At 72.6% G+C, this 57,671-nt stretch carries 42 protein-coding genes and 3 pseudogenes (1 of these 45 running past the window's edge); 25 read left to right on the top strand and 20 right to left on the bottom strand.

Going from position 1 to position 57,671, the window contains the following annotated elements:
• The 3 genes in view from ACWDYF_RS35510 to ACWDYF_RS35500 are tightly spaced (each overlapping or abutting the next) and all read right to left on the bottom strand, a layout consistent with a single transcriptional unit that may run on beyond the window.
• On the bottom strand, window positions 1-654 hold the 5' portion of the coding sequence (locus tag ACWDYF_RS35510; protein ID WP_389472663.1) for a HisA/HisF-related TIM barrel protein. The gene continues 147 nt to the left of window position 1, outside the view; the window shows 654 of its 801 coding nt (coding positions 1-654); its start codon is at window positions 652-654; its stop codon lies beyond the left edge, outside the window.
• Window positions 654-1,946 (bottom strand): FAD-dependent oxidoreductase, encoded by a 1,293-nt coding sequence (locus tag ACWDYF_RS35505; protein ID WP_389472666.1) that lies wholly within the window; start codon window positions 1,944-1,946, stop codon window positions 654-656. The genes ACWDYF_RS35510 and ACWDYF_RS35505 overlap by 1 nt, the downstream gene beginning before the upstream one ends.
• A complete protein-coding gene (locus ACWDYF_RS35500) occupies window positions 1,937-2,704 on the bottom strand; it encodes a hypothetical protein (RefSeq protein ID WP_389472669.1) in 768 nt (255 codons plus the stop codon). Before ACWDYF_RS35500 ends, ACWDYF_RS35505 begins: the two co-directional genes overlap by 10 nt.
• Before the next feature lie 340 nt (window positions 2,705-3,044).
• On the opposite strand from ACWDYF_RS35500, the gene ACWDYF_RS35495 reads away from it, so the two are divergent.
• The 4 genes from ACWDYF_RS35495 to ACWDYF_RS35480 all read left to right on the top strand — a co-directional run bounded on the left by ACWDYF_RS35495 (window position 3,045) and on the right by ACWDYF_RS35480 (window position 5,285).
• Complete coding sequence (locus ACWDYF_RS35495) at window positions 3,045-3,542, top strand: LuxR C-terminal-related transcriptional regulator (RefSeq protein WP_389472672.1); 498 nt, start codon at window positions 3,045-3,047, stop codon at window positions 3,540-3,542.
• 162 nt (window positions 3,543-3,704) lie between these two features.
• Entirely contained in the window at window positions 3,705-3,884 is a 180-nt protein-coding gene (locus ACWDYF_RS35490) for a hypothetical protein (RefSeq protein ID WP_389472674.1), read from the top strand.
• A 70-nt stretch (window positions 3,885-3,954) separates the two neighbouring features.
• Complete coding sequence (locus ACWDYF_RS35485) at window positions 3,955-4,539, top strand: sigma-70 family RNA polymerase sigma factor (protein WP_389472677.1); 585 nt, start codon at window positions 3,955-3,957, stop codon at window positions 4,537-4,539.
• Window positions 4,536-5,285 (top strand): anti-sigma factor, encoded by a 750-nt coding sequence (locus tag ACWDYF_RS35480; RefSeq protein ID WP_381740683.1) that lies wholly within the window; start codon window positions 4,536-4,538, stop codon window positions 5,283-5,285. The genes ACWDYF_RS35485 and ACWDYF_RS35480 overlap by 4 nt, the downstream gene beginning before the upstream one ends.
• Before the next feature lie 606 nt (window positions 5,286-5,891).
• Here ACWDYF_RS35480 and ACWDYF_RS35475 read toward each other — a convergent pair.
• From ACWDYF_RS35475 to ACWDYF_RS35465, 3 genes and pseudogenes are all read right to left on the bottom strand, one after another.
• Complete coding sequence (locus ACWDYF_RS35475; RefSeq protein WP_389472680.1) at window positions 5,892-6,554, bottom strand: fasciclin domain-containing protein; 663 nt, start codon at window positions 6,552-6,554, stop codon at window positions 5,892-5,894.
• Between the two features lie 154 nt (window positions 6,555-6,708).
• The gene (locus ACWDYF_RS35470; RefSeq protein ID WP_389472683.1) at window positions 6,709-8,394 is read right to left on the bottom strand and encodes a molybdopterin-dependent oxidoreductase; all 1,686 of its coding nucleotides are present in this window, start codon (window positions 8,392-8,394) and stop codon (window positions 6,709-6,711) included.
• A gap of 228 nt (window positions 8,395-8,622) precedes the next feature.
• Window positions 8,623-9,131: pseudogene (locus ACWDYF_RS35465) on the bottom strand (hypothetical protein).
• 104 nt (window positions 9,132-9,235) lie between these two features.
• On the opposite strand from ACWDYF_RS35465, the gene ACWDYF_RS35460 reads away from it, so the two are divergent.
• From ACWDYF_RS35460 to ACWDYF_RS35440, 5 genes are all read left to right on the top strand, one after another.
• Entirely contained in the window at window positions 9,236-9,628 is a 393-nt protein-coding gene (locus ACWDYF_RS35460; RefSeq protein ID WP_389472685.1) for an ArsR/SmtB family transcription factor, read from the top strand.
• Window positions 9,625-10,764 (top strand): ACR3 family arsenite efflux transporter, encoded by a 1,140-nt coding sequence (gene arsB / locus ACWDYF_RS35455; RefSeq protein WP_389472688.1) that lies wholly within the window; start codon window positions 9,625-9,627, stop codon window positions 10,762-10,764. The genes ACWDYF_RS35460 and arsB overlap by 4 nt, the downstream gene beginning before the upstream one ends.
• 330 nt (window positions 10,765-11,094) lie before the next feature.
• Window positions 11,095-12,501 (top strand): rhodanese-like domain-containing protein, encoded by a 1,407-nt coding sequence (locus tag ACWDYF_RS35450; RefSeq protein ID WP_389472690.1) that lies wholly within the window; start codon window positions 11,095-11,097, stop codon window positions 12,499-12,501.
• Window positions 12,502-12,543: 42 nt separating this feature from the next.
• Window positions 12,544-12,942: a rhodanese-like domain-containing protein gene (locus tag ACWDYF_RS35445; RefSeq protein ID WP_389472693.1), complete on the top strand. Its 399-nt coding sequence runs from the start codon at window positions 12,544-12,546 to the stop codon at window positions 12,940-12,942.
• Window positions 12,939-13,691, top strand: coding sequence for a sulfite exporter TauE/SafE family protein (locus tag ACWDYF_RS35440; protein ID WP_389472696.1), 753 nt, complete (start codon window positions 12,939-12,941; stop codon window positions 13,689-13,691). The genes ACWDYF_RS35445 and ACWDYF_RS35440 overlap by 4 nt, the downstream gene beginning before the upstream one ends.
• Window positions 13,692-13,720: 29 nt before the next feature.
• On the opposite strand, the gene ACWDYF_RS35435 is transcribed toward ACWDYF_RS35440, so the two are convergent.
• Window positions 13,721-14,002 carry a metal-sensitive transcriptional regulator gene (locus tag ACWDYF_RS35435; protein ID WP_037894894.1) on the bottom strand — a complete coding sequence of 94 codons (282 nt, stop codon included), beginning with the start codon at window positions 14,000-14,002 and terminating at the stop codon, window positions 13,721-13,723.
• A 76-nt stretch (window positions 14,003-14,078) separates the two neighbouring features.
• Between ACWDYF_RS35435 and ACWDYF_RS35430 the strand changes: the two genes are divergently transcribed.
• The 5 genes and pseudogenes from ACWDYF_RS35430 to ACWDYF_RS35410 all read left to right on the top strand — a co-directional run bounded on the left by ACWDYF_RS35430 (window position 14,079) and on the right by ACWDYF_RS35410 (window position 18,159).
• Entirely contained in the window at window positions 14,079-14,645 is a 567-nt protein-coding gene (locus tag ACWDYF_RS35430; RefSeq protein ID WP_389472699.1) for a rhodanese-like domain-containing protein, read from the top strand.
• Window positions 14,646-14,861: 216 nt separating this feature from the next.
• A pseudogene (locus ACWDYF_RS35425) lies at window positions 14,862-14,970 on the top strand (IS5/IS1182 family transposase); the annotation flags it as partial.
• Between the two features lie 310 nt (window positions 14,971-15,280).
• Window positions 15,281-15,412: pseudogene (locus ACWDYF_RS35420) on the top strand (IS701 family transposase); the annotation flags it as partial.
• A gap of 195 nt (window positions 15,413-15,607) precedes the next feature.
• Window positions 15,608-16,525, top strand: coding sequence for an acetoacetate decarboxylase family protein (locus tag ACWDYF_RS35415; protein WP_389472702.1), 918 nt, complete (start codon window positions 15,608-15,610; stop codon window positions 16,523-16,525).
• A 41-nt stretch (window positions 16,526-16,566) separates the two neighbouring features.
• Window positions 16,567-18,159 (top strand): succinic semialdehyde dehydrogenase, encoded by a 1,593-nt coding sequence (locus ACWDYF_RS35410; protein WP_451584324.1) that lies wholly within the window; start codon window positions 16,567-16,569, stop codon window positions 18,157-18,159.
• A gap of 359 nt (window positions 18,160-18,518) precedes the next feature.
• Here ACWDYF_RS35410 and ACWDYF_RS35405 read toward each other — a convergent pair whose 3' ends face one another.
• The 6 genes from ACWDYF_RS35405 to ACWDYF_RS35380 form a co-directional block, all read right to left on the bottom strand.
• Window positions 18,519-19,718 (bottom strand): Gfo/Idh/MocA family protein, encoded by a 1,200-nt coding sequence (locus tag ACWDYF_RS35405; RefSeq protein ID WP_389472705.1) that lies wholly within the window; start codon window positions 19,716-19,718, stop codon window positions 18,519-18,521.
• Window positions 19,719-19,862: 144 nt separating this feature from the next.
• Window positions 19,863-22,085 (bottom strand): right-handed parallel beta-helix repeat-containing protein, encoded by a 2,223-nt coding sequence (locus ACWDYF_RS35400; RefSeq protein ID WP_389472707.1) that lies wholly within the window; start codon window positions 22,083-22,085, stop codon window positions 19,863-19,865.
• Between the two features lie 250 nt (window positions 22,086-22,335).
• Window positions 22,336-23,793 carry a M1 family metallopeptidase gene (locus ACWDYF_RS35395; RefSeq protein WP_389472710.1) on the bottom strand — a complete coding sequence of 486 codons (1,458 nt, stop codon included), beginning with the start codon at window positions 23,791-23,793 and terminating at the stop codon, window positions 22,336-22,338.
• Entirely contained in the window at window positions 23,790-25,463 is a 1,674-nt protein-coding gene (locus ACWDYF_RS35390; protein ID WP_389472713.1) for a type 2 periplasmic-binding domain-containing protein, read from the bottom strand. The genes ACWDYF_RS35395 and ACWDYF_RS35390 overlap by 4 nt, the downstream gene beginning before the upstream one ends.
• A 109-nt stretch (window positions 25,464-25,572) precedes the next feature.
• Window positions 25,573-26,433 (bottom strand): carbohydrate ABC transporter permease, encoded by an 861-nt coding sequence (locus tag ACWDYF_RS35385; RefSeq protein ID WP_381744624.1) that lies wholly within the window; start codon window positions 26,431-26,433, stop codon window positions 25,573-25,575.
• A 91-nt stretch (window positions 26,434-26,524) separates the two neighbouring features.
• The gene (locus ACWDYF_RS35380; RefSeq protein WP_018566010.1) at window positions 26,525-27,484 is read right to left on the bottom strand and encodes an ABC transporter permease; all 960 of its coding nucleotides are present in this window, start codon (window positions 27,482-27,484) and stop codon (window positions 26,525-26,527) included.
• A 256-nt stretch (window positions 27,485-27,740) separates the two neighbouring features.
• Here ACWDYF_RS35380 and ACWDYF_RS35375 point away from each other — a divergent pair, with 256 nt between their 5' ends.
• The 6 genes from ACWDYF_RS35375 to ACWDYF_RS35350 all read left to right on the top strand — a co-directional run bounded on the left by ACWDYF_RS35375 (window position 27,741) and on the right by ACWDYF_RS35350 (window position 37,657).
• Window positions 27,741-28,811 carry a hydroxyacid dehydrogenase gene (locus ACWDYF_RS35375; RefSeq protein WP_389472719.1) on the top strand — a complete coding sequence of 357 codons (1,071 nt, stop codon included), beginning with the start codon at window positions 27,741-27,743 and terminating at the stop codon, window positions 28,809-28,811.
• 74 nt (window positions 28,812-28,885) lie between these two features.
• Complete coding sequence (locus ACWDYF_RS35370) at window positions 28,886-30,052, top strand: LacI family DNA-binding transcriptional regulator (RefSeq protein WP_018566012.1); 1,167 nt, start codon at window positions 28,886-28,888, stop codon at window positions 30,050-30,052.
• A gap of 286 nt (window positions 30,053-30,338) precedes the next feature.
• Window positions 30,339-31,760, top strand: coding sequence for a M60 family metallopeptidase (locus ACWDYF_RS35365; protein WP_389472723.1), 1,422 nt, complete (start codon window positions 30,339-30,341; stop codon window positions 31,758-31,760).
• Between the two features lie 122 nt (window positions 31,761-31,882).
• Window positions 31,883-33,241, top strand: a complete 1,359-nt coding sequence (locus ACWDYF_RS35360; protein WP_389472726.1) for a M60 family metallopeptidase — start codon at window positions 31,883-31,885, stop codon at window positions 33,239-33,241.
• A 21-nt stretch (window positions 33,242-33,262) separates the two neighbouring features.
• Window positions 33,263-35,659 carry a polysaccharide lyase 8 family protein gene (locus tag ACWDYF_RS35355; RefSeq protein WP_389472729.1) on the top strand — a complete coding sequence of 799 codons (2,397 nt, stop codon included), beginning with the start codon at window positions 33,263-33,265 and terminating at the stop codon, window positions 35,657-35,659.
• 84 nt (window positions 35,660-35,743) lie between these two features.
• Window positions 35,744-37,657 carry a DUF2264 domain-containing protein gene (locus ACWDYF_RS35350; protein ID WP_389472732.1) on the top strand — a complete coding sequence of 638 codons (1,914 nt, stop codon included), beginning with the start codon at window positions 35,744-35,746 and terminating at the stop codon, window positions 37,655-37,657.
• Window positions 37,658-38,047: 390 nt separating this feature from the next.
• On the opposite strand, the gene ACWDYF_RS35345 is transcribed toward ACWDYF_RS35350, so the two are convergent.
• The 6 genes from ACWDYF_RS35345 to ACWDYF_RS35320 form a co-directional block, all read right to left on the bottom strand.
• Window positions 38,048-38,728: a class I SAM-dependent methyltransferase gene (locus ACWDYF_RS35345; RefSeq protein WP_389472807.1), complete on the bottom strand. Its 681-nt coding sequence runs from the start codon at window positions 38,726-38,728 to the stop codon at window positions 38,048-38,050.
• Between the two features lie 178 nt (window positions 38,729-38,906).
• Window positions 38,907-40,751: an SIP domain-containing protein gene (locus ACWDYF_RS35340; RefSeq protein ID WP_389472736.1), complete on the bottom strand. Its 1,845-nt coding sequence runs from the start codon at window positions 40,749-40,751 to the stop codon at window positions 38,907-38,909.
• Window positions 40,752-40,921: 170 nt separating this feature from the next.
• Complete coding sequence (locus tag ACWDYF_RS35335) at window positions 40,922-41,968, bottom strand: ABC transporter substrate-binding protein (protein WP_389472741.1); 1,047 nt, start codon at window positions 41,966-41,968, stop codon at window positions 40,922-40,924.
• Window positions 41,965-42,798 carry an ABC transporter ATP-binding protein gene (locus tag ACWDYF_RS35330; protein WP_018566020.1) on the bottom strand — a complete coding sequence of 278 codons (834 nt, stop codon included), beginning with the start codon at window positions 42,796-42,798 and terminating at the stop codon, window positions 41,965-41,967. The genes ACWDYF_RS35335 and ACWDYF_RS35330 overlap by 4 nt, the downstream gene beginning before the upstream one ends.
• On the bottom strand, window positions 42,795-43,874 hold the full coding sequence (locus ACWDYF_RS35325) for a FecCD family ABC transporter permease (RefSeq protein ID WP_381744631.1): 1,080 nt from the start codon (window positions 43,872-43,874) through the stop codon (window positions 42,795-42,797). The genes ACWDYF_RS35330 and ACWDYF_RS35325 overlap by 4 nt, the downstream gene beginning before the upstream one ends.
• Complete coding sequence (locus ACWDYF_RS35320) at window positions 43,874-44,920, bottom strand: FecCD family ABC transporter permease (protein ID WP_026252239.1); 1,047 nt, start codon at window positions 44,918-44,920, stop codon at window positions 43,874-43,876. Before ACWDYF_RS35320 ends, ACWDYF_RS35325 begins: the two co-directional genes overlap by 1 nt.
• A gap of 102 nt (window positions 44,921-45,022) precedes the next feature.
• Between ACWDYF_RS35320 and ACWDYF_RS35315 the strand changes: the two genes are divergently transcribed.
• Complete coding sequence (locus ACWDYF_RS35315; RefSeq protein ID WP_451584322.1) at window positions 45,023-45,802, top strand: AraC family transcriptional regulator; 780 nt, start codon at window positions 45,023-45,025, stop codon at window positions 45,800-45,802.
• A gap of 300 nt (window positions 45,803-46,102) precedes the next feature.
• Window positions 46,103-46,312 (top strand): MbtH family protein, encoded by a 210-nt coding sequence (locus tag ACWDYF_RS35310; protein WP_018566024.1) that lies wholly within the window; start codon window positions 46,103-46,105, stop codon window positions 46,310-46,312.
• 24 nt (window positions 46,313-46,336) lie between these two features.
• Here the strand turns inward: ACWDYF_RS35310 and ACWDYF_RS35305 are convergent, their stop codons facing one another.
• Complete coding sequence (locus tag ACWDYF_RS35305) at window positions 46,337-46,840, bottom strand: GNAT family N-acetyltransferase (protein WP_389472749.1); 504 nt, start codon at window positions 46,838-46,840, stop codon at window positions 46,337-46,339.
• A 149-nt stretch (window positions 46,841-46,989) separates the two neighbouring features.
• Between ACWDYF_RS35305 and ACWDYF_RS35300 the strand changes: the two genes are divergently transcribed.
• The 3 genes from ACWDYF_RS35300 to ACWDYF_RS35290 all read left to right on the top strand — a co-directional run.
• Window positions 46,990-47,256, top strand: coding sequence for a phosphopantetheine-binding protein (locus ACWDYF_RS35300; RefSeq protein ID WP_018566026.1), 267 nt, complete (start codon window positions 46,990-46,992; stop codon window positions 47,254-47,256).
• Window positions 47,249-48,562 carry an enterobactin transporter EntS gene (gene entS / locus ACWDYF_RS35295; RefSeq protein ID WP_389472752.1) on the top strand — a complete coding sequence of 438 codons (1,314 nt, stop codon included), beginning with the start codon at window positions 47,249-47,251 and terminating at the stop codon, window positions 48,560-48,562. The genes ACWDYF_RS35300 and entS overlap by 8 nt, the downstream gene beginning before the upstream one ends.
• A 209-nt stretch (window positions 48,563-48,771) precedes the next feature.
• Window positions 48,772-57,671, top strand: an 8,900-nt coding sequence (locus ACWDYF_RS35290) for an amino acid adenylation domain-containing protein (protein ID WP_451584321.1), incomplete at its 3' end; no start/stop codon positions are given.

Raw genomic sequence — 57,671 nt, 5'->3', positions numbered from 1 at the left:
ACCGCCGGAGGCGATGGCCGGGAGCCCGGACGCGCGGGCCATGGCCCGTGTGAGGTCCAGGTCGTAGCCGCTGCCCGTGCCTTCGCGGTCCACGCTGTTGGCGAGCAGGGCGCGTACCTTGAGGTCGCCGAACCGCCGGGCCACGTGCAGGGCGTCCACGGTGGTGGGGGTGGCACCGCCGTCGACGAGGGTGTGCCAGCCGTGCCGCCGGTCCCCCGAGCAGTTGACGACGCCCATGAGCCGCCGTGGCCCGATCAGCTGGGCCGTCTGTGCCACGCGGTCGGGTTCCGCGACCATGCTGGTGCTGACCGAGACCGCGGTCGCGCCCGCCGTCAGTATCTCCGCGCAGGTCCGGGGCGAGGGCAGGGTGCCGTGCTGCACGGAGACGAGCAGGTCGAGACCGGTCGCCTTCAACTCGCCCAGGAGTCCGGGCAGATAGCCGGATTCAGGCCACGCGTCGACGATGTCCAGGAACACCTGCTCCGCGCCGTCACGGGCGTATCCGGCGGCGATGCCGACCACGTCGCACGGATCGGACAGGCCCCCGGCACCGGACGGGCTGGTCGCCGCTCCCTCCCGTACGTCGATGCAGGGGATCATCTGCCGGGCCAGGAGCGCCGGTGAGGGGCTCCGCCGGGATTCTGTCGGTCGCATCAGTCGTCCGCCTTGTCGGGATGGGGAAGCCGTCGCAGCCGTTCGCCGCGGGGCGCCAGGTGGTGTGCGACGGTCAAGGCCGAGGCCATGGCCGCTTCCTGTGTCTCCACGGGTGTGGTGCAGTGTCCGAGGAAGAAGACCCGCTGCCCGTCCCGTACCGCCCCGAGCCTGTGCCGGGCACGGCTCGCCCGCGGGGTGGGAGGTGCCGCCCGGAAGGAGGCGCGGGCCAGTTCCCGCCGAGGGCGGCCGGAGCGGTGGCCGAGCTGGCTGACGAACAGGCCGAGCCCGAGCGAGGGGCCGTACCACGTCGTCGTCTCGCTCCATTGCCCTTCCAGCGTGATGTTGGAGGCGGACCACGCGGGCCGCTCCCCCGGCATCCCGAAGGGATCACGGTGCAGTACGTAGGTCACGTCGCGGTATTCGACGGCCTCCAGGTCGGCCAACCGGTCCACCGTGTCCGCCGGGCCGGCTCGCCGGTCCTCCATGTCCGCCGGGCCGGCGAGCACCGTTCTGGCGCGGTCCGCCGGGAGCGCCAGCGCCACGGCGTCCACGCGGTGGACAGCCCCGCCGGTCTCCACCAGTTCGAGACCGTCCGCCGCCCGGCGGACGGTGCGCAGCCGGGCGCCCAGCCGGATCGTGGCCGAGCGTGCGCCGGAGGCGAGCCCTTGGACGAGTGAACCGGTGCCCGAGCGCAAATAGGTTGTGCACCCGGGGCGGTCCGGCTGAGCGGCTGTCGCCCCCACGGCCCGTGCCGACAGGGCACGCGCCGCCGTCAGCGTGGTGCCGTACAGCGACGCGGGCAGGGCGCACAGCAGGTGTTCGGCCGCGGACGCCAGTCGCCAGGAGTCGAGGACGTCACCGAACGTGATGTCCCAGGACATCCGCTCCGCCTCCCATCGGGCGGACTCCTCGGCGAGTCGGACCATGGCCTCGTACGCCTGCCCGCCGGTCGTCACCTGCCGCGCCGTGTCTGCGCAGGCCGCGGGCGAGACCCATCGAGCGGAGGGCTCACGGGGGTCGAACACCACCCGGGAGGTGCTGCTCGGCACGAGGTCCTCGGCCGGGAGACCGACCTCGGCCACGAGGTGCCGCCAGACCGGAGACAGCTCGACGGGTGTCTCCCTGACACCGAGATCGACGGTGTACGGCAGTCCCCCCTCGGTCGTGAGGAACGAGACGGCGTTCCCTCCGAGCCTGGGGCGTTCCTCCAGCAGCAGTACTTCATGGGTTCCGTCGAGCAACCAGGCGAGGGTGAGCCCCGCCAGCCCGCCGCCCGCTATGCCTACGCGCATGTGCGTGAGCCTTCCGGTGCGGGTGCGGGTGCGGATGCGGATGCGGATGCGGGTACGGATGCGCGTGCGGGTGCGGCCGCGCTCCCGGCGGCCGACGACGGCCGCAGGCCCGCCGCGAACCGCCAGAAGCCGTCAAGTCCCGACACCAGCAGCCTGGTGGTGGAATCCGCGCGCTCGGGGGCGTCGCCGTGGCGGAGGCCGTCCTCCACCGTGGCCGCGGCCAGGTCGAGCAGCTTCGTCGGGGCCGGCATGTCGTAGTAGTCCCGGAAGGCTTCGGGCACGGGGGCCGCCGTGTCCGCCAGCGTGTGCACCAGTTCGCGGCACTCCCGTGCGTAGATCGCGAAGTCCGAACGGAGCGCCAGCGCCGCAGCGGCCCGCTCGGCGTGCAGGCCCATCCAGGAGACGGCGGCGGGGAAGGCGAAGGCGCCATCGTCCTCCGGGAAGGCGGACGCCTCACCGGAAGGGGGACCCAGGGCGCGCGCACAGGTGTCGAGCCTCGGCCTGAGCGTGCGCAGGGTGGAGTTCAGCTCGGCGAACAGATCGCCCGCCGGGCCGTTCGGGAACCGGGAGAGGAGTACGGCGTAGGCGACCGTCTCGGCCTCCATGCACCACAGGTCCGCCTGGACCATGCGCAGGAGATGTGCCTGCTCGACCCTTCCGGAACGGGCCGACCGCAGCAGAGGATTGTCGTGCTGCCGGATGACCTCATCGTGACGCCTGAGCAGCCCTTCGGCGGTACAGGCGGAATCGCCATTCATGATTGTTTCTTCCTGGGATCTCGTTCTGACGAATGTTCACGGCCACGGGTGCCCGAGCCTCTCTCCGGATAACGGCGCATCATTCGGTACCTTCGATACGGCACTTGGTGACCGCGTTACGGACCGACAGGCGCGGGCGTTATGGTGACCCCACATCGGCGAAGGCGGCGGAAAAGGGAGTTGACCGGATCGCAAGCCATCCGGCGCCGGGAAAGGGGGAATGATTGCCGTACTGACATCTGTCCCGCCCTGTCCCGCCCTGTCCTGCCCTGTCCCGCCCTGTCCTGCTCGGGTCGGCGGCCCGGTCCCGAGTGACAGCTCCGTCCCTGGGAGCGGCGCCGTGCCCACTGAGGAAGAAGCCTGCCGTCAGGAGATCGCACGCACTCTTCGGCAGGTGCTCACGGATCTCGAAGTGCTGACCGTCCTCCTGAGAGAACTGCTGGACGCGCATGAGGCGGCGCAGCTCGCCCTGCCGGGCCGATCAGTTCCACAGCCGGGTGCTGCCACCGGTTCCCCAGGCCGTGACGAAGACCGTCGTGAGGAAATCACGTGCTCCTTCACCGAGCGGGAGCGACAGGTCTTCCGACTCCTTCTGACCGGAATGTCGAACCGGCAGATCGGACGCGATCTCGGCATAGCCGAGCGTACCGTCAAAAACAATCTCCACGAGATCTACCGGAAGCTCAAAGTGTCCAGTCGGACCGAGGCCGTCGCGAAATTCCTCGGCGTCTCCGGGCGGCCCGATCCCGGTTCCGGTCCCGGTCCCGATCCCGGTTCCGGTTTTGGTCCCGATCCCGGTTCCGGTTTTGGACGGCCGCGCGGACCGCACCTGGGGTGAGCAGCGGACAGGCAGCGGACACAGTCGCGTACGAGCGTCTGCTGTCGAAACTGGGCCCGGTCGAACTGGCGGCCTTCTCGCCGACGCACGCACCCGCCACACATCGCCCGGCACTGACGTGACGCTCTCCCTCGCCAGGGACGGCCCACCGCCTGCGCGGAGATGAGCGACACTGGTCCCGGTATCGCCGAGGATCTCCAGCCGGAGGATGTCGGCCGCTTCGTCCGCGCCGACCGGGCCCGCTCGCGCAGCGCCGGACGCCGCCGGGACGGTTCCAGCGCTGCGGGGCGTGCGACGGGGGCCGCGGAGCACGAGCACGGACGGCGGATGCGGGCGGCGTGACCAATCCCCGGGCTGTGCGGCCTCGGATTACCCGGGGAAGTCCGCACCGTCACACTCAAGGAGACTTCTTGTGGAAGAAGCCGTTCACATCGGCGCCCATCCGTCGTCCAAGCCTGACCTGCAACAACTGCTGCACGCGGTGACGCTGGGTGATCAGGATGCGTTCGCCGCGGTCTACGACGCGGTGGCCGGACCGGTGCTCGGTGTCGTCCGGGCGGTGCTGCGTGACCGGGCGCAGTCGGAGGAGGTGGCGCAGGACGTGCTGGTGGAGGTGTGGCGCACGGCCCCGCGCTACCGGCCCGAGCGGGGTACGGCCATCAACTGGATCCTGACGCTGGCGCACCGCCGCGCGGTGGACCGGGTGCGGTCCGTGGAGGCGGCCGCCGCACGGGACACCAAGGCCGCCCTGCTGGAACGGACTCCGGCGTACGACGAGGTGACCGAGCAGGTCGAGACGCGGCTGGAGCGGGAACAGGTACGGCGCTGCCTGCGTACCCTGACCGAGTTGCAGCGGCAGTCGGTCACCCTGGCCTACTACCGCGGCTTGACCTACCGGCAGGTCGCCGAGGCGCTGACGCTGCCGCTGGGCACGGTGAAGACCCGGCTGCGCGACGGCCTCATCCGGCTCCGTGACTGCCTGGGGGTGACCGCGTGACCACGACCGATCCGCACACGCTGACGGGTGCCTACGCCCTGCACGCGCTGCCCGACGACGAGCGCGCGGCCTTCGAACGGCACCTGGCCGGCTGCGCGGACTGCGAGCGGGAGGTGGCGGAGTTCACCGCCACGGCCGCGCGGCTGGCGTCGGCCTCCGGCATGGCGGCCCGTCCCGCGCTGCGCGAGCAGGTGCTGCACCGCATCACCACGGTGCGGCAGGCGCCGCCGGGTCCCGCGGCCGTCGATCAGGCCAGGCGTCGCGTGCCGCGCCTCGGCGGCCCCCTGCGATGGGCACTGGCTGCCTGTGCGGCCGCCGCGGCGGCGTTCGGGGGCACGGCCGTGTGGCAGTACGAGCGGGCCCAGGAGGCCCATCGGCAGACGGCCGAGGCAGAGCGGCACGCCGACGAGGTGGCGGGGGTGCTGGCCGCGCCGGACGCCCGGACGCGCTCGGCCCAACTGGCGGGCGGTACGGGCACGCTGGTGGTCTCCACTGCTCGTGGCCGGGCCGTGTTCGTCGCCTCGGGGCTGGCGGAACCGCCCCGGGGCAAGGTGTACGAGCTGTGGTTCGCCGACGGCGGCCGGATGCGTCCGGCCGGTCTGCTGAAGCCTGACCGGGCCAGTCAGGCGGTGCTGATGCGGGGACCCGTCGAGCATGCCTCCGGGGTCGGCATCACCGTGGAGCCGGCCGGCGGCTCGCCGCGGCCGACCACCGAGCCCGTCGGGCTGCTCGACATCCCGTCGTGAACGACTCGCGGACGGCTGCGGTCGGGCCGCCCACGGCGGCGCCGACGCGGCGGACGACCGGCCGGGACGGGCGCGTACCGCGCCGTCGGCCGGTCGTCAGGGCAGCCGCCGGGGTGTTCTCGGGCTGCTGAGCGCGGTGGTCTGCGCCGTACTGGGCGCTACGGGCCTGCGGCCGGTCGTTCGCGTGGGGCCAGGAGCCACCGGCGCCGACCGGTGCGGGGCGCCCCGGGCCAGGAACCGGTGCGAGTCGCCCCGGGCCGGGAGGGGACGCGGCGGAGGACCGTGGCACCGTCAGCGTCGTGATCCGCGCACCGTCGTGGACCTGGACCTGGACGTGGACGTGGACCTGGACGTGGTCGGCGTCGATGCCGCTGCTGGTGGCGGTGGCGGTCGTGCGGTGCGTGCCCCGGTCGCCGTTTCGCCTGATCGGTCTTCTTCCTCGGCGTGCCGTGTCGCACCGGACGGCTCCTGGATGCTGCTCCCCCGCACCTAGGTCGTCGTCGGAGCTGTGTCAGGGCCGGTCCGTCTCCGCCCGGGGAAGGCGGAGACGGACCGGCCCGTGGGGCGTCGGCCGACCGCTCACACGTGGCCTGCGCCGCCGGGGCGTCACATCTTCGGCATCAGGACGGTGTCGATGATGTAGACGTTGGCGTTGGCGGTCCTGACATTGCCGCAGACGACCTTGGCGGAGCCGTTGACCGTGTAGGACTCGCCGGATCCGGAGGTGGTGAGCCCGGACTTCTCCAGGGTGCCGAAGGAGCCGTTCGCCAGGTCCTGGGGAGTGAGCCGCTTGCCGACCACGTGGTAGGTGAGGATCTTCGTCAACTCGGCTTTGTCGCTGAGAACCTTGTCGAGGGTCGCCTTCGGGATCTTGCCGAAGGCGTCGTTGGTGGGTGCGAAGACGGTGATGTTCTGCGCGTTGTTGAGGGTGTCGACCAGGCCGGCCTTCTTCACCGCTGTGACGAGGGTGGAGAGGACGGGGTTGTGGGAGGCGGCGGTGGCCACCGGGTCCTTGGCCATGCCGTCGAAGGAGCCGGCGCCATTCTCCGGCACGGCTGAACAGGCGGTGCCGAAGGGCTGGTCCATGCCGCTCGTGGCGCTGCTCGAACCGCCCATGTCGTCACTGCTCCTGGTGGCGGAGGCCGACGCGTTGCCGGACGGTCCGGACTTGGCGGAGTCGCTGCTGTCGCCGGAGCAGGCGGTCAGGGCCAGCGGCAGTACAGCCGCGGCTGCGAAGAGGCCGGTGGCACGACTGATACGGGTGTTCATCTTGTTCTCCTGTTGAACTGCGCGGCGCTGTGCGGCCGCGTCGGGGTTGTTGCGGAAGGTGGTTCGAGGGGGCACGAGGCCCGTGTCGCGGAGGCAGGGGATGGGAGGCAAGGAGTCAGAGGCAGGGAGTCAGAGGCAGGCGGACCGGGCGTGGTCAGTCGACGGTCACGACCACGGAGTGCCGGCCGCTGGCGCCGTCGGGGATGGTGCGGGTGCGTTCGTCCGTCTGCACCGCGCCGGTGCGGTCGGTGGCGCGCACCGTGAGGGTGTGTCCGCCCTCGGTGGCCTGCCAGGGCAGGGACCACTGGCGCCAGGTGTCCCGGGTGTCCTCGGCGGCCAGGCGGGCCTCCTGCCAGGGGCCGTCGTCGACACGTACCTCGACCTTGTCGATGCCCCGGTGCTGGGCCCAGGCGACTCCGGCGATCATCACCAGGCCGGCCCTGGGCCGGGCGAACGGTTTGGGGGTGTCGATGCGCGACTCGGTCTTGACCGGCGCCCTTCGGGACCAGCCGCGCCTGACCCAGTAGGGGTCGTAGGAGTCGAACGTGGTGAGTTCGATGTCCTCGATCCACTTGCAGGCCGACACATATCCGTACAGGCCGGGGACGACCATCCGGACGGGGAAGCCGTGTTCGAAGGGCAGCGGTTCACCGTTCATGCCGAGGGCGAGCAGGGCGTCGCGGCCGTCCATCACATCCTCGACCGGGCTGCCGATCGTCATGCCGTCCACGGAACGGGCCACCAACTGGTCCGCTGGGCCGCCGCGGGAGGGTGGCTGCACACCGCACTCGGCGAGCAGTCCGGCCAGGCGTACGCCGATCCAGCGGGCGTTGCCGACGTAGGGGCCGCCGACCTCGTTCGACACACATGTCAGGGTGATGTCCCGCTCGGTCAGGTCTCGGCGCAGCAGATCGTCGAAGGAGTATGTGGCGGCCCGGCTCACGCCCCTGCCGTGGATGCGCAGCCGCCAGGCAGTGGCGTCCACCTTGGGCACCACCAGCGCGGTGTCCACCCGGTAGAAGTCCTTGTTCGGGGTGACGAAGGGACCGATGCCCGCAACGCGCAGCCCAGTCCCCTCGGGCAGGGGTGGTGCCGGTGACCCTGGAGAGGGCAGCACAACCGTTCTCCGGGAGACGACGGCGCTCTGGCCGCGTGAGGCGTTCAGCGACCGGCCGGTCGCTCCCAGCACGGCGGAGGCCGCCGCCGCGGAAGCCGCCGCGACGACGAACCCCCGCCTGTCCCATCCGGCGTCTGCGGGCGGGCCGTCTCCCCCTTCCCCGGTCACGGGTCCTGGCGCCGGTGCCGGTGCCGGTGACCGCCTCACGACGGCCAGCCGACCTGCCAGCACGTACAGGAGCAGCGCTCCGGCGATGGCTCCCGCGACGGACGGCAGGGCGTCGGTGAGGCCGGTGGAGTCGGGCCGGTCGACGGCGGCCGACGCCCCGACGGCGCCGAAGAGAAGGATTCCGGCAGCCGCGGCCCGTCGGAACCGTACGGCCAGTGCACCCGACACGAGAGCCAGTACGGTCAGGACGGCGAGGATGCCGGATTGCAGTACGAGTTTGTCGCTGGTGCCGAAGTGGCGGATCGCCCAGTCCTTGACCGCGGCGGGCGCCGCGTCGATGGCCGCGCCGCCCACCGCGACGACCGGACTGGACTGCGGGCGCACCGGCACGGCGACCAGCTCGGCCACCGCCAGCGCCGCGAAACCGGCCAGCGCCCCGCTCACCGCGCCCAGCGCGAAACGGGGCCGGACCGGCCGTGGTCGCTGATCCTTCGCTTCGTCCCTCACGGTGGGAATCCGAGTCCGGCCGACGGGCGGATTGGTCCGTGACCTCATCGGGTGAAAAAGCGGTCCCGGACCAATCCGCCCGGCGGTTGCCCGCGGGGGGGGGGAGAGAGAGACGGCTCGGGCCCGTGGGCGCAGTGTGCGGCGCGAGGCCGGCCGGTGGGGGGTCATGCAGCTCGGCGCCGGTCTGTTTCAGGTCGGCGGGCACAACAGGCGCGGTGCTGTCGCCAGTTCAGGTGAGGCCCCGGCGGCAGCCGCGCCGCCGAGGCCTCGGTTCGGTCAGCCGCAGCACGGGCTCGCTTCCGCTGAGGGCGCGGGGGCGGTACCGGTGGCGGTGGCGGGTTTGACGGCGCGGACGATGGCGGAGTGCATGCCGTCCGCGACCGCGTGGGCCGGTCTGAGCTCGATGCCGGTGAAGCCCGCTGCCTCCAGGCCCCGGCGATACTCGGCGAAGGAGAGGGCGCCGGAGATGCAGCCGACGTGGTCGCCGCGCTCCGCGCGCTGGACCGGCGTGAGCGAGTCGTCGGCGACGACGTCGACGGTGCCCGCGGGCAGCGGGATCGCCTCGATGGTGCCCTTGAGGACCTCGACGTTCGCAGGGAAGCGGCGACCGCCTGGGTGGGGAGGGTGTCTCGCTCGTCGGCCGCGTAGAGCGACGGGCCGAAGTTGTCGTCGACCTCGACGGCCTGTGGGACGCAACAGGCCGAGCCGCCTTCGGTAACCTGTACGGCAGCGGCGGCGTAGCGTTCGCGGACGGTTTCACGCAGGTCGGTGGAGTGATCGTGCATGGCATTCCTCCGAGAGGGGACAGAACCGGAACCCCGGACCGTCTTGTTTCGATGGATGTCGATACAGCCTTGCATCTTGGATCGAAGTTCTTCAACATAGAAGAATGTCGAAACAAGAGCTGGTCGTGCTCGGCCAGGAAGAGCAGGAAGAGAGCGACTGCCGCCCGACCCTGCTGAGCGCACCGCTCGGCGAAGAGCATGCGGTCGAGCTGGCCAAGGTCTTCAAGGCGCTCGGCGACCCCGTCCGCCTCCGTCTGCTGTCGATGATCGCCTCGCGCGCGGGCGGCGAGATCTGCGTCTGCGACCTCACCCCCGCGTTCGACCTCTCCCAGCCGACGATCTCCCACCACCTCAAGCTGCTCCGGCAGGCCGGGCTCATCGACTGCGAGCGCCGCGGCACCTGGGTCTACTACTGGCTGCTGCCCGAGGCGACCGACAATCTCGCCGACGTCCTCACCCGCCCCGGACAGCCCACCGTCGTGGAGACGTCCTCGTGAGCGACGGCGCCACCGCGCCGGTGGCGGCGCGGCTGTCCTTCCTGGACCGCTACCTCGCGGTGTGGATCCTCGTCGCGATGGCCGCCGGGCTCGGACTGGGCCGTCTCGCCCCTGGCCTCGGCAACCTGCTGGCCCAGGTCACCGTCACCGGCGTCTCCCTGCCGATCGCGCTCGGCCTGCTGGTGATGATGTACCCGGTCCTCGCCAAGGTCCGCTACGACCGGCTCGGCACCGTCACCCGCGACCGTCGCCTGCTGATCCCCTCGCTGCTGCTGAACTGGGTGTGCGGCCCGGCACTGATGTTCGCGCTCGCCTGGCTCCTCCTGCCGGACCTGCCCGAGTACCGCACCGGCCTGATCGTCGTCGGCCTGGCGCGCTGCATCGCCATGGTCATCATCTGGAACGACCTCGCCTGCGGCGACCGTGAGGCCGCCGCCGTCCTGGTCGCCCTCAACTCCGTCTTCCAGGTGATCGCATTCGGCCTGCTCGGCTGGTTCTATCTGTCCGTACTGCCTGGCTGGCTGGGCCTGGAGCAGACGGCCCTCGACGTCTCGGCCTGGGAGATCGCCCGCAGTGTCCTGATCTTCCTGGGCATCCCGCTGGCCGCGGGATTCCTGACCCGGCGTCTGGGCGAGAAGGCCAAGGGCCGCACCTGGTACGAGAGCAGGCTGATCCCGCGCATCGGGCCGTTCGCCCTGTACGGACTGCTGTTCACCATCGTCGTGCTCTTCGCCCTCCAGGGCGACGCCATCACCTCCGCACCCCTCGATGTCGTCCGCATCGCGCTGCCGCTGCTCGCGTACTTCGTGCTGATGTGGACGGGAACCATGGCCCTGGGCAGGGCAGTCGGCCTCGGCTACTCCAGGACGGCGACGCTCGCCTTCACGGCCGCGGGCAACAACTTCGAACTCGCCATCGCGGTGGCCATCGCCACGTTCGGCGCCACCAGCGGTCAGGCCCTCGCCGGCGTCGTCGGCCCGCTCATCGAAGTGCCGGTCCTCATCGGTCTCGTGTACGTGGCGCTCGCCGCGCGCCGCTGCTTCCCCGGCTTCCCTGTCCCTTCTCCTGCCCCTGCCCCTTCCCCTTCCCCGGCGGTCTCGCCGGGCGCCCCTCCGGAAGGCTCCCCCCGCGTCTGAAGGCGCCAGGCTCTCGGTCCTGTTCGTCTGGAAGCTCGCCTACCCGGCGGGCTGGGGCCCCGACGCCGTGCGGCGGATCCGGGACGAGATCGGCGACCGCGTACGGGTGCTGCTGTACGGGCTGCTCCCCCGGGCCTGAGCCAGCGGTCCGCGGAACTGACGCACGGCCGCATCGGGAAGATTCTTGTCCGCCCCGGCGCCCTCGGCGCCGCCCGGCACTCCCTCCGCACATCGCGCAGGGAACCGCCTCGAAAATACCCCCAGGGGTATTGCTGTTATGGTGGGTTCAGATACCCCCGGGGGTACATCGCTGGAGAGGAGTCATGAGTCGTGTTCTTCGTCGACACCCTGGAAATCGAGGGTCTGGGCAACCGCAGCTACCTGGCCGGTGGACCCCGTGCCGCCGTGGCCATCGACCCGCCGCGCGACATCGACCAGGTCATGGCCGCGGCGGCTCGCCGCGGGGTTCGGATCGCCTTCGTGGCCGAGACCCATGTGCACAACGACTACGTCACCGGCGGCCTGGAGCTGGCGCGAGTCACCGGAGCCAGATACCTGGTGCCGGCTGGGGCACACGTGTCGTTCGCCCGCACACCGGTTGCCGACGGCGACACCGTGACGGTCGACGAGGGGCTCGTACTGCGCGCGATCGCCACTCCCGGACACACGCCGCACCACACCTCCTACGTCCTTGCCGAGGACGGGCACGGTGTGGCGGCGTTCACCGGCGGCTCACTGCTCATCGGCACCGTGGGCCGCCCGGACCTGGTCGAGCCGCGGCTGACCGAGCAGCTGGCCCGCGCCCAGCACGCCTCCGCGCACCGGCTGGCCGACGAACTGGACGACGAGACGCCAGTGCTGCCCACCCACGGGTTCGGCAGCTTCTGCTCCTCCGCACAGGCCGAGGGGGACGCGACCACGACCACGATCGGCAAGGAGCGCGCCGCCAACGACGCGCTGACCCTGGACGTGGAGACCTTCGTCGCGCGGATGCTCGCCGGGCTGGACGACGTACCCGCCTACTACGCGTACATGGGCCCGGCCAACGCCGCGGGCCCCGCGCCGGTCGACCTCACCCCGCCGAGGCGCGCGGACGGCGAGGAGATCGCCTCCCGGCTGGCCGCGGGCGAGTGGGTGGTGGATCTGCGCAGTCGTACGGCCTTCGCCGCCGGACACGTGGCCGGCTCGTTCAACTTCGAGGGCGAGGGCAAGCTCGCCGCCTACCTGGCCTGGCTGATCCCGTGGGGCAAGCCCGTCACCCTGCTCGCCGAGTCCCCGGAGCAGATCGCCGCCGCGCAGCGAGAGCTGGCCCGGGTGGGCATCGACCGCCCGGCCGCCGCCGCCACCGGCGACCCCGCCCACTGGGTCCGTCCCGGCGAGCAGCTCGCCTCCTTTTCCCGGGCTCGCTTCGCCGACCTCGCCGATGTCCGTGAACGCGGCGACGACGTGGTCGTCCTGGATGTGCGGCGGGATTCCGAGCGTGCGGGCGGCTTCGTGACCGGCTCGGTCCACATCCCGGTCCACGAGCTGCGCGGCCGCATCGGTGAGGTGTCGCAGGGAAGCGTGTGGGTGCACTGCGCCGGCGGGATGCGCGCCGCGATCGCGGCCTCCCTCCTCGACGCCGCGGGCCGTGACGTGGTCGCCATCGACGACGCCTTCGGCGCCGCCGCCGAGGCAGGACTGCCCCTCACTCACACCTTCACCGACCACACCGACCACACCGACCACACCGACTGACACTCTCCACCGCGCCGCCACCTGCATGAAAGTGATCAACCGATGTTCTCCCTTCTTCGCCGCGGCCCCGGCCGCCTCACCCCTCAGGCGGCCCATCAGCAGGTCAGTGACGGCACCGCCCTCCTGCTGGACGTCCGCGAAACGCCGGAGTGGAACGCCGGGCACGCGCCCGAGGCGCTGCACCTGCCTCTCTCCCGCCTGGTGACGGGGGCGCCGCTCCCGGCAACGGTGCGGGGCAGGCCGATGGCCGTGGTCGCGATCTGCCGCTCGGGGCACCGCTCCCGGCAGGCCGCCAGGCTGCTCGCCGGACGCGGCGTACAGGCCAAGGACGTCACCGGCGGCATGACCGCCTGGGCGCGTGCCGGCCTGCCGGTCAGCGGTCCGGGCAACGGCGACAGCAACGGCAACGGCAACGGCAACGGCAACGGCGTCATAGCGTGAGCGCTCTGGTCCTCGCCCTGGTCGCGGGGGCGGTGGTCGGACTCGCGCTCGGCGCGCTCGGCGGGGGCGGCAGCGTCCTGGCCGTCCCGGCGCTGGTCTATCTGCTCGGCTTCACCCCGGCCGCCGCGACCACCGCCAGCCTGATCATCGTCACGGCCACCTCGCTCACCGCCCTGTACGCCCATGCCCGTACCGGCAGGGTCCGCTGGAAAGCCGGTGCCCTGTTCGCCGCGGCCGGACTCCTGCCCGCGGCCGTGGCGGGAGCCGCCGCGTCCCGGCTGCCCCAGCCCGTACTGACCATCGGGTTCGCCGTCGTCGCCGCGCTCGCCGCGGTCAGGATGCTGCGCCCCGGCCGGGCCGCCACCGGCCCGGCGACCGGCGAGGTGCGGCCCGCCAAGGCCGCCGGAACCGGCGCGGGACTGGGTGCGCTGACCGGACTGCTCGGGGTCGGCGGAGGATTCCTCGCCGTCCCGGCCCTGGCCACCGTGCTGGCCTTCGAGATGCAGACGGCCGTCGGTACCAGCCTGCTCGTCATCTCGGCGAACTCACTGGCTTCCCTGGCCACCCGCGGCGCCACCACCGCCGGCGTCGACTGGGCGGTGGTCGGGCCCTTCACCGGGACGGCGATCCTGGGTGCCTGGGACGGCAAGCGCCTGGCCGCCAAGGTCACAGGCACTCTGCTGCAACGGATCTTCGCCGCCGTGCTGCTGGTCGTGGCGGTCGCCATGCTCATCGACACCCTCACCTGAAGAGCCGGACGGACGATCGGCACCACGGCTCAGGCCAGGGACAGGAACAGCTTCTCCAGCCGGGAACGCATCTGCTCCCGGTCGCCGGACGCGGCCATGTCCTCGTCGGTCAGGCAGCGCTGCAAACCGGTGGCGATGATCGCGAATCCGGCCCTGTCCAGAGCCCTGGACGCGGCGGCGAGTTGGGTGACGACGTCCTCGCAGTCCCGGCCCTCCTCGATCATCTTGATCACACCCGCGATCTGGCCCTGCGCCCGGCGCAGCCGGTTGACCACCGTCTTCAGTTCCTCAGCCGCCATCGCCAGTTCCATGACCCACACTCCTTCGAGATACCCCCTTGGGTATCTTAGCGAAGGGGTGCCCTGACCCGAGCGAAGGAAGATCCCCGTGGCCCCCACCACCGCCCTCACCGCCGACCAGGCCAGCGTCCGCCTGCACGAGCTGACCGTCATCGACGTGCGCACTCCCGGCGAATACGCCTCCGGCCACCTGCCCGGCGCCCACAACATCCCCCTCGACCATTTCGACGCCGCCCTGCCCGCCCTGAAGACCGCCGCGGCCCGTGGCGACCTCCTCATCGTGTGCGCCTCGGGCACCCGCTCCGCGACCGCCTGCCGACGCCTGGCCGATCACGGGGTCAACGCCGCCACCCTCACCGGCGGCACCACCGCCTGGACACAGCTCGGCCACGCCATCGACCGCCCCACCGGCACCCGCGCCCCCTGGGCCATGGACCGCCAAGTCCGCCTCGCCGCCGGTGCCCTCGTCCTGACCGGCCTCATCGCCGGACAGCGCTGGAACGCGGCCCGCTGGCTCTCCGCGGGCGTCGCGGGGGGCCTGGTCCTCTCCGCTCGCACCAACACCTGCGCCATGGCGAAGGTCCTCGGGAAACTCCCCTACAACCGGCCGACCGCCACCGATCTGGACGCCACGCTCGCCGCCCTGGCCGACTGACACCACCGGGCGTGCGGGATCTCGCTCACGGTGTCCCCGTCGGCAGGGGGCACTCAGCGCGGGCACCAGTCCCCCGAGGCTGCGCTCGGGGCAGAGTTTCGGAAGTTCCACGAGATCGTCCGGGAGGTGCTGGACGTGCGGGTGTAGTTGACCTGGACGTTCAGCCCCAGGCTCGCGCCGACGGAGCCGAGGGCCTCGACCGCGAAGCTGCCCTGCAAGCAGTTCCGCGCCGTCGCGACACGGTTCGAGGAACTTGCCGCCCCGGTACCGGGGCGGACTCCGCCTCGCAGCGGTCATCCTCTGGCTCCGCGAACCGGCACGATGATCATTGCCAGCGGACTGCACTCAGCCCGTTGCCGAGGTCCGTCACCTCTGCTCCGGCGAGAACGGCCGGGACGGCGCTGAGTCGGTCCGTCCGGAACTGCACTCGGTCCGGGCGCGGACCTGTGGGCAGCCGGCCGTACAGGACCAGCGCGTCGTCGTCCTCACATCGATGAGCAGCGCGACAGTCCTGTCCAACTCCTGCTGGACCAACCGCTGGACGGCGTCGGTGGCCTGCTCACACTCGTTCCCGGTCAACCCGCGGCCGCTGCCTGGCGTCATCAGCGGGCGACGAGCATCTTTTTCTCGTCCCGATCGGTGTCCAGCGCCAGTGCACCGGAACGGCTGGACGGATCGAGAACTCCCAGGACACGGTCTGCCTCGTGTGCGGCATCAGGATGCACGGGCACGCGGCGGTGGACCGGGAGCTGCGCATCCGGCGCTCTTGAACGTGCGTGCCAACACCGCTGCCGGGCGGTTGGACTCGGCGAGGCCCCGGTGCCTCTGCGGGCACGGCGGAAGCGGTCCGCCGCCGGTCCGGGCCGTCCGGCGACGTGGCGTGTCCCTCGTTGTTGACGGTGCTTACATCCATGGCTACCTTGATGTAATCACCGCTAACATGCGAGCGAGGGAGCAGTGGCATGTCATCGCCCCGGCAGGAGTCAGTGAAGGTCGATCTGGGTGGCCGAACGGTCACGGTTCCGAAGGGCGGGTTGTACGACCGGTACCGGATGGACACCGATCTCGACGAGGTGGCCCGTGATTCCCGTGTCAGTGGTGTGGACTTCTTCCGGCGGCTGCCCAAGACACGTGTCGACTCCCCCGTCGGCCCGACGCTCACCCCGAACTTCTACTACCGCGTCTCGACCGCCCGGCTGACGATGCCGGCGCCTTCCCGCGCGATCCGTTCCCGGCTGCCCCGGGAGCTGGCGCCGCTGGAGGTCGCGCCGGGTCTGGGACTGGTGTCGGTGATGTTCTTCCGGTACGACGTGTGCGACATCGACTTCTACACCGAAGCCGCCGTCGGGGTCGCCGTGAAGCCGGCGCGGCACGGCAGGCTCGGGTTCGTCGATCTGGTCGCCGCCCTCAAGAACGAGCACCTCGACTCCTACGTCCTCTCGCTGCCGGTGAGCACGGAGATCGCCCAGGTACGCGGTCACGACGGCTACGGCTTCCCGAAGTGGGTCACCGGGCTCGACGTCGGCATCGACGCCGACCGGACGACGGCGCGCGTGGCCAACGACACCGGCGGGACCGACCTGGCGCTCTCGGCGGCGACACCGGCCCAGACCCCGTACCGCAGCGGTGAGCGGGTCTCGTCCCTGACCTCGTACACGTCGATCGGCGGGGCGTGGCACTCGACCCTGAGCCAGACCAATGTGCTGTCGGCCGGGACCACGCTCCTCCCGCGCGGTGTCACGCTCCAGACCGGGGAGGGCCGCATGTCCGACGACCTGCGTTCCCTCAGGCCCGTCCGACCGGTTCAGCTCGATGTCATGACCGAGGGCCAGCTCGCTCTGCACATGCCCGTCCCGACCTCGGTCCGGAGCCCGAAGTGAGGAGCCCTCTGACGGCCACCGATCACGCCGCCACCGCCGCCATCGCCACCGCCGTGTCACCGGGCTCCGCCCGCGGCACCGGGCTGCCCGCGTCGCTGACTCCGGCCCGGATCGAGCGGCTGGCGGCACGTGTCGCCGCGGCGCCCGACGCCGTGCGGGTCACCACCAACGCCCCTTACACGGGTGCGCCGTTGGCCGACCTTCCGGTCTCCGCTCCGGCCGATGTCGAGAACGCGTTCGCACGTGCCCGTGTCGCCCAGAAGGCGTGGGCGGCCACCTCGCTGGGGCAGCGCAAGAAGATCCTGCTGCGTTTCCACGACCTCGTCATGGCCCGCCAGGTCGAGGCCCTCGATCTGATGCAGGCCGAGAACGGCAAGACCCGCCGCGACGCGTTCCTGGAGGTGGTCGACATCGCGATCACCTCCCGGTACTACGCACGCAGCGGCCCCAGGCACCTGGCGCCCAAGCGCCGCCGCGGCGCGGTCCCGGTGCTGACCCGCACCACGGAACTGCGCCATCCCAAGGGCGTCGTCGCGGTCGTCTCTCCGTGGAACTATCCCCTGAGCATGGCCGCCGGAGATGCCGTCGCCGCGCTCATGGCGGGCAACGCGGTCGTCCAGAAGCCCGACACCCAGACCGCGCTCACGGCGCTGTGGTCCCTGGACCTGATGGAGGAGGCCGGTCTGCCCGCGGGCGTGTGGCAGATGGTCGTCGGCCGGGGCGGTTCCCTCGGCGGCGCGCTGATGGACAACGCCGACTACATGATGTTCACCGGCTCCACCGCCACCGGCCGCAAGATCGCCCGGGACGCCGGTGAGCGCCTCATCGGCGCCTCGCTGGAGCTCGGCGGCAAGAACGCCATGATCGTCCTGGACGACGCCGATGTCCAGAAGGCCGCCGAAGGAGCCGTGACGGCGTGCTTCCCCTCGGCCGGCCAGCTCTGCGTCTCCATCGAGCGCCTGTACGTGGCCGAGTCGCTCTACGACCGGTTCGTCGCCGCGTTCGTGGACCGTACCGAGAAGCTCAGGATCGGCGCCGCGTACGACTACAGCATCGACGTCGGCAGCCTCACCAACGCCTCCCAGCTCCGGACCGTCACCGCGCACGTCGACGACGCCGTCGCCAAGGGCGCGTCCGTCCTCACCGGTGGGACGGCACGTCCGGACCTGGGGCCACTGTTCTACGAGCCGACGATCCTCGCCGGGGTCACTCCCGACATGACGCTGTTCGCGCACGAGACCTTCGGCCCGGTCGTGTCCGTCCACCCCTTCCGCGACGTCGACGACGCGATCGCCCAGGCCAACTCCTCCCCGTACGGCCTCAACGCCAGTGTCTGGAGCGGCGACGGGGCCCACGGCCGGGCCGTCGCCGCGCGGGTCCGCGCCGGGACCGTCAACGTCAACGAGGCCTTCGCCGCCGCCTGGGGAAGCATCGACGCGCCGATGGGCGGCATGGGCGACTCGGGACTCGGCCGCCGCCACGGCGCCGAGGGCATCCTCAAGTACACCGAGGCCCAGACCGTCGCCCATCAGCGCGTCCAGGGGTTCACCCCGCCCGCGCGCATCAGTCCCGAGACCTGGGCGGCCCTGCTGACCGGAGCGCTGAAGCTCCTCAAGGCGGCCGGTGTGCGCTGAGACCGACACCCGCTCCGTGTGACGCCTGCACCTGGACGCACCGCTCCACGAGGGTCACGGTGCCGCGAGGACGACTCGGACGAGGGCCGTGAGTGCCGACGGGGCCGCCGGGCAGGGCCCGCGCCAGGCGGCGCGCCCACCGGCCGGGATCGGCCTCCCGCCGCACGGCGGTGCGGACGGCGCGGAGAGCGAGGGGGATCCCCGTCTGCCGTACAAGACCAGACGGGCGCCGAACCCGAACCGGACCCGGGCGCCGGTCTGCTCCTCGGCGTGCCGCAGCAGTACGGGTTCCAGGGCGTCCTGGTCGGCGTCCGGCATCACGCCTGTGCCCCCGGATCAGCCGGGGGCACAGCTCCGCGCTACCGCTTCGTCTGGCCCCGCTCGAAGTATGCGGCCAGTTCGGGGTCGAGGGCGGGGACCTCGTGGGGTGTGCCGCCCGCGCGCAGCGACTCGGTGGCCCGCACTCCGGCCGCGACGGCCATGCGCGCGGCGACCGGCGAGGTGTCGGTGACGCCGCCGTCGCGGGCGAAGCGCACGAACTCGTCGATCAGGAGGGGGTCGGCGCCGCCATGTCCGGCGTCGTCCTCGGCGTCCGGGACGGGGTACTCGGCGTCGGCTTCGGGCCGGTGGGCGGAGCGGCGGGAGTTCCACACCTTCACCACCGCCCCGGGGCCGTCCCCGAAGTTCTCCAGCCGTCCCGCGTCCCCGATCAGGGTGTAGTTGCGCCAGTAGTCGGGGGTGAAGTGGCACTGCTGGTAGGCCGCGAGCACGCCGTTGTCGAGACGCATGTTGACGAGGGACACGTCCTCGACGTCGATGACGGGGTTCAGGCCGCGCTGGGTGTGCGGCGGCCAGTGGCCGTCCTTCGTGTACCAGTCCTCGTGCTTGGGTTCACCGGGTGCCCGCCGGTGCGGACTGTCGCCGTAGACCATGAGGTCCCCGAGGGCCTGGACCCGCTGGGTGTAGCCGTTCGCGAGCCAGTGCAGGACGTCGATGTCGTGGGCGGCCTTCTGAAGCAACAGGCCGGTGGTGTACTGCCGTTCGGCGTGCCAGTCCTTGAAGTACCAGTCGCCGCCGTAGCCGACGAAGTGCCGTACCCAGACGGTCTTGACCTCGCCGATCTCGCCGCGCGCGATGATGTCGCGCATCAGCCGGACGACGGGCATGTGGCGCATGTTGTGGCCGACGTAGAGGCGGCTGCCCGTGGCGTGGGCGGTGCGCAGGAGGGCGTCGCAGCGTTCGACGGTGATGTCGAGAGGCTTCTCGACGAAGACGGGCTTGCCCGCTTCGAGCGCTTCGCGGGCGACGTCGGTGTGGGTGTGGTCGGGAGTGAGGACGAGGACGGCGTCGACGTCCGGGTCCGCGATCACCTTGTGGTGGTCGCCGCAGATCAGCGCGCCGGGGAACGCCAGGGCCGCGTCCGCCCGCGCGGCGGGGTCGTGGTCCGCGAGCGCGGTGACCCGGGAGCCGTCGCCCGGCCGGTGCGCGGTGCGGGCGATGCTGCCGCGCAGTCCGTAGCCGATGACGCCGAGGCGCAGGTCGCTGGGGGCGTCGGTCATGGCATGACCGCCTTTCCGTTGGATCGTGGATCAGTGGTGCCGTGCGGCGCGGGGACAGTGGTGCCGTACGGCGATGGAACAGGGAGCGTGCGTGCGCCGCGGACCCGGTGAGCGGTCCGCGGCGCGTCGCTGCGGGGGCGGGAGCTATGGGTGCACCAGCACGTGGGCGAGCGCGACCCGTCCGGTGCCGGTGAGCCGGATGCGGAGGTAGCGGGCGTCCGTGTCGGTGCCCAGGAGGGTGGGGCGCAGTGCCTTGCCGGTGATGTGCGTGGTGACGGCGTCGGCGAAGTCCGCCGAGGCGGCGAGCTGTACGTCGAAGTCGGAGGTGGTCATGGCGCTGTCGTTCCAGATCTCGACCTGTCCGACCTGGTGGACGGCGCCCAGGTCCACCTGCCACCAGGCGCCCGCCTCGGAGAGGGTGCGGGTGTCGGTGGAGGTGTCGCCGTCGGTGGCGCCGGCCGCTGCCGCCGTGCCGTCCGTGGAGGACTGGGTGGCGGTGCCGTTACGGGCCAGGTCGGGGCGGAGCGGTTCGACGCCGCCCGCGTGTCCGGCGCCGGAGGCCGCGGCGACCCGGAGGGCCTCGGCCGGGAGGCGGTCCAGCTTCGTGTGGTTCCCGGTCATGGCCGAGCCGGTGCCGCCGAGGGCCGGGGCGTCGGTGTCGGTCCAGTTCCCGGTGGCGTGGTTGTCGATGCCGTAGTCGGCCCAGTTGGACACCCACTTGTAGCCGACCCGTGTGATCACGTTGCGAGTGACGGTGATGTGGCTGGACTGCTCGTCGAGGTAGATGCCGTTGCCGTCGCGCTCGGTGTTCCCGTACGCGCTGCGGTTGATGTAGTTCCCGGAGACGACGGTGCCGGGCTGGGCGCCCTGGGTGTAGATGGCGGCCCCGTCGTGCTGTGCGTCCTCGACGAGCATGACGTCGGTGATCCGGTTGTCCGTGATGCGGTTGTCGCGGAGCACGGACTGCCGGGCCTCGGGCTGGTTCCAGCCCCAGCCGACGGAGATGCCGGAGTAGGGAAGGTGGTCGAGAGTGTTGTGGTCGATGACGGTGCCGGCCTCGTAGCCCGCCCAGATGCCCACGGAGTCCGTGTACTCCACGCCCGTGCGGCTGACGGTGTTGTAGGAGACCGTGTTGCGGGCCCCGGTGAGTTCGGGGGCCGGCCTGGGTTCGGTGTCCCCGATGTACGCGGCGCCGGAGGAGAGGTCGGTGAAGCGGGAGCGGGTGAGCGTGGAGTCCTGGGTGCCCCGTTCGAAGGTGACGCCCGCACCGCCGAGGTGGGTGAAGTCGCCGTGGTCGATGACCACATGGCGGCCGGCGCGCACGGTGAGGGCGGCGGCGGGCTTGGTGTAGAAGCGGCCCGCGTGGTCGACGGGGCCGGTGGCGCCGGTCAGGGTCAGTCCGGCCTGGGTGCCCGCGTAGCCCTCGTCGGTGTCCGGCTGCCGGTAGGCGGCGTAGGCGAAGCCGATGCCGCTGACGCGGACGTCATGGGCGCCGTCGAGGACGAGGAGCCCCTCGGTGACCGGGGTGACGGCGCGGGAGCGGCGCGGGCTCTCGCCCGCGCGGGGCAGGTAGGTGACGGTGTGCGCGGCCGAGTCCCACACGAACTCCCCCGGTGTGTCCAGGAGTTCACGGGCGTTCTCGAAGTGGGCGACTCCGCTGTAGCGGGCGGAGTCCACGGTCGTCGTGTCCCAGGACGGTCCCGTGCGGTCGGTTCCGGAGGCGGAGTTGGTCCAGCAGGGCTGGGCGAAGGTCATGAGGTCGCCGGTGACGGCGGCGATGCGGCAGTGGTAGTTGCGCCAGCGGACGCTGATGACCGCCTCGGCGTCGGTGGGGCGCGCCCAGTGGGCGATGCCGGTCTTCTCCGCCCCGGTCATACCGGACTTGGTGGCGTCGCAGACGGCGGCGGCGCAGGCCCCTCCCCGGGCGCGCACGGCGCGTCGCCCGTCGACGAACAGCTGGCGCGGCGTGATGCCCCCGGGCACCTTCGCTGTCCAGGTGCCGTCGGCGTTCACGGACCAGCCCGTCAGGGTGCGGCCGCCCGAGAGCACGGGGTGCGCGCCGCGCGCGGCGGTCCAGGTGACTCCGGAGTCCTGGGCGCCGAGCCGCAGCGGGGCGTCCAGTTCGTAGGTCCCGTCGGCGAGTTCGACGCGTACGTCCCGGGCGCCGACGGCGCGGGCGGCGTTCCGCGCCCCCTCGACGGAGCAGGGGCGGCCCTGGGTGCAGCGGGATCCAGAGCCGTGGGGTGCGGCGTGCAGGACCTTGGGCGAGGGGGCCGCCTGGGCGGCGGGCAGCGGGCCGAGGAGCAGGGCGGCGCCGGTGAGCAGGGCGGCTGCGGCGGTGCGGGCCGCGGGGGTGAATGGTCGCATGCGAGGACCTTCCGCTCGGACGGCCCGCCGCACGGGACGGGCCGGGACGATGGGGTGCGGCGTTCGGGTGCGGCGTTCGGGTGCGGGGTGGGAGGCACGCTTCTTTCGCGCTTGGGGGGGAGGGGCGGATGGGATAAGGCGGCGCGCGTCCTGCCGGGTCAGCCGGTCACCGGGACGAGCCGGTGGCCGGTCGTGCCGGGACGGGTCCTTACGTAGCCGGTCACGCCGGGCTCGACCACGCCGGGCTCGGTCATGCCGTGGTCGTCCAGTCCGGGTGGCCCGGCATCGGCGGGTTCTTCGCGCCGAACAGCCAGTCCCGCAGGAACCGGTCCAGCGACCGGTCGCCCGTCACGGTCACGGCGTGGGCGATGAAGTCCTCGCTGGTGACCGTGCGGCCCTTGAAGCGGCGCGGCCACAGGCCCATGATCCGGTCGAACTTCCGTGTGCCGACGCGGAGTCGCAGGGCGTAGAGGACGAGTGCGCCGCCGTCGTAGATGTTGGTGCCGCCGAGGGCGGTGGGCAGTCCGGGCGGCCCGTCGCTCGCGCGGACCGCGTCGAGCTTGGCGTACGTCGCCTTCATCTTCGCGGCCATGTCCGACCAGCCGCGCTCCTGGCTGTAGAGCGCGGCGTAGTACACGGCCGGCCCCTCGTTGAGCCATGCCTGCTGCCAGTCGTGCGGCGTCACGCTGTCGCCGAACCACTGGTGGGTCAGCTCGTGCACCATGGTGTTCTCGTACGTGGGGTGGCCGTCGGCGTCGGGCTTGAACCAGTTGGTGCCCATCAGGGTGAGGGTCGTGTTCTCCAGGGCGTCGGTGTATCCGTCGTAGATGTGGATGCCGTACACCGAGAACGGGTAGCGGCCGAACTTGCGTTCCAACCAGGCGAGATGGTCGGCCGTGCGGGCCACGACCGGCGCGTACTCGTCCTCGCGGCCCTGCGGGACGATGTGCCGCAGCGGCAGCCCGGTGTGCGAGGTGCCGTACAGGTAGGTGCCCTTGACGACGGCGATGCCGAGCAGTTCCGTCGGCATGCGCTCGCGCAGGGCGAAGTGCCAGACGGTCGCGCCGTCGGCACGCTTGTCCTTGCCGGTCAGGACGCCGTTGGCGGCCGCGACGTATCCGGCGGGCGCGGAGAGGTGGAAGGTCCAGGTGGCCTTGTCGGAGGGGGTGTCGTTGCACGGCAGGAACGTGTCGGCCCGCGACGACTGCGCGGCCGAGGCGAAGCCGCCGTCCGAGCCGAACCGCCAGCCGGTGAGTCCGGACCGCGCCGCCTTGCCGTTGCCGTGGTAGGCGACCGTGACCTGGAACGGGGCGCCCTGGTGGAGCGGTGCGGCCGGGGTGACCGTCAGTTCCTGGCCCGACATGCCGAGGGACAGGCTGTGGGAGGCGCGGCGGCCATTGACGGTGACCGAGTCGATGGTGTGGCCGTCCGTGTCCAGGTTGAACGCCGAAAGGTCCTGCGTCGCCCGCGCGTTCAGCTTCACCAGCGCGGTGAAGTCGTAGGTCACCGGGGTGAAGTCGAAGGTGAGGTCGTAGTGGTCGACCTGGTAGCCGCCGTTGCCGAGGGTCGGGAAGAGGGGGTCGCCGACGCCGTCGGAGCCGGGGCGGGGGTCGAAGCCCGCGGCCTGGGCGGGCGAGCCCAGCACCGGTACGGTGACCGCGGCGGCGACCGCCGTCTTGGTGAGGAACGCGCGTCTGCTGGTGGTCACTTCTTCCCCTTCTGCGAGGCCTGCTCGAACTCGGCGCGGCAGGTGTCGCCTCCGGCGCGGCGCCACTTCTTGACCAGCGCGTCGTACGCGGACATCGGCTTGCGCCCGGTGATCAGGTCCTTCAGGCCGTCCAGGTGGATGGTGTAGAGGCTGCCGGACCCCTTGGAGTCCCAGGTCGGTGAGGAGTAGCCGAGGGTGGGATCCTCGATGAGCCTCGGGATGAGGACCGTGTACGCCTCGTGCACATAGCGGGCGGCCTCGGGATGTGTCGCGCTGAAGAACGCGGGTGTCGCGGAGGCGAGTTTGCCCCACGGCACGGTCACGTCCTGGGTGCCCTGCTTGGTGAGGACGGGCGTGCCGTTCGCGTCGCGCCGGTAGTCGGTGTTCTCCACGCCGTAGTTGATGAGGGTGTATTCGAGGGATCCGAACGGCGAGGCGGCGAAGTCGGCCAGGCGCAGCAGCTCCTTGACCCGCTGCTCTCCGGCCTTGGTGATGTAGCAGTTCTGGAGCGAGACGTTGTCGGTCCAGGTGACCGCGTCCTTGCCGACGGGGACCATGGGCCGGACGTCGAAGGACTTGTCGATGGCCGCCATGGAGTCGACGTAGCCGGTGGCCGTGGTCAGGTACGAGGGCATGCCGTCGTAGACGTAGGCGGCCTTGCCGTTCTTGAACAGGTCCGTGTACTGGGCCTTCTGGGCGCCGGACATCTGCACGGTGCCCGGGTAGTAGCAGCCCGCCTTGTAGAGCTTGGCGGCGGTCTCGACCGCGTAGCGGTACTTGTCGTCCTCCAGTTGGTAGCGCCACTTGCCGGTCTGCCGGTCGAAGTGCCAGAAGTGCTGGGCCCCGGCGGACATCGCGAGCAGGATGGTGCCGCTGCCGGTGAAGAAGTACTGCTTCTTGCCGGTGTTCGTGAGGTCCTTGGCCAGCTCGACGAGGCGTTCGATGCTGTCGATCTGGTCGAGGCCGGTGACACCGGCCTGCCGCAGCAGGTCGGCCCGGTAGAAGCCCGCGCCGCCGGTGCCCGAGCGGGCGATGGGGATGCCGTAGAGCTTGCCGCCCTTGATGGCGTCGCGCCAGGCGTACTGCGGGACGGCCGCGAGGTTCGGGTAGTCCTTGACCTTGTCGCCGGAGAGGTGGGGGCCGAGGTCGGCGCACTTGGCGGCGAGGAACGAGCCCATGTTGTCGACGCCGCCGGTCTCCGGGTACATGAAGATGTCCGGCAGCTGGTCGCCGGCGACCATGGTGGAGAACTTGGCCGGGTAGTCGTCGGCGGGTACGGCCGTGAAGTCGACCTCGGTGCCGAGCAGTTTCTCGATCTCCCGCCAGGCCGCGTTCTTGCCGCGCTCGGGCGGCAGCGGCGCGAAGGTCTCGGTGACGGCGGTGATCTTCTGCGCGCCCTTGAGCGGGGTCCCCGTGGTGGCGCGGGCCAGTTCGGACGGGTACTTCAGGAAGGCGTTCGGGACGCCCGCCGCGGTGCCGGGCAGGTCGGCCTTGATGCCGATGTTGCGCACCGTGGTGCTCGGCAGCAGACCGGCGCTCTTGGCCTCGGCCTTGGCGGCGGTGCCGCCGTCGCCGCACGCGGCGAGCAGCGGTGCCGCGGCGACGGCGAGACCGGCGCCCGCACCCCAGCGGAACAGGGTGCGGCGGTCGACGGATGTGGTGCCGGACATGGCGGGACTCCTCAATACGAGGCGGGCACGGGAGATTCGGGGTGCGGGGGGGTGCGGGACGGTTGGGGGTGTTGGGCCGGACACGGTGGCCCTGTCCATCGGGGCGCGGTCAGCCCTTGACGGCGCCGGTGAGGACGCCCTTGGTGAAGAACCGCTGGAGGAAGGGGTAGACGAGCAGGATCGGCACGACGGCGATGACCAGTACGGCCATCTGGACGGCCTGCTGCGGGGCGACCACCTCGCCGGCCGCCGCGGTGTCGAGGTTCTGGCCCTGGAGGATGAAGGTGCGCAGGACCATGGGCAGCGGCCACTTGTCGTTGTCGCCGAGGTACAGCAGCGCGTTGAAGTACGCGTTCCAGTAGGCGACGGCGTAGAACAGTCCGACGACGGCGATGACCGCCTTGGAGAGCGGCAGGACGACGCGGACCAGGGTCCGGAGGTCGCCCGCGCCGTCCACCTTCGCCGCGTCGTACAGTTCCTCGGGCAGGTTCATGAAGAAGGCCCGCATCACGACGAGGTTGAAGGCGCTGACCATGGTGGGCAGCACGAGCGCGGCGAAGGTGTTGTAGAGGCCCAGTTCCTTGACCAGCAGGAAGTTGGGGATGACGCCCGCGTTGAAGAGCATGGTGAACAGGGCGGTCATGAGGATGGACCGGCCGCCGACGATGCCACGGCGCGACAGTCCGTACGCCATGCCGATGGTGGCGAGGAGGCTGCATGCGGTGCCCACGACGGTGACGCCGACGCTGACGAACAGGGCGCGGGTCACCCGGCCGCCGGTGAACGCGGTCCGGTAGGCGTCGAGGCTGGGGTGGTCGGGCCACAGGACGAGCCCGTTGGACTTGATGATGTCGCTCTGCGAGGCGAAGCTCGTGCCGATCACCCCGAGCAGCGGGTACGCCACCAGGCCGACGACGAGCACCAGGGCCAGGCCCTTGAGGACGAGACCCACCCGGGTGGGTTTCTCCATCCACGGCGGACGGGCGCCGGAGGGGCGCAGCTCTCCCGCCTCGGGGACGGGCCGGCCTGCGCGCACGCGGCGCGTCTTCACAGCGGACGTCTCAACGGTCAGCACCGCGGTACACCCCTTCATGACCGAGCCGGTGGGCGAACTTGTTGGCACCGATGACGAGGACGGTGCCGATCACTGCCTTCACCAGGCCGACGGCGGCGGCCGTTCCCCACTGGTTGTCCTTGATGCCGTGGAAGTAGACGTAGGTGTCGAGGACTTCACCGGCGTCGGGTCCGACTGCGTCGCGCTGGAGCAGGATCTGTTCGAAGCCGACGGTGAGGATGTTGCCGAGGTTGAGGATGAGCAGCAGGACGAGCACCGGGGACAGGCCGGGCAGGGTGACGTGCCAGAAGCGGCGCCACCGGGCCGCGCCGTCCATGGCCGCCGCCTCGTACAGGCCGCGGTCGATGGAGAGCAGCGCCGCGAGGATGATGATGGTGCCCCAGCCGGCGTCCTTCCACATCACCTGGAGCGCGAGCAGCCAGGGGAAGGCGTTCGGGTCGGTCGTCATGTCGTAGCGCGGCAGGCCGAGCGATCCGAGCACGTCGGGCACGACGCCCGCGCCGCCCAGGATCTGCTGGAAGATCGAGACGATGATCACCCAGCCGATGAAGTGCGGCAGATAGACGACGCTCTGCACGAAGCGGCGCAGCTTGTCGCTGACGATGCTGTTGAGCAGCAGGGCGAGCCCGATCGGCACCGGGAAGAACAGGACGAGCTGGACGAGCGCGATCTCCAGCGTGTTGCCGGTCGCCGACCAGAAGTCGGGGTCGGCGAAGGCCGTCGAGAAGTTGGTGAAGCCGGTCCAGGCGCTGTGCATGTAGCCCAGGTAGGGCTGGTAGTCCTGGAAGGCCACCAGGTAGCCGAGCAGCGGTACGTAGTGGAACACCACGAAGTACAGGAAGCCGGGCAGGCACAGCAGCAGCATCACTTTGTCGCGCTTGACGCGCTGCCAGAGGGTCTTGCGGGGAACGCGGTCGACGGCGGTCGGTGGTACGGAGACAGTCATGGAGCGGTCCTGTTCGGCCGGTTGGCGCAGGAACTGGTATCTGCGGCGGCAAGTTAGTAAGCGGTTAACCCCATCGTCAATAGATCCAGCGATCTGACGGGTCGTGATGACGGCGCGAACAGGTCAGTTATGCGGGGTATTTCTGCTGCAAACGGGGCAACTCGGCTGTCAGATTTTCTTCCCGACCTTGACGGTCCTGTGGCGTGCTCCCTAGCGTTCGGTCCGCCATAGAACACGTTTACTGTCCGGAGGCAGGGTGCGTACCACTGACGAGGCGCCGGTCGAGGCCACGGCCGCCGACGCCACACCGCCCCCGCGGCGGCCCCGCACGGTTCTCGCGATGGACTCCTCCGTCGTGGACGACGTCTTCCCGCCGTCCGTACGGGCGCGCCTGGAGGAGACCGCGGACATCCGGCCTCCGTCGGTCGTGGCGGAGTTCGCCAGCCCGTCGGCGCGCGCCGCCCTCGCCGAGTGCGAGGTCCTGCTCACCGGCTGGGGCTGCCCGCCGGTCGACAGGGCCGCGCTCGACCGGGCGCCCCGGCTGCGCGCGGTGATCCACGCGGCCGGCACCGTGAAGACGTTCCTGGGCCGGGAGGCCTACGAGCGCGGCATCGCCGTCTCCTCGGCGGCGGCGGCCAACGCGGTGCCGGTCGCCGAGTTCACGCTCGCCGCGATCATCCTGGGCGCCAAGCGCGCCTTCCCGCTCGCCCGTCTCTTCCAGGACCGGCGCACCCACCGCACCGACGCCGACCTGGAGCGCCACCACTGGCTCGGCACCCGCGGCATCACCGTCGGCGTGGTCGGCGCCTCCCGCATCGGGCGCCGCGTCACCGAGCTGCTGCGCACCCTGGACGCCGAGGTGCTGCTGTACGACCCGTACATCGGCGACGCCGAGGCGGGGCTGCTCGGCGCCACCCGCACCGATCTGGACACCCTGGTGGCGACCAGCGACGTGGTCACCCTGCACGCGCCGGACACCCCGGAGACCCGGCACCTGCTCGACGCCCGCAGGCTGGGCCTGATGCGTCCGGGCGCGCTCCTCGTGAACACCGCGCGCGGTCCGCTCGTGGACACCGCCGCCCTCACGGACCACCTGGTCAGCGGCCGGATCGACGCCGTTCTCGATGTCACGGATCCCGAACCGCTGCCCGCCGGGCACCCGTTGTGGGACCTGCCCAACGTCTTCATCACCCCGCATCTGGCCGGTGCCCAGGGCAACGAGGTGGGCCGGCTCGGCGCGCTCGCCGTCGACGAACTGGCGCGGTACGCGCGCGGCGTGCCGCTGGCGCACGCCGTGCTCCTGGAGGACCTGGAGCGGATCGCGTGAGCGCAGCCGCGCCGCACGCCATAGTCTCTGGGGCGGCGGGCCGAGCACAGGCAGACCAGCACGACCATCAGGGGGTGGACCGGATGTCCCGGCAGAGTTCCACGGCACCCGGGCCGGACGGCGAGGTACAGGGCGACGGGCAGGGGGAGCGGAGCGGGCAGCGCCGCGCGACCGTCGTCGACGTCGCGCGGCGGGCCGGTGTGTCCACGGCGACCGTCTCGCGGGTCATGAACCGCAACTACCCGGTCGCCGCGGCCACACGCGAGCGCGTCGAGGCGGCCATGCGGGAGCTGGGCTATGTGGTCAACGCCCATGCCCGGGCGCTGGCCGGTGCCTCCGGCCGCACCGTCGGCATCATCGTCGGGGAACTGATCGACCCGTTCTACGCGTACATCGCGCGCGGCGTCGAACGCGAGGCCACCGCCGGTGACCGGCTCTGCCTGGTGTGCTGCACCCAGGGAGACCCGCAGCGGGAACTCGCCTTCATCGAGCTGATGCACGAGCGGCGCGCGGATGCCGTGGTGCTGGTCGGCGGCAGCGTCGAGGACCGCGCCTACAAGGCCGAACTGGCGCGCAGGGCGAGCGAACTGGACGCGGGCGGTTCGAAGCTGGTGCTGTGCGGACGGCCCTCGCTCGGCGAGGACGTCCCGACGGTCGGGGTGGAGTACGACAACGAGGGCGGCGCCTTCGCGATCACCGACCATCTGATCACCCAGGGCCACGAGCGGATCCTCTACCTGGGCGGGCCGCCCGGCCTCTCCACGGCGCGGGACCGGCTCGCCGGACACCGGCGCGCGCTCGAACTGCGCGGCATCCGGCGGGACCCCCTGCTGGAGCAGCCGGGCGCCTTCAGCCGCGCCTTCGGTCACCGGCGCATGGCCGAACTGCTCCGGGAAGGACCGGAGTTCACCGCCGTGTTCGCCGCGAACGACATCGTGGCGGCCGGCGCGGCGCAGGCCATGGAGGAGGCCGGGGTGCGCATCCCGCAGGACATGTCGCTGGTCGGCTACGACGACATCCCGGTGGCCCAGGAGCTGCGGCCCCGGCTGACCACCGTCCGGATCCCGCTGGAGGAGATGGGCCGGCAGGCGGTGCGGGTGGCGCTCAACGGCGGGGACGAGGACGACTGGCGCGCCCCGACGACCGGGACGCTGCGCCTGGGTACGCACATCGTCGTGCGGGAGTCGGCGGGGCCGCCGCGTGGTGGGTTCCCGGGGAGCGGGCGCGCGCGCCGGGGCTGACGCACGCGGTCTCCGTGCCTGCGCGCGCCCTCGGGTACCGGGGGCGCGGGGGCGTCGGCACCTGGGCCCGGGGGCTCCTGGACGCGCGTGCCGCCGCTCTTCTGCGGTGCCGGACGCAGGAGCGTGCTCGATCCTGCTCGCAAGAGCGCTGGTTCGCATAGTAACGAGCAGAAACTCGGCGCACCCCCTTGCGACCGGACAGCAAACGCTTACATGCTGACGTGCAGCGCCGCCCGCTCGTCCCGTCCGTCGCCCTGACGCCGTTCGTCCCCATGGGAGTTCCCGGATGCGCCCTGCCCACAAGCCTCTCCACGCCCCCGCCGAGCCGCCCGTCGCCGGTCGCCGTGCCGTGCTCGCCGCACTGGCGGGTGCCGGTGCGGCCGTGGCCCTCGGCGGCGGATCCGCGGCCGCCTCCCCCGCGTCGGCCGCCTCTCCCGCGCCGCACGGCGCCGGGAGCGGCGACACACTGCTCGTGGAAGCCTTTCCGGACGCCGAGACGGAGCGGCTGCGGCTCGACCGGTCGCTGCGGGCCAGCGAGTTCATCCCCACCGGCCGCTACGCCGCACCCGGCGCGGCCGTCACGCTCCGGGTGCGGCCGGTCCACGGGGCGCTCCCGGTGCTGCACATCGGCACCTTCGACGACTACCACCCGAACACGGACCTGAAGGCCCCCCGGGTGTTCCGGCTCCGTCCGGGGCTGAACAAGGTCGTGGACCGCTACGGCGGGCCGGTGTACCTCAGCTTCGCCGGACACGGCAGGCGTGCCGCCGTCACCTTCGTCTCCGGCGCCCGGCCGATGGCCGTTTTCGAACTGGGCCGGACGAGCGAGCGGGAGTTCCAGCGGCGGCTCGACACCGTCACCGACGTCCCCTGGGTCGAACTCGTCACGGCACGGGCCGTCCTGACGCTCACCCGCGAGGGCGCGCTGCTGTACCGGGACGAGGACCACACCGCCCTGATGTCGCTGTTCGACACCGTCATCGGCTCGCACGACCGCGTCAGCGGCCTCGACGGCCGTCGGCCCCTCGACCGGCCCAAGGCGGGCCGCTACCACTTCAACGAGGTCAGCGTCGTCCCCGCCGGTGTCGGCGCGTACGCCTGGCACGGCTTCAACGGCTTCCCCCGCGCCTACATGGACCGGCTGTGCACGGTCAGCGGTCTCACCACCCGCGGCTGGGGCCTCTACCACGAGCTGGGACACCTCAACCAGCAGGCCGCGTACCAGGCCGGCAGCCTCACCGAAGTCACCGTGAACATCTACTCGCTGGCGGCGCAGCGCACCCTGGGACAGCCCTCGAACCTCCTCACGGTCGACGCGCGGACGGGCCTGAACTGGTTCCAGTCCGCCCGCGCCAAGCTCGGCACCCCCGGCCTCTCCTACGTCGACGGCCTCGGCGCCTACGAGCAGCTGGTCCCGCTGCGCCAGCTGGAACTCGCCTTCGGCGACGACTTCTGGCCCCGGCTGCACCGGCTGGTCCGCACGGAGCACCAGCACGACGCGCCGGTGGAGGACTACGACCACCCGCCGGAGGTCGAAGCCCGCCAGTACCGCGCCCTCGCCACCTACGCCTCCCGCACGGCGGGCCGCGATCTGACGGACTTCCTCGTCGGCACATGGGCGATGCCCGTCGACGCGCGGGGCATCGCCGAGATCGCCGCCCTGCGCCTGCCGAAGCCGGACACGGACCCGAGCACGCTCTCGGACTGACGGCGCTCCCCCGCGCCACCGCGTCCCCTCCCCGCGCCGAGGACGCGGCGACGGCCGGGCCGCGGCGCGCCCCGCCCCCTCACTCCGCCCACCGTACGGATCGCCCCAAGGAGACGATGTCCATGCGCACCCCCGCATCCCCGTCCCGCCGCTCCGTCCTCGCCGCGGCCACGGGCGCCGCGCTCACCGTCGGCGGCCTCGGCGCCGGCTCGGCCCGCGCCGCGGGCCCGGCCGGTACCACGAGCGCCGCCCATGGCCACGGCGACCTCGTCGTGCCGCTCGTCGCCCGCCCCTCCGCCGAGGCGGAGCGGCTGCGCCTCGGCCAGGCCCTGCGCGCCACCGAGTTCCAGCCGACCGGCCGCTATGTCCCGCCGGGCACCGCGCTGCGCTGCGACGTACTGCCCCACCACGGTGCGGCGCCGACCCTGTGGATCGGGCAGTGGGACTACTACGGCACCGTCACCGCACCGCGCGCCTATCCGCTCCGGCCCGGCGCGAACACCGTGACCGACCCGCACGGCGGACCCGTGTATCTCACCCTGGAGGGCGACGGGCAACGCGCAGCGGTCCGGCTGCGGAGCGGTTCCGTGCCCATGCCGGTCTTCACACTCGGGCGTACCTCCGAGGCCGGCTACCAGCACCAGTTGGACACCTGCACCGATGTGCCGGTCGTCGAGCTGCACGGGCCGCGCTCGATCGTGACGCTCACCCGGGACGGAGCGCTGCTGTACCGCGACGAGGACCACGCGGCGCTGCTCGGCCTCCTGGAGCGGATCATCGACGCCGAGTCCGACATCAGCGGTCTGGACGGTTCGCAGCCGGTGCACCGGCCCAAGGCCGGCGGCTACCACTTCACCGAGGTGTCGGTGGTGCCGTCCGGCGTCGGGGCGTACGCGACACACGGGTACAACGGGTTCCCGCGCGCCTATCTCGACCGGGCCACGACCGTGGAGGGGCTGCTCACCCGCGGCTGGGGGCTGTACCACGAACTGGGGCATCTGCATCAGCAGTTCGCGTACAAGCCGTCCGGGCTCACCGAGGTCACGGTGAACATCTACTCCCTGGCCGTGCAGCGCGCCCTCGGCCGGACCTCCAATCTCCTCACCGTCGACCCGAAGACGGGCCTGGACTACTTCCGGTCCGCGCGGGCCAAGTTCGGCACGGCGGGGCTGACGTACGAGAAGTCCTTCGGCGCGTACGAGAAGCTGGTGCCGCTGCGCCAGCTGGAGCTGGCCTTCGGCGCGGACTTCTGGCCCCGGCTGCACAAGCTGGTGCGCGAGGAGAACCCGCAGTCGGACTCCACCGAGACGGCCCTGCGCTACCGGGCGCTCGCCACATACGCCAGCCGGGTCGCCGGACGCGACCTCACCGACTTCTTCGTCACCACCTGGGCGTTCCCCATCGACGCCGAGGGCCGCGCCGAACTGGCCGCACTCCAGCTCCCCGCACCGTCGACCGACCCGGCCACGCTGGCCGACTGATCCCGCAGGAAGAGATCCGCCATGGAACTGAGCAGACGCCAGACCCTCGCGCTCGCCTCGGCGGGCGCCGCCGCCGGACTCGTCGCCCGCGCGGGCGGTGCGAGCGCCGCCGCCGCATCCGGCGACGACCCGTACGAGCCGCTGCTCGCACGCGCCGCGCAGCAGCTGACCGGCGGCGCCTTCGACCCGGCGGACCCGGACTTCGCCGCCGCGCTCACCGCCCTGGACACCCAGGCCGCCGCCTGGTGGCGGCAGCTCGACACCTCCGCGGGCCGCACCGCGCTGTGGGCGGACCTGTCCCCGGCCTCCGATCCGGGCATGTTCGGCCAGAGCTACCCGCGGCTGCGCACGATCGCGACCGCGTGGGCCACGCCCGGCACCTCGCTCACCGGGCAGGCGGCGGTGCGCGACGGCCTCCTCGACGCGCTCCGCTTCCTGCACACCACCGGCTACAACGCCTCCCGCCGCGAGACCGGCAACTGGTGGTTCTGGGAGATCGGGGCGCCCCGCGCGCTGATGGACGTCTGTGTCCTGCTGCGCGCGGAACTGCCCGCGCAGGACCGCGACGCCTATGTGGCGACGGTGGCCCGTTTCGTCCCCGACCCGGACCGCCGCACCAACTCCCCCACGCTCGCCGAGACGGGCGCCAACCGCACCGACAAGGCCGTCATCGTCGCGCTGCGCGGGCTGCTCGCGGGCGACCCCGCCGCGCTCGCCCTGGCCCGCGACGGCCTGTCGGACGTCCGGGACAACGGGAAGAACAGCCTGTTCCAGTACGTCACCTCGGGCGACGGCTTCTACCGGGACGGCTCGTTCGTGCAGCACTCGGACGTCGCGTACACGGGCACGTACGGCAGTGTCCTGCTCGGGGGCGCCGGTCAGCTGATCGCGCTGCTCGCCGGTTCCGACTGGGCCGTCACCGACCCGGCGGTCGAGGTGCTGTACGAGGCCGTGGAGCGCTCCTTCGAGCCGCTCCTGTTCGACGGCGTGATGATGGACGCGGTGCGCGGCCGCGCCGTCTCCCGCGAGCGCGCGCGGGACCATGTCGACGGGGCCGCCGCGGTCGCGCACATCCTCCAGCTCGCCGAGGGGGCACCGGACGCGTACGCGGACCGCTGGCGTGCCGCGGCCAAGGGCTGGATCCTGCGCAACACGAGGACGCCGTACCGGACGCTCGTCGGGATCCCGGACCTGGCCCGTGCGAAGGCCGTCCTCGGCGATCGGACCGTGCGGCCCGCCGACCGCCCCGACGGGCACTTCGTCTTCGCCGACATGGACCGGGTGGTGCACCGGCGCCGGTCGTGGGCGTGCGCGCTGTCGCTGTCGTCGCGGCGCATCGCCGCCTACGAGGCGGGCAACGGCGAGAACCTGCACGGCTGGTACACCGGCGACGGCATGACGTACCTGTACGACGGCGACGACACGGACGTCTTCGGTGACGCCTTCTGGCCCACCGTCGACCCGTACCGGCTGCCGGGGACGACGGTGGACACCCGGGTCCGGGCCGATCTCGGGACCGGCGGCGGGACCGGCACCTTCCGCCCGCAGAACGCGGTCGCGGGCGGTGCGGTGCTCGACGCCCGCCTCGGTGCCGCCGCGATGGAGCTGATCGCGGACGGATCGACGCTGCGGGCCAAGAAGGCGTGGTTCTTCCTGGACAACGCGGTCGTCGCCCTCGGCGCCGGGATCACGGCGAGCGACGGCAGGACCGTCGAGACCGTCGTCGAGAACCGGAACCTGCATGCCCAGGGCGCGCCCCGGCTCGTCGTCGACGGACACCGGCAGTCCTCGCGGCAGGGGTGGTCGGCCGCGCTGGACGACGCCCGCTGGGCCCATCTGGAGGGCACGGGCGGGTACGTCTTCCCCTCCGGCGGGCCGCTGCGCGCGCTGCGGGAGGAACGCACCGGCACATGGAGCGCCCTCAACACCGGTGCGGACACGGCGGGCAGCACCACCCCGGTCACGCGCCGCTACGCCACTCTCTGGTTCGACCACGGGCCCTCCCCCGCCTCCGCTTCCTACTCCTATGTCCTGCTGCCGCGCGCGAGTGCCGCCGCGACCCTGGCCTGGTCCCGCTCCCGCCCGGCGCGCGTGCTCGCCAACGACGCCACCGTCCAGGCCGTCGCCGCACCCCGCCACGGCCTGCTCGCGGCGCACTTCTGGGCGGCGGGTTCGGTCGACGGGCTCGGCACCGACGGCCCCGGCACCGTCCTGGTGTGCCGCCGTGGCGGGGACGTGACGGTGGCGGTGGCCGATCCGGGCCGTACGGCGACGGAGCTGACGGTCCGGCTGCCCTTCGCCGTGCGCAAGGTGGTCCACGCCGACGACACCGTGTCCGTGGTGCCGGGCCGCCGCCCCGTGCTCACCGTCCGCGTGGGCGGCTCACGGGGTCATACCCACACGGCCCGGCTCCGGTGAGACCGGTACCCTCGGCCCCCCCTGCCCCGCCACTCCCGGCCACCCGTATCGCACAGCGTCCGACGAAGGAGTCAGCGAACCGCCATGCCCGCCCCGCACTTCCCCCTCCCGCCCACCGACCGTGTCCGCTCCCCCCTGACCGGCTGGACGCGGGCGCACTGGGAGGCCCTGGCCGACCGGCAGCTCGCGGCCCTGCTGCCGTACGCCACTCCGGGCTTCGCGCAGTACCGGCTGCCGGGCCGGGCCAGTTGGTCCGGGGTCGTCTCCGACGGCCTCGAAGGGTTCGCTCGGACATTTCTGCTGGCCTCCTTCCGGATCGCGGGCGCGGGCGGCGAGGACAACCGCGAGGGCGCTGATCCCACGGCCGTCTCCCATCTCATCGAAAGGTACACGCAGGGTCTGACAACGGGCACGGACCGTGACAGCGACGAGGCCTGGCCGGTGCTCACCGACTGCTCCCAGCAGATGGTGGAGGCCGCCTCGGTCGCGCTCGCCCTGCACGAGACCCGCCCCTGGATCTGGGACCGGCTCGACTCCCGGGTGCAGGAGCGGGTCGTCGACTGGTTCTCCGGATTCGTCGGCGCCCGGACCTGGGACAACAACTGGCGCCTCTTCCAGGTGGTGTCGGAGCAGTTCCTCGCCTCGGTCGGCGCGCCGTACAGCCAGGAGGACATCGACGCCGGGCTGGACCGGATCGAGGACTGGTACGTCGGCGACGGCTGGTACACGGACGGCGACGGCCGCAACTTCGACTACTACATCGGCTGGGCGATGCACTTGTACCCGCTCCTGTGGGCCCGCATGGCGGGACCGGACGGGGACGGCGGGCGCGGCGCCGTGTACCGGGAGCGGCTGGCCCAGTTCCTCACCACCTACCCGCAGTTCTTCGGTGCGGACGGCGCGCCGGTGCACCAGGGCCGGTCGCTGACGTACCGCGTCGCGGCGACGGCGCCGGTGTGGCTGGGCGCGCTCGCCGACTGCACCCCGCTCGCCCCGGGCCTGACCCGGCGCCTCGCCTCGGGTGCGGCCCGGCACTTCGCCGAGCGCGGGGTGCCGGACGAGCGGGGGCTGCTCCCGCTGGGCTGGTACGGCACGTTCCTGCCCGCGACGCAGGCGTACTCGGGGCCCGCGTCGCCGTACTGGGCGAGCAAGGGATTCCTCGGCCTGCTGCTGCCCGCCGACCATCCGGTGTGGACGGACCGTGAACTCCCGCTCCCGGTCGAGCAGTCCACGCAGTACACCGCACTGCCCGCGCCGGGCTGGCTGCTGCACGGCACCCCGCACGACGGAGTCGTGCGCCTGGTCAACCACGGCAGCGACCACAACCCGCCGGACGGAGCGGGGAGCGACGATCCCCACTACGCCAAGCTCGCCTATTCGACGGCCACCGCGCCGGAGTCCGCGCCGCACGCCTGGGCCCGCACGGTCGACAACCACATCGCGCTGCTCACCGCCGACGGCACCCCCTCGCGGCGCCGCCGCATCGTCCCGCTGGCCTGCGCGGGACGCCGGGCGTCGTCCCGCCACCTCGCACAACTCCCCGATCGCGAGGAGGAGTTCCCGATCGAGTCGACCAGTGTGCTGCACGGTCCGTGGGAGCTGCGCGTGCACCGGGTGCGGGCGCCCGAGGGCGTGACGGTGCGCGAGGGCGGGTACGCGGTCGCCGACGGCGTACGCCCGCAGGCGGAGCAGGGACCCGGCTGGGCGCTGGCCCGTACGGAGTCGGGGCTGACCAGTGCCGTGGCCGCGCTGTACGGCTGGGACGAGGAGGCGGGCGTCGCGCGCGAGGCCGAGGCGAACGCCTGTGGTCCCCACTCCGCGACGCCGTACCTGCGCGCCGTGCGCCACCCGGGCGGGGAGAGCGTCCATGTGACCCTGGTGGTGCTGACCCGTGACGTCGTGCACCCCTGGGTCCTGCGCGAGTCGGTCCGGTGCGTGCGCGGGGACGACGGGCTGGTGACGGTCACGTTCCCGGACGGCGAGACGGTGACGGTCTGAGGGTGCGCGGGGCGGGGACGGGGCCTCTCCTCCGCCCCGGCATCGTCCGTGCCGTACACGTCAAAGGGCGCCCCTATGCCCTCGGGGCGCCCTCCGGCCGGCCGGTCACCGGGACCGGGTCACTGCGTCACGGGCAGTTCAGGACCGCGCCCGCGAATGCATCGGTGGCGGCGATCAGCGGCAGAGCGACAGCGATGACAACGGTGGCGAGACGGCGAATCACCGGTCTCCTCTCGACGGGGGGCGGGTGGCCTGATCCCCCGCCCGGACTCAGCAAGGGAGCCTAGGCACAACCGGGCGCCGGGCGTGTGCAGCGCGTGCGGCCCTTCTCGACGATGCGTGCAGTCGCGGCGGCCGACCCGGCCGATCGGCAGGGCGCGGGCGCGGTTGCTAGCTCGGCTCCGGGAGCCGGTACACGGAGACATGGGACCGTGACTCGGCGGTGAACTCGGCTCCTGTCCAGTCCGCGTACCGGGCTTCCGGTTCGAGGCCGGCCAGTTGGGCCATGAGGTCGAGTTCGGCCGGCCAGATGTAGCGGTGGGGGCTGCGGGCCAGCCGCGCCTGCCGGGTCCCGTCGAAGCGGAAGTGGTGCGAGACGACCCGCTGCCGCAGGGTGTCGTAGGTGTCCAGGCCGATGTAGCCGGGCTCGGACTGCCAGACGGTGGCGGCCTGGCCCGGGGGGAGCTTGCGCAGCTCGGGCACCCACAGTTCGACCACGAACCGCCCGCCGGGTGCGAGATGGCGGGCGGCGTTGCGGAAGCACTCGACCTGCTCGGCCTGGGTGAGCAGGTTGGAGATCGTGTTGTAGACGAGGTAGACGAGGGTGTGCTCCCCCGGTACGACGGTCGTCGCCATGTCACCGATGACCACCGGGATCGTCGCCTCGTCCGCCTTGGCGCGCAGCCGCTCCGCCATCGGCCGTGACAGTTCGATGCCGGTGACCGGGACTCCCCGCTCCGCGAGCGGGACGGCCACCCGGCCGGTGCCGATGGCGAACTCGACCGCCGGCCCGTCCCCCGCGAGCCGGGCCAGGAACTCGACGGCCGGTCCCAGGACCTCCGGCGCGAACATGCCGGTACCGGGTGTGTCGTAGCTCTGCGCGGTGTCCTCGTCCCAGAGCTCTGCCTGCTCTGCCTGCTCTGCCTGCTCTGCCTGCTCTGCCTGCTCTGCCTGCTCTGCCTGCTGCATGCCTCCCACGCTTGCCGCTGCCCCTGCGTGGTGTCCAGCGAATATCCGCCGTCCCCGGGTGTCAGTCCCGCGCCGGGGAGATGACCCACAGGCGGTGGTCCCAGCCGATGTCCCGGCAGGTGCGCACCGTCAGTCCCGCGCGCTCGGCGAGGCGGGCGACGTGTTCCGCGTCCCGGACGCCCGAGCCGAAGGCGCACTTGAGACGCAGGTGGTGCACGACGGCGTCGATGTCGTCGGCGTCGGCCGGTGCCACCTGTTCCACCAGGACCAGTGTGCCGTCGGCGGCCAGTCCGGCACCGGTCTCGGCGAGGACCTGTACGGCGTCGTCGTCCGGCAGCCACTCCAACTGCCTGCACATCAGCAGAGTCTGAGCGCCCTCGGGTACGCCGGAAGCACGCGGGACGAGTTCGACGCGCGGCAGCACATCGGTGTCGAGCAGTTCCTCACGCAGCACCCGCAGGGCGGAGGGCATGGCGACGATCCGGGCGCGCAGCCGGGGGAACGCCTTGGCGAGGGCGTTGACGACGGTGGCCGAGCCGTGTCCGGTCGCGGTCAGCACGGGCACCGCGGCCCAGTCGTGGGCGCCGACGACGCCGGGGGCGACCCAGCGGGCGTGGTCCTCGACGGCCGCGCGCGCGGTGCCGGCCAGGCGGGGGTCGTCGGTCATCGCACCGGCCAGGGTCCGGCCGTCGTGGGTGCGGTAGCCGGCCTCGCCGGTGCGCAGGGTGTGCAGGAGTCCGCTGAAGGAGGCGTCGAGCGCGGCCTGGGCGCCGCCCAGGTGGTACTCGTAGGCGGAGTGGTCGTCGTCGACGAGTTCCTCGCCGACCGGGGCCAGCCGGTAGCCGCCCGCTCCGTCGTCGGCGAGGACGTCGAGGGAGGCGAGGTAGGCGAGCAGTGCGGTGAGGGTGGCGGGGTCGGTGGCGGTGCGGGCGGCCAGTCGGCGGGGGTCGCGGACGCCGGAGGCGACGAGTTCGAAGACGCCGAGGGTGACGGCGGCGCGGATGGCGTAGCCGGGGGCGAGGTCGGTCAGTTCGTGCAGCCGCTCGTGGGCGTCGTCCTCCTCGTCCTCCTCGGCCGCCGGGACGCCGGGTGCGGTGGGCTCGGTACGCCGCCAGTATCCGGTGATGTCCAGTTGCTCGCGCGGCACTTGACGTTCCGTCACCAGATGGCGGCGAATGCCCTTGAGGGTGACGGCCTCGCCCGCCACCCAGGCGAAGACGGTGCCGGGCAGCCACTCGGTGTCCCGGACCGCCTGCTCCAGCAGGCCGGTGGTGCCGGCGGGGGCGCCGTCGCGGGAGAGCCAGACGATGTCGGCGTCGGCGCGGGTGGGCAGTTCCTGGCGGTGGCTGTCCTCGCCGATCTCGACGAAGACCTTGGCCCGGGTGCCCTCGGGCATCTCCGCGAGCCAGCGGCCGATGGCGGGCAGTGCGGTCTCGTCACCGGCGATGAGCAGCCAGTCGGCGCCCTCGGGGTGGCTGTGGGACATCTTGGGTCCGGCGATCCAGGCGCTCTCGCCGGGCTTGACGTGTTCGGCCCAGCCGGAGGCGATGCCGCCCTCGTGCCGGACGAAGTCGAAGTCGATCTCTCCGGCGTCGGGGTCGAAGCGCACCGGTGTGTAGTCCTTGGAGACCGGACGGCCGTCGGCGGGCCAGTCCAGGCTGCTGACGTTCTGCCGGGGCAGCACCAGGCGCCCGTCCTCGTCGGTGAAGAAGAACTTGACGTGGTCGTCGAAGCCCTCGGTGCGCAGCTCGGGCAGGGTGAGGCCGTCGCGGGTGAAGGTGCGGAGCTGTTCTCCGCCGAGGGTGAGGCGGCGCATTCCCGGGGTGATGTTCTCGGCGCGCAGCACGGTCAGTTCCCTGAGCACGATGGGGAAGGTGGCGACCGAACGGGGGCTGCGGGTGGGCATGCGGGCTCCTTCGTACCACGGGCGTTCCCGTGGGGGCGGGGTGTGGTGCGGCCGGTGGCGTGGCACCCGCCGGTGGCCGGGTCCCGGGCGGGGTCCGGCCACCGGTGCGGGCGCGGTCCGGCGGACGGCGGTGGCGGGTGACGGGTGACGGGTGACGGGTGGCGTGGGTGCTACTTGCCGGCGACGGCGTCGGCCAGGATCGGCGTCAGCTTCTGCGCGACCCAGGGCGAGCTGAGCGCGTCGGGGTAGGCGACGGCGGAGGCGAGGGTGTTCTCGGACGGCACAACGGCGTAGTGCTTGCCCTTGACCACCTTCAGGGACGCGAAGAGCTTGTTCTTCTCCAGTTCGGAGGCGGACACCAGTCCGTTGTCGCCGAACGGGTAGGTGATGAGCAGGACGTCGGCCTCCAGTTCGTCGAGGTTCTCCAGGCTGACGGCGTTCTTGTCGGCGCTGTACTTCTTGGCGTTGGGCGCCTTGGTCAGGCCGAGTCCCTCGAAGACGCCGGGATCCTGGTCGGCGTAGGAGGCGTAGGTGATCTGCTCGGGGTGGACGACCGCGTAGGTGTACGTCCTGCCCTTGAACTCGGGGTGGGCCGCGGCCGCGTCGGTGAACGCCTTCTCGTTGGCGGCGATGATCTGTTCGGCCTTGTCGGTCATGCCGAGCGCCTTGGCGGCGGTCTTCAGCCGCTCCTGCCAGGTGAGGGTGTCGGCGTCCTTCTTGTCGGCGTAGGTGACGACGGGAGCGATGGGCTTGAGCTTGGCGTAATCGGTGTTCATCGCCCAGGTGTTGACGCCGAGGATGATGTCCGGGGCGGCTTCGGCGACGGCCTCGTAGTCGGTGCCGTCGGTGTCGTCGTACGTCTTGAGCTTGGTCTTGCCGAGCTTGTCGATGGCCTGCTGCTTGTACTCGGGGACGGGACCGCCGTCCTCGGCGTCCGGGGTGATCACCGGGACGATGCCGAGGGCGAGGGCGATGTCGGTGTCGCCGTCGGAGACGGTGGCGACCCGGACCGGCTTCTTGGCGACCTCGGTGGTGCCCCAGGCGTTGGTGAGCTTGACGGGGAAGGCCGCGGAACCGGCGGCGGTGGCCGCGGGCTTCGAGTCGGCCTTGTCGTCCCCGGATCCGGAGCAGCCGGTGGCGAGGGCCAGGGCCGTGGCGACGGCGAGGAGGGTGCGTACGGCGCCGCGGCGGCCGGCCGCTCTGGTCAGGCGGTTCACGTTCTGTTCTCCTGGATGAGATGGCGGCTGCCCAGCGGGAAGATCTGGGGCCGGTCGGTGCGGGGGTGGGGCACGACGACGCAGTCCAGGCCGAAGACCTCGGCCACGGTGCGTTCGTCGAGCACATCTGCCGGCGGGCCCTGGCGCACGATCCGTCCGTCGCGCATGGCGACGATCGTGTGCGCGTACAGGGCCGCCTGGTTGAGGTCGTGGGAGACGAGGACGATGGTCTTGCCGGTGCGTTCGTTCAGGTCGGCCAGCAGGTCCATCACCTCGATCTGGTGCGCGATGTCCAGATAGGTGGTGGGCTCGTCGAGCAGCAGGGTCGGGGTGTCCTGGGCGAGGGCGAGGGCGATCCACACGCGCTGGCGCTGGCCGCCGGAGAGGGCGTCGACCGGGCGGTCGATCAGCTCGGCGGTGCCGGTGGCCGTCAGCGCCTCGGCGATCAGCAGGTCGTCGGCGTCGGTGCGGCGCTGCCCGAACCGGCGGTGCGGGTGGCGGCCGCGCCACACCAGGTCGCCGACGGTGATGGACTCGGGTGCGATCGGGGACTGCGGCAGGATGCCGAGCCGGCGGGCCACTTCCCGGGTGCGCAGGGAGTGGATGTCGGCGCCGTCGAGCAGCACCGAGCCCTGGCTGACGGGCAGCAGCCGGGCGACGGACTTCAACAGGGTCGACTTGCCGCAGGCGTTGGGGCCGACGAGGGCGGTGACGCGTCCGGTCTCGACGGTGAGCGACAGTTCCTCGATGACGGGGGCGTCGCCGTATCCGGCGGTGATGCCGCGCGCCTGGAGCGTGTGCGGGCCGGTGGTGAGGGTCTGTTCGTTCACGAGACGGCTCCGTGCCTGCGCCGAAGGATCAGCCAGACGAAGTAGGGCGCGCCGAGCAGCGCGGTGAGGACCCCGGTGGGCACCGGGCTGATCAGGGGTGCGTTCTGGGCGAGGACGTCGGCGCCGACGACGAGGACCGCGCCGACCAGCGGGGCGAGGACGAGGGCTCGGTCGCCGCCGACCAGCCGGCCCGCGATGGGGCCGCTGATCAGCGACACGAAGCCGATGGGTCCGACGACGCTGGTGGCCAGGGCCGCGGCGGCGGCGCCGACCAGCAGGGCGGCGGCGCGGGCCGGCCGGACCCGGGTGCCGAGACCGGTGGCGAGCTGGTCGCCCAGTGCCATCCCGGACAGCGGCCGGTACAGCAGGGCGGTGCAGACCAGGCAGCCGACGAGACCGAGGGCGAGGGTGCGCACGCCCTGCCAGTCGGCGCCGTTGGTGCTGCCGATCAGCCAGCGCATCACCACGGCGAGGTCGTTCTGGTCGGCGATGGTGAAGAGGTAGTTGGTGTAGGCGGTGCACACGGCGCTCAGTCCGATGCCGACCAGCACCAGCCGGTAGGTGTCCACGCCGCCCCGGTGGCTGAGCGCGTACACGGCGCCGAGCAGGGTGAAGGCCCCGGCCAGCGCGGCGAGCGGCGGCCCGGAGGTGAAGGCGGCGGGGGCGAGCAGCAGCACGGTGGCGGCACCCGCCCCGGCGCCCGCCGAGATGCCGACGATGTCCGGGGTGGCCAGCGGGTTGCGGACGATCCGCTGGTAGAGGGCACCGGCGAGCCCGAACAGGGCGCCGGACAGCAGCGCGGCCAGGGCGCGGGGCATGCGCAGCTGGAAGATGAGGTAGTCGGCGAGTCCGGTGCGCAGGCCGAGGGCGGCGGGCAGGACGTCGGCGGCGGCGATGTGGGCGACCCCGCCGAGCAGGACGGAGGCGGTGGTGAAGCCGAGCAGGAACACGACGAGCACGGCGGTGACCACGGCGGTCCTGCGGTTGTGCGCGCGGCGCCGGGCGCGCAGCCGGGCGGCGGTGGCCTGCGGGGGGACGGTGGGTGCGGACGGTATGTCGCGGATCGCGGTCGCCATCACACCCGTACCAGGTTGCGGCGGCGGGCGAGCCACACGAAGAAGGGGGTGCCGACGACCGCGGTCATGACGCCGACCTGGATCTCGCCGTGGTCGATGACGAGCCGTCCCGCGGTGTCGGCGCCGGTGAGCAGGACGGCGCCGAGGGCCATGGACAGCGGGAGCGACCAGCGGTGGTCGGGGCCGACGAGCATGCGGGCGCAGTGCGGGGCGACGAGTCCGACGAAGGCGACGGGGCCGGTGGCGGCGGTGGCGGCGGCGCACAGCAGGACGGCCACGGCGGCGGCGGCGAGGCGGGCGCGTTCGACGGGGACGCCGAGTCCGCGGGCGGTCTCGTCGCCGAGGCTGAGGACGTTGAGGGTGCGGCCGAGGGGCAGGGCGAGCAGCAGTCCGGCGGCGGCGAACGGCAGTACGTCGTCCAGTACGGCGGCGCGGCCGGTGAGTTGGCCGACCGACCAGAACCGCAGATGGGCGTAGGCGGCGTCGTCGCGCACGACCATCAGCGTGATCAGTGAGGACATCACGGCGGCCAGGGCGACCCCGGCCAGGATCAGGCCGATGGTGGAGCTGCCGGTGTTGGTGCGGGTGCCGATGAGGTAGACCAGTACGGCGCTGAGCGCGGCGCCGATCAGCGCCGTCCAGAAGTAGCCGCGGAGGTCGGTGACCCCGAAGTAGAGGATGCCGACGACGACGGCCATGGCCGCGCCCTGCTCGATGCCGAGGAGGCCGGGTTCGGACAGCGGGTTCATGGTCAGCGCCTGCATGATCAGTCCGGAGGCGCCCAGCGCCGCGCCGACGAGCAGCCCGAGGAAGGTCCGCGGTATGCGTTCGGTCCACAGCACATGGGAGTTGTACAGGTCGCCGTTCGGGTGGAGCAGGATGTGCACGATGTCGAGCGGGGAGATGTGGCGTGAGCCCAGTCCGATGCTCGCGATCAGGGTCGCCGCGACCGCGACCGCCGCCAGCAGCATGCAGGCGGCGCCCCGGGAGAAGCGGGTCCTGGCCGGTGGTGGCGACGTCGCCACCGGCGGGGACGTGGTTGTCATGATTTCTTCCGCTCCTCACGAGTCGTACGGCAAGTTAGGTTACCCTTACCTTGCCTGGCGTCGATACAACGCAGAGGCACAGGCCTCGAATCCAGGGGTCGTATGCCCGGCCCCGCACACCTGGGGGATCTCGTGACACAGAGCGCGGTTCGGACGAAGTCGGCGCAGCACGCGGACGACATGTGCATCACGACGGAGGGGCACCCCGTACACGTGCATGACTTCCACCAGTTCCTGTACGTCCCCCTGGGCCGGATCGTGGTGACGGTGCGGGACGCGGACCATGTGCTGTCTCCGGCGGTGGGGCTGTGGATGCCGGCGGGTGTGCCGCACAGCGCGCGCTTCGACCCCGACTCGCTGGTGGTCAGCGAGAGCTTCGAGGCCGAGCGCTACCGGCTGCCCTACACACGTGCGTCGGTCGTGCCCGTCGGAGAGGCCAGGAGACGGCTGCTGCTGGCCCGCATGCGCAGTTCGGGAGCGACCCCCGGGGACACCGCGCTCTTCGCCGAACTGGCGGGCGACGAGCGGCGGCTGCCCCTGCCCCGCCCCGTGAGCACGGCGGCCCGCGCGGTGGCCGTGGCGCTGCTGCGCGACCCGGGCGACCAGCGGACGGCGACGGAGTGGGCCGAGGCGCTGTACACCAGCTCGACCAGTCTGCGCAGGGCGTTCCGGGTGGAGACCGGCCTGTCCTTCTCGGAGTGGCGCACCCGGGCGCGGCTCAACCGCTCCCTGTCCCTGCTCGCCGAAGGGCACCAGGTGGGGGCCGTGGCGACCCGGGTCGGCTTCGTCAGCGCGAACGGCTTCATCCTGGCGTTCCGGCGCCATTTCGACCGTACGCCGGGCGCGTACGTCCGGGAGCGGACGGCGCCCGTCGTCGGGTAGCGTCCGCGTGCGCGGGGTGCGCCGCCGTGCCGCGGCGCGCCCGCGATCTCCCCGAACACGGCCAGAAGTTGAGCACGCAACAGCTCCTTCGGGACGCACGTCACACCGCCGGGACGGGGCTTGACACCTCTCCGAACTTGGGAAATGTTAGGCCAGCCTTACCTAAGTAAGAATCTTGTGTGCGGCCTGTGCACGACCCGGCGGAGACCGCCGGTGCCGCCGCACCGGCCATCCGAACCCGGCCGGCCGCGCCCTCTCTCCCGCGCACACGACACCACCATCCCCACGAGGAGATCACCCATGGCCGCCACCAACCCCTTCGAGGACGACGACGCCCGCTACCTGGTCCTGGTCAACGACGAGAACCAGCACTCCCTGTGGCCGGCCTTCGCCGAGGTTCCCGCGGGCTGGACCGTGGTCCACGGCGAGGACTCCCGGCAGGAGTGCCTCTCCTACGTGGACGAGCACTGGACCGACATGCGCCCGGCGAGCCTGGCCGGGCGGTCCTGAGCCGGACCACCCCGCCCCGCCGGGTCAGAGCCGCAGGCTCAGCACGCTCGACCCCGGGCGGGGATCGAGGCCGGCCGGCCAGGCCGCGGTGGCGGGGTCCACCACGGTGAAGCCGTGCCGCAGGAAGAGGGCGGCCCCGCCGCTGGTCGCGGTGAAGACCGTGCCGACCGAGCGGGCCGCCGCCTCGGCGAGCAGCGCTCCCAGCAGGGCCGTACCGACACCCCGGCCCTGACTGGCCGCCGCCACACAGAAGTTGTAGACGACCGCGGTACGGGCCGCCGCCCCCCGGCCGCGGCCGAGCCCCACACATCCCTCGACCCCGCCCGCGGCGGACTCGGCGATCAGGAAGTCGCCCGTGTCGCGCGCGTACTCGGTCGCGGAGCGCGCGCGCAGTTCTCCCGTACGGGCGAACGCGCGCGAGAGGCGGTACAGGGCGGCCACGTCGCCGGGTCCGGCCGCGCGCACCACCACCGGGTGCGGGGGGCGGAGCGCGGTCTGCGCGGGACGGAGCGCGGGGGGAGGAGTCACCGTGTCATCGGCTCTTTCACTCGGGGGGTTTCGCCGGCACCGGCCGCAACCGGGGCGGGGACGGACCGACTTGACCGGGCCAAGAATAGATTGTTAGGTAAGCCTTACCTAACCAGAACGCGCCATCACTGATCAGGAGAGGAAGCACCATGACCGACACTTCCGGGCCGCAGCCCTTCACCCTCGACCGCCTCCGCGACGACCTCGCCGAGCTCCTCTACGTCGAGGCCGAGGAGGTCGCCGTCGACGAGAACGTGTTCGACCAGGGCCTGGACTCGGTCCGGATGATGACGCTCGTCGAGGGCTGGCGGGCGCAGGGCGCCGAGGTCGGCTTCGCCGAACTCGCCCAGCGCCCGACCCTCGCCGACTGGGCCACGCTCCTCGCCCCCGCAGGAGCGCCCCGTGCGGGTGCGTGACCTCTTGGTCGACGTCGAACCCCTGCGCACCAGCAGGGACTTCCGGGCCATCTTCGTCGCCCGGGTGGTGTCCCTGTTCGGCCTGGGCATGGCGACCGTCGCCCTGTCCGCGCAGGTGTACGACCTCACCGAGTCGACCTTCAGCGTCGCCGTCGCCAGCATGGTCATGAGCGTGACGGTGCTGCTGGGCTCGCTGTGGGGCGGCTGGATGGCCGACCGCACGGACCGCAGGAGGCTCATCCTGCGGGCGCGCGCGGGCGCCGCTGCGGCCTTCGCGGGCCTCGCGGTCAACGCGTTCCTGGCCGACCCCAGCCTGTGGGGGATCTACGGGTGTGTCGCCCTGGACGGACTGGCCACCGGAGTGAGTGTCACCGCCCTGATGGCGGTGGCGCCCACCCTGGTCCGCCCGGACCAGCTCCCGGCGGCCGGTGCGCTGATCTCCCTCACCGGTGAGATCGGCTCCATCTGCGCCCCGCTCCTCGGCGGTGTGCTGCTCGCCGCCGGGGGCCCCGGGCCGGTGTTCACGTTCACCGCCGTCACCACCGCCGTGACCGCCCTGCTCATCCTGCGCGTACGCCCCCTGCCACCGGTGGCGGACGAGGACGGCGAAGACGGCGAGGACGGCGGCTCCCCCCTCGTGGCCTTCCGGTTCGCGCTGCGCAACCGCGTGGTGGGGGCGCTGCTGGGCCTGGGCGGGATCACCGTGCTGTTCAACCTTCCGGTGGTGCTCTTCCCGGCGCTGGTCGCCACCCGCTTCGGCGGCGGCGACGTGATCCTTGGTCTGCTCTACACCGCCCCGGCCGTGGGCGCCGTCCTGGTCTCCGCCACCAGCGGCTGGGTCACCCGGCACGGGCGGCCCGGACGGCTGCTGCTCACCGCCGCGCTCACCGGCGGCCTGGCCACCATCGGTTTCGGCCTGAGCCACAGCGTCTGGATCGCCGTCCTCATGCTGGCCGTCGGCGGCGCCGCCGGCACGGTGTACGAGATCCTCGAGTACGCCCTGGTCCAGCACCACACCCCGGACCGGCTGCGCGGACGCGTGGTCAGCGTCGTCACCGCGCAGGGCACCACCGGCAACGTGCTCGGGGACGTCGAAGTCGCCCTGGTGGCACGCTGGTTCAACCCGGCCGGTGCCGCCGTCGTCAACGGCGCGGTGTGCGCGGTCGCCGCCGTCCTGGCCGCCGTCCTGGTCCCGGGACTGCGCCGGGCCACCCTCCCCCGCGACGAGGACGAGGCCGGGGCGGACGCCCTCGAAGGCCCGTCCGGCACCGGTCCCGGCCGGGACGCACCGACCGTCGTCGGCTGAGTCCCCCGGCCGTCACCGGCAGAGCCCCCGGCCGCCGTCCCCGTCACCGGACCGACCGACACCGACACCGACACCCCACCCGGGCGGAAGAGCCTGCGGGCCCTCCCGTCCGTTCCGCCGCGCCGCGCGTCCACCGCGGCGCCCCGACTCCTGCCCCTCCCCTGCGGACGATGCCCCATCGTGCCGCGCCCCACCCTGGAGCGAGACCCATGACCGAGCGTGCCCAGCGGCGACTCCCCCTCACGGGAGCCCAGACCGGCGTCTGGTACGGCCAGCGGCTGGCCCCCGACTCCCCGGTCTACAACGTCGGGCAGTACGTGGAGATCAACGGTCCGGTCGAGGTCGCCGCCTTCGAGGCGGCCGTGTGCCGCACGGTCCGGGAGTGCGAGGCGCTCACGGTGCGGTTCGAGGAGGACGGGGCGGGCGAGCCCTGGCAGTTCCTCGCCCCGCACGGCGCCGCGCTGGACGGCCCGGCGCTGCGGGTGGTGGACCACCGGGACGCCACCGATCCGGACGCGGCCGCGCTGGAGCTGATGCGCTCCGACATGGGCCGTCCCGTGGACCCGGCCACCGGACCGCTGTTCGCGTACGCGCTGCACCTGGTCGGCCCGAACCGGGCCCTGTGGTACCAGCGCGCCCACCACATCGCGCTCGACGCCTACGCCTTCTCCCTGGTCTCCCGGCGCGTCGCCCAGGTGTACACCGCCCTGGTCCGGGGCGAGGAGCCCGAGCCCACGCCGTTCCGCCCGCTGGCCGACGTGCTCGCCGAGGAACAGACCTACCGGGATTCCGGACAGGCCGTCGCCGACCGGGAGTTCTGGTCGTCGCGGCTCGCCGACCGGCCCGAACCGGAACTGCTGGCCGGTGCCGCGCACCCGGCCTCGCAGACCTTCCTGCGCGACGGCGCCGTGCTCACCCCCGAGGCGACCGCCGGGCTGCACGCCATCGGCCGGGCGGCACGGGCGAGTTGGGCGGACACGGTGACGGCGGCGTTCGCCGCGTTCCTGCACCGCTCCACCGGCTCCCGGGACGTGCTGCTGTCCCTGCCCGCCATGTCCCGGCTGGGCTCGGCGGCCCTGTGGGTGCCGGCGATGGTGGTGAACGTACTGCCGCTGCGCGTCCCGGTACGGCCCGGCACGGCCATCGGCGAGCTGACGGCCGGGACCGCCCGGCTGGTCCGCGAACTCCGCGCCCACCAGCGCTACCGGGCCGAGGACATCCGGCGCGACCTCGGACTCGTCGGCCGGGAGCAGGGGCTGCTCGGCCCGATGGTGAACATCAAGGCGTTCGACTACGCCCTGGACTTCGCGGGCGCGCCCGGCACCGCGCACAACATCGCCGCCGGACCCGTCCACGATCTCACCCTCGGCCTGTACCACGACGCGGCCGACGGACACATACGCTTCGAGCTGGACGCCAACCCGCTCGCCTACGACGCGGAGGAACTCGCCGCGCGCGGCGCCGAGTTCAACCGCTTCCTGGCCGAACTCTCGGCCGGCGGACCCGGCACCCCGGTGAGCGCGCCCGAGCTGGTGGACGGCTGGACCCGGCGCGCCCTGCGGGACGCGGCCGAGGCCACCGCCAGGGAGGTGGAGCCGGGCACGGTCGTGGACGCGGTCGCCGCGCAGGCAGCGGCGCACCCCGCGCGGACCGCCGTCGTCGCGGACGGCCGCGAACTGACCTACGCGGAGCTGGACGAGCGCGCGAACCGGATCGCCCGGCTGCTGATCGCGCGCGGTGCCGGGCCCGAGTCCTACGTCGGCATCGCGCTGCCGCGCACCGCGGACCTGCTGGTGGCCCTGCTGGCGGTGCTGCGGACGGGCGGCGCCTATCTGCCCCTGGACCTGGACTACCCGGCCGACCGGCTGGACCACATGGTCCGCGACGCCCGCCCGGTGTGTGTGCTGACCACTCTGGCCGCCGCCCCCTCGGCGCCGGACGTGCCGGGCACCGAGACCGTCGTCCTGGACGCTCCCGACACCCTGGCCGCCCTCGCGGCCCTGCCCGCGCACCCGGTCGCCGACACCGAGCGGCTCGGCCCGCCGGACGGCGCGCACCCCGCGTACGTCATCCACACCTCCGGCTCCACCGGACGCCCCAAGGGCGTGGTGGTGCCGCACTCGGCGCTCGCCAACTTCCTGCGCATGCAGGCGCACGAGCTGGCCCTCTGCCCCGGTGACACCCTGGTCGCGGTCACCACGGTCTCCTTCGACATCGCGGCGCTGGAGCTGTGGGTGCCGCTGATCAGCGGCGCCACCGTGGTCCTCGCCGACCGGGACACCGTGCGCGACCCGGCCGCCCTCTCGGCCCTGGTGGACGCCCACCGGCCGGCGGTGATGCAGGCGACCCCGTCGCTGTGGCAGGCGCTGCTCGCCGAGGGGGCCCCGGCGTCCCTGGTCGGCACGTCCGTGCTGGTCGGCGGCGAGGCGGTCCCCGCGGACCTGGCCGAGCGGCTGGCCCGGACCGCCAGGAGGGTCACCAACGTCTACGGCCCGACCGAGGCGACCGTCTGGGCCACCTCCGCCACCCTCTCCCCCGGCCACACGGGCACACCCGACATCGGCACCCCGTTCTGGAACACCCGCGCCCATGTCCTCGACGGTTCCCTGCGGCACACCCCGAACGGGCGGCCCGGGGAGCTGTACCTGGCCGGTGCCCAGCTCGCGCGCGGCTATCTGGGCCGCCACGGGCTGACCGCCGAGCGGTTCGTCGCCGACCCCTACGGATCGCCCGGCACCCGCATGTACCGCACCGGCGACCTGGTGCGGCGCCGCGCGGACGGCCGGATCGAGTACGTCGGCCGGGCCGACGACCAGGTCAAGCTGCGCGGCTTCCGCATCGAACTCGGCGAGATCGAGAGCGTGCTGGGCGCGGCGGAGTCCGTGGGCCGTGCGGTGGCCGTGGTCCGTGAGGACGTGCCCGGCACACAGCATCTCGTCGCGTACGTCGTCCCGGCGGGCGAGGGCCGGGTGCCGGACCCGGTCGCCCTGCGGGAGCTGACGGCCGCCCGGCTGCCGGAGTACATGGTGCCCTCGGCCGTGGTGGTCCTGGACGCCTTCCCGCTGACCGCCAACGGCAAGGTCGACCGGCGCGCGCTGCCCGCCCCCGACCTGTCCGGGCTGACCACGGCCGGGGCGCGGGCGCCGCGTGGTGCCCGGGAGGAGATCCTGACCGGGATCCTCGCGGATGTGCTCGGCCTGCCGTCGGTGGGCCCGGACGACGACTTCTTCACCCTCGGCGGGCACTCGCTGCTCGCCGCCCGGGTGATCGCCCGGGTGCGCGGCGCGCTGGGCACCGAGTGCGGCATCCGTGACGTGTTCGAGGCGCGTACGGCCGCGGCGCTGGCCGAGCGGCTGGCCGGACGGGACGGCTCCGCGCTCCCGCCGCTGACGGCCGCCGCCCGCCCGGAGCGGCTGCCCCTGTCGCACGCCCAGCGGCGGCTGTGGTTCCTGCACCAGATGCAGGGCCCGAGCGCCGCCTACAGCATCCCGTTCGCGGCCCGCTTCACCGAGCCCCTGGATCCGGGCCCCCTGGACGCGGCGCTGGGTGACGTCGTGGCCCGGCACGAGACGCTGCGCACCGTGTTCGCGGAGGCGGGCGGGGAGCCGTACCAGCGGATCCTCTCCCCCGGGGAGGCGGGCGTGCGGCTGCGCGTCGTGGAGACGTCCGAGGCCCGCTTCGACGCGGAGCGTGAGCGGGCCCTCGGGCACCTCTTCGACCTGGCGGCCGAGCCGCCCGTCCGGGTCACGCTGCTCCACGACCCGGCGACCGGGCGGCAGGCGCTGGTGGTGCTGCTGCACCACATCGCGAGCGACGAGTGGTCCATGGGCCCCTTCCTGCGCGACCTGGAGACGGCCTACGCGGCGCGGACCACGGGGACCGCACCCGAGTTCCCGGAACTCCCCGTCCAGTACGCGGACTTCGCGCTCTGGCAGCGCGCCCTGCTCGACGGCGCCGACGACTCGCCGACCGCCCGGCAGGCGGACCACTGGCGTGCGGTGCTGACGGGTCTGCCCGAGGAGCTGGCGCTGCCCGCCGACCGGCCGCGTCCGGCCGAGCCCGGCCAGGCGGGCGGCATGGTGCACCGCGCGCTTCCCGCCGAACTCGCCTCCCGTATCCGCGGATTGGCGCGGGAGAGCGGCACCAGTGTGTTCATGGTGGTGCACGCGGCGGTCGCCGCCCTGCTGCACCGGCTCGGCGCCGGTGACGACATCCCCCTCGGCACCCCGGTCGCCGGACGCACCGACACCGCGCTGGACGACCTCGTCGGCTTCTTCGTCAACACCCTGGTCCTGCGCACCGACCTGAGCGGCGACCCCACCTTCGCCGACCTGCTCCAGCGGGTCCGGGCCACCGACCTCACCGCACTGGACCACGCCGACCTGCCCTTCGACACGGTCGTCGAAGCCGTCAACCCGCGTCGCGGCCTGGCCCGGCACCCCCTCTTCCAGACGATGGTCTCGCACAGCACGGTCACCCAGGACGTGCGCCGCCTGTTCGGCCGGGACACCCGCGTGGACCGGATCGACCCCGGCACCACCAAGTTCGACCTCGACTTCACCTTCTCCGACACGGCACACGCGGACGCCATCGACCTGGAGCTGTTCTTCGCCGCCGACCTCTTCGACCGGCCCACGGCCGAACGGCTGGCGGACCGCCTCCTGCGCCTGCTCGCACAGGCGGTCGCCGATCCCGCGCTCCCCGTCTCCGGGTACGACCTGCTCGACGCCACCGAGCGCGAGCGCTTCGCGGAGTGCAACGCCACCGCCCGCCCGGTGCCGGTGGAGACCGTGGTGGAACTGCTCGCCCAGCGGTCGGCCCACACCCCCGAGGCGACGGCGCTGGTCTGCGGCGCGGACCGGCTCAGCTTCGCCGTCCTGGACGACCGGGTGGAACGGCTGGCACGGACACTGGCCGCCGAGGGCGTCGGCCCGGACACCGTGGTGGCGCTTGCGCTGCCCCGCTCGGCCGACGCGGTGGTGGCCGCCTTCGCCGTCCTGCGCGCGGGCGGCGCCTACCTTCCGCTGGACCTGGACCATCCGGCGCACCGGCTGGAGTTCATGCTCCGGGACGCGGCACCGGTGTGCGTACTGACGTCCGCGGCCGTCGCCGCGTCGGTGCCCGAACTGCCCGGCGTGGCACGGCTGCTGCTGGACGAGCCCGCGTTCACGGCCCGCCTCGGCACGGCCATGGACCTGCCCGCTCCCCGCCCGGCCGGTCCCGGCCACCTCGCGTACGTCATCTACACCTCGGGCTCGACCGGCCGCCCCAAGGGCGTCGGACTGCACCACGCCGGGCTGACGAACCTGTACCGGGACCACGAGCGCGCCCTGTACCGGCCGGTCGCCGAGCGGCTGGGCCGGCGGGTGCGGGCACTGCACACGGCGTCGTTCGCCTTCGACTCCTCCTGGGAGCAGTTGCTGTGGCTGGTCGCCGGGCACGAGCTGCACATCCTGGACGAGTTCGGCCGCCGGGACGCGGACGCCGTGGTCGCCCATGTCCGCGAGCACCGCATCGACACCCTGGACGTCACCCCGTCCTACGCCCGTCAGCTGCTCGACGCCGGACTGCTCACCGGCAGCTGGCGGCCGCCGCTGTTCCTGCTCGGCGGCGAGGCGGTGCCGCCCGCGCTGTGGACGGAGCTGGCCGCGGTTGCGGGGGTGGAGACCGTCAACTACTACGGTCCGACCGAGTTCACGGTGGACGCGCTCATGGCCCGGGTCACCGACAGCGCCACCCCGGTCGTCGGCCGCCCCCTGGACAACACCCGTGCCCAGGTGCTGGACGCGCGGCTGCGCCCGGTGCCGCCCGGGGTGGTGGGCGAGCTGTACCTGTCGGGTGCGCAGCACGCGCGCGGCTATCTGGGACGCCACGGTCTGACCGCCGAGCGGTTCGTCGCCGACCCCTACGGCCCGCCCGGCACCCGCATGTACCGCACGGGCGATCTCGCCAGACGGCGGCCGGACGGCCTGCTGGAATTCCTCGGACGCGCCGACGACCAGGTCAAGCTGCGGGGCTTCCGCATCGAACTCGGCGAGATCGAGCAGGCGTTGACGGCCCGCCCCGGTGTCGCCTCGGCCGCGGTCGTGGTCCGCGAGGACACCCCCGGGGTGCCCCGCCTGGTCGCCTACGTGACCGGTACGGCGGAGCCCGCCGCACTCCGCCGCGATCTGGCGGCCGAGCTGCCCGAGTACATGGTTCCGGCGGCCGTCGTGCCGCTGGAGGTACTGCCGACGAACGTCAACGGCAAGCTGGACCGCGCCGCGCTCCCCGCCCCGGTGCTCGCCGCGGCCGAGCCCTCCCGGCCCCCGCGCGGGCCGGTGGAGGAACGGCTCGCCGCCGTGTTCACCGAGGTCCTCGGCGTGTCCGCCGTCGGCGCCGACGACGACTTCTTCGCCCTCGGCGGGCACTCGCTGCTCGCCACCCGGGTCGCCGCCCTGGTCCGCGACGGGGGCACCGCCTGCTCGGTGCGGGACGTCTTCGAGACCCGCACGGTCGGATCGCTCGCCGCCCGGCTCGCCGAACGGTCGGCCGCCGCCCGTCCGGCGCCGTCCCGGACCGCCGAGCGTCCCACACCGGTGCCGGTGTCGTACGCGCAGCGCCGGCTGTGGTTCCTGCACCAGGTGGAGGGCCCGAGCGACACCTACACCGTCCCGGTCGCGCTGCGGCTGCGCGGCGCCGTCGACGTACGGGCGCTGGAGGCGGCCCTCGCCGACGTGGTGGCCCGGCACGAGGTGCTGCGCACGGTGTTCACCGAGATCGACGGGGAGCCGTACCAGCGGGTGCCGGCCCCCGGGGAGTGCCGGGTGCCGTTCGCGGTGCGCGCGGTCGCCGCGGCGGATCTGGAGCAGGCGGTGGAGACCGCCGCCACCGGCACCTTCGACCTGACCGCCGGTCTGCCGCTGCGGGTGACGCTGCTCGACGTGGCGGACGACGATCATGTGCTGGTCGTGCTGCTGCACCACATCGCCACCGACGAGTGGTCGACCGGCCCCCTGCTGGCCGACCTCGACACCGCCTACCGCGCCCGACTCACCGGCACCGCCCCCGAATACCCCGAACTCCCCCTCCAGTACGCCGACTTCGCACTCTGGCAGCGCGACCTCCTCGGCGACCCCGACGACACCGCCTCACCAGCCGCACACCAGACCGCGTACTGGCGCCAGGCCCTCGCCGGGGCGCCGGAGGAACTCACGCTCCCCACCGACCGGCCGCGCCCCGCCGTCCCCTCCCACCGGGGCGGCACCCTGACCGTGGAGCTGTCCGAGGAGGTGCTGACCGGGCTGGAACGGCTCGCGGCGGACTCCGGGGCGACCATGTTCATGGTGGTGCACGCGGCGGTCGCCGCCCTGCTGCACCGGCTCGGCGCCGGTGACGACATCCCCCTCGGCACCCCGGTCGCCGGACGCACCGACACCGCGCTGGACGACCTCGTCGGCTTCTTCGTCAACACCCTCGTGCTCCGTACCGACCTCTCCGGTGACCCGAGCTTCACGGATCTGCTGGCCCGGGTGCGGGCGACCGACCTGGCCGCCCTGGACCACGCCGACCTGCCCTTCGACCGCATGGTGGAGGCCCTCGACCCGCACCGCACGCTCGCCCGCCACCCCCTCTTCCAGACGATGGTGGCCTACGAGGGCGGCGGCCCGGACCACAGCCGGCTGCTGGGCACGGACACGGCGGAGTTCCCGGTCCGCGCCGGTGCGGCCAAGTTCGACCTGGAGATTCTCTTCCGGCGGCTGCCGGGCGCCGACGGTCCGGTGCTGACCTGCGGGGTCCGTTACGCCCTCGACCTGTTCGAGCGTTCCGGCGCCGAACGGCTGCTGTCCCGGCTGGTACGGCTGCTGGAGCGCGTGGTGGCCGCGCCGGACGTCTCCCTGGCTCAGCTGGAACTGCTGGACGCGGGCGAGCGGGCACGGGTGCTCCACGACTGGAACGACACCGCGCGCGCCCTGGACGGTCCGGCCACCCTCGCCGCCCTGGTGGCGGACGGCGTCCACGATCCCGAGGCCGTCGCGCTCGTGCATGAAGGGACGCCGGTCAGCCGGGGAGTCTTCGAGGAGCGGGTCAACCGGCTGGCCCGGCTGCTCATCGGCCGGGGCGTCGGCCCCGAGTCCGTCGTCGCCGTCGCCCTCCCCCGCTCCGTCGATCTCCTCGTCGCCCTGCACGCCGTCGTACGCGCGGGAGGCGCCTACCTGCCACTGGACCCGGCTCTGCCCGCCGACCGGCTCACCTACATGACCGACACCGCCGCACCGGCATGCGTCATCACGGACCAGCCCTCACTCGACACACTCCCCGAACGCCTCCGGCCCGGCGCGGTACTCCTCGACACGCCCGCCGTGGCCCAGGAGCTGGCGGGGCTGGCGGCGGACACGGTCACGGACGCCGACCGCCGTGCACCTCTGCTGCCCTCCCACCCCGCCTATGTGCTCTTCACCTCCGGATCCACCGGACGCCCCAAGGGCGTCCTCATCGAGCACGCCGCCATCGTCAACCGCCTCCAGTGGATGCAGGACACCTATCAGCTCACGGCAGCGGACCGGGTACTGCTCAAGACACCCACCACCTTCGACGTGTCGGTGTGGGAGCTGTTCTGGCCGCTCGCCTTCGGCAGCACCCTCGTGATCGCACGGCCCGAGGGCCACAAGGACCCGCACTACCTGGCCGGGCTCATCCGCGAACAGGCCGTCACCGTCTGCCACTTCGTCCCGTCGATGCTCGCCGCGTTCCTGGCCGACACCGACCTGAGCACATGCCCGAGTCTGCGGCTGGTCGTGTGCAGCGGGGAGGCCCTGCCGACCGAACTGGCGGCCCGCTTCCACGCCTCGGCGGGCGAGCTGCGGATCGCGCTGGAGAACCTGTACGGCCCGACCGAGGCAGCCGTGGACGTCACCCGCGCCCCAGCCCGCCCCACCGACAACAGCCACCACTCCATACCCATCGGAACACCCGTCCGGAACACCCGCGTCTACGTCCTCGACCCCCACCTCCAGCCTGCCCCCGTCGGCGTCCCCGGCGAGCTCTACCTCGCAGGCACCCAACTCGCCCGCGGCTACCTCACCCAACCCGCCCTCACCGCCGAACGCTTCACCGCCGACCCCCACGG

The sequence above is a fragment of the Streptomyces sp. NPDC003284 genome, assembly GCF_053589675.1.
This window is presented reverse-complemented; position numbering and strand designations above follow the sequence as displayed.

Bases quoted from the DNA above. Each gene is read 5' to 3' on its own strand.
- ACWDYF_RS35505 (WP_389472666.1), bottom strand. From the start codon at position 1,946: ATGCGCGTAGGCATAGCGGGCGGCGGGCTGGCGGGGCTCACCCTCGCC.
- ACWDYF_RS35500 (WP_389472669.1), bottom strand. From the start codon at position 2,704: ATGAATGGCGATTCCGCCTGTACCGCCGAAGGGCTGCTCAGGCGTCAC.
- ACWDYF_RS35490 (WP_389472674.1), top strand. From the start codon at position 3,705: ATGAGCGACACTGGTCCCGGTATCGCCGAGGATCTCCAGCCGGAGGAT.
- ACWDYF_RS35475 (WP_389472680.1), bottom strand. From the start codon at position 6,554: ATGAACACCCGTATCAGTCGTGCCACCGGCCTCTTCGCAGCCGCGGCT.
- ACWDYF_RS35470 (WP_389472683.1), bottom strand. From the start codon at position 8,394: ATGAGGTCACGGACCAATCCGCCCGTCGGCCGGACTCGGATTCCCACC.
- ACWDYF_RS35460 (WP_389472685.1), top strand. From the start codon at position 9,236: ATGTCGAAACAAGAGCTGGTCGTGCTCGGCCAGGAAGAGCAGGAAGAG.
- ACWDYF_RS35445 (WP_389472693.1), top strand. From the start codon at position 12,544: ATGTTCTCCCTTCTTCGCCGCGGCCCCGGCCGCCTCACCCCTCAGGCG.
- ACWDYF_RS35435 (WP_037894894.1), bottom strand. From the start codon at position 14,002: ATGGAACTGGCGATGGCGGCTGAGGAACTGAAGACGGTGGTCAACCGG.
- ACWDYF_RS35415 (WP_389472702.1), top strand. From the start codon at position 15,608: ATGTCATCGCCCCGGCAGGAGTCAGTGAAGGTCGATCTGGGTGGCCGA.
- ACWDYF_RS35405 (WP_389472705.1), bottom strand. From the start codon at position 19,718: ATGACCGACGCCCCCAGCGACCTGCGCCTCGGCGTCATCGGCTACGGA.
- ACWDYF_RS35400 (WP_389472707.1), bottom strand. From the start codon at position 22,085: ATGCGACCATTCACCCCCGCGGCCCGCACCGCCGCAGCCGCCCTGCTC.
- ACWDYF_RS35390 (WP_389472713.1), bottom strand. From the start codon at position 25,463: ATGTCCGGCACCACATCCGTCGACCGCCGCACCCTGTTCCGCTGGGGT.
- ACWDYF_RS35385 (WP_381744624.1), bottom strand. From the start codon at position 26,433: ATGGAGAAACCCACCCGGGTGGGTCTCGTCCTCAAGGGCCTGGCCCTG.
- ACWDYF_RS35380 (WP_018566010.1), bottom strand. From the start codon at position 27,484: ATGACTGTCTCCGTACCACCGACCGCCGTCGACCGCGTTCCCCGCAAG.
- ACWDYF_RS35365 (WP_389472723.1), top strand. From the start codon at position 30,339: ATGCGCCCTGCCCACAAGCCTCTCCACGCCCCCGCCGAGCCGCCCGTC.
- ACWDYF_RS35360 (WP_389472726.1), top strand. From the start codon at position 31,883: ATGCGCACCCCCGCATCCCCGTCCCGCCGCTCCGTCCTCGCCGCGGCC.
- ACWDYF_RS35355 (WP_389472729.1), top strand. From the start codon at position 33,263: ATGGAACTGAGCAGACGCCAGACCCTCGCGCTCGCCTCGGCGGGCGCC.
- ACWDYF_RS35350 (WP_389472732.1), top strand. From the start codon at position 35,744: ATGCCCGCCCCGCACTTCCCCCTCCCGCCCACCGACCGTGTCCGCTCC.
- ACWDYF_RS35345 (WP_389472807.1), bottom strand. From the start codon at position 38,728: ATGTTCGCGCCGGAGGTCCTGGGACCGGCCGTCGAGTTCCTGGCCCGG.
- ACWDYF_RS35340 (WP_389472736.1), bottom strand. From the start codon at position 40,751: ATGCCCACCCGCAGCCCCCGTTCGGTCGCCACCTTCCCCATCGTGCTC.
- ACWDYF_RS35325 (WP_381744631.1), bottom strand. From the start codon at position 43,874: ATGGCGACCGCGATCCGCGACATACCGTCCGCACCCACCGTCCCCCCG.
- ACWDYF_RS35320 (WP_026252239.1), bottom strand. From the start codon at position 44,920: ATGACAACCACGTCCCCGCCGGTGGCGACGTCGCCACCACCGGCCAGG.
- ACWDYF_RS35315 (WP_451584322.1), top strand. From the start codon at position 45,023: ATGCCCGGCCCCGCACACCTGGGGGATCTCGTGACACAGAGCGCGGTT.
- ACWDYF_RS35310 (WP_018566024.1), top strand. From the start codon at position 46,103: ATGGCCGCCACCAACCCCTTCGAGGACGACGACGCCCGCTACCTGGTC.
- ACWDYF_RS35300 (WP_018566026.1), top strand. From the start codon at position 46,990: ATGACCGACACTTCCGGGCCGCAGCCCTTCACCCTCGACCGCCTCCGC.